The following is a 56805-nucleotide window of genomic DNA, read 5'->3' as shown; positions in this document are numbered from 1 at the left end:
ATAGATTTTTGTACAGGTAGCATTCTGCGAGCACTTGAGCCTAAATAGCGCGAACTGAAGTTTTGCGAAGGGCGCGCGTCAAATGAAGACATATCCGAAAATCTGGTTCATGCGACATGGTGAAACCGAATGGAACGCCGAGGGTCGGGTGCAAGGGCAGACGGAATCCGTTTTGTCCGCCCGGGGCGTTGAACACGCGAAGCAACAGTACCGTCTGATGGCCCCCATTCTTGAGACCAACCCGCCCTGCATCGTTTCGCCGTTGCGTAGAACAAGACAGACTGCCGATATAGCGCTGGGCGGGCGAAAATACGAGGTGGACGACCGCTTGAAAGAAGTTTTCGCGGGAGAGTGGGAAGGGCAGCTCCGCACGGATATCTTCAATAACCTTCCCGAGGGGATTACACCTGCAACACCCCATATGGAATTCTACGCCGCAGCACCCGGGGGCGAAGGGTTTGATGCGTTTCAGGCCCGCGTCAGGGATTTTGTCTCAACGCTCAACGAACCTACGGTGATTGTCGCTCATGGGTTGAGCGGTCAGTTGTTGCGCGGTGAGCTGTGCGGACTTACCCGGTCAGACCTAGGCAAGCTGACCAACCGGCAGGGGTGTGTCTATGTAATAGAAGATGGCGTGGAAACGGTGCTTGAGCTTGATGGATAATATACCCTCGGAAAAACCGATCCCTGTGGCTGTAATTGGTTGCGGCTTGATCGGGGCCAGTTGGACAGCGCTGTTTTTGGAAGCAGGGCATGACGTGCAGGCATGGGACCCGGCAGAAGGCACCCGCGAAAGCTTTGGTGAACGTGTCGCAAAGCCGCGCCAGCAGTTATGCGAAATCAGGGGCGGAGCCCTGAACAGCGGTAGGTTGACGATTTGTGAAACCTTGCAAGCAGCCGTCGTGGGGGTGCATATGATTCAGGAAAACGCACCTGAAAATGTACCGCTCAAGCAAGATTTGTTTGCCCAGATCGAAGCAATCGTAGAAAGTGATGTCATCATCGCGTCCAGCACGTCGGCGCATCCCTGGTCACATCTGTCGGTGCAAATGCGGCATCCCCAGCGGCTGATCACCGCCCATCCCTTCAACCCGCCACACCTGGTCCCATTGGTCGAATTGTTTGGACCCGATGATGCGATCTTGTCGGTTGCGGAGCAGGTTTATCGGGGGTTGGGTTCGGTCCCCGTCCGATTGAAAAAGGAGGCGGTGGGGCATATCGCCAACCGGTTGGCGTCCGCCCTGTGGCGCGAAGCGGTGCATCTTGTGGCGGAAGGTATCGCCGACGTCGAAGCGGTGGATATTGCGCTGGTGAATGGGCCGGGGTTGCGCTGGTCTGTACTGGGTGCACATATGGCGTACCACCTAGGTGGCGGTCCTGGCGGTATGACAAGTTATTTGGAACACCTTGGGCCTAGCCAGGAAAAGCGATGGGCCGATTTGGGAACCCCAAGCCTCACATCCGGTGTCCGCAGCCAGCTCATCTTGGGTGTTGAGACCGAAGCCGCGGGACGCAGCATCCCGGAGCTTGAGGCCGAACGCGATGCGGCCCTTATCGCACTGGCGAAGTTGCGTAAATTACAGAAGTGATTTGCGCGACTGCATGGCCGCGGTGATTGTACCATCGTCGAGGTAATCCAACTCTCCCCCGATCGGAACGCCCTGGGCAAGGGACGTCAGCCGCACGCGGCCATCCAGTTGATCAGCAATATAGTGGGCGGTGGTTTGCCCGTCGATGGTCGCATTCAAAGCGAGGATCACTTCGGTAATTTCTTCGGCATCCACGCGTTCAATCAGACGCGGAATGCGGAGTTCTTGTGGGCCGATGGCATCCAACGCTGAAAGTGTCCCGCCAAGCACATGGTAGCGGCCCTTGAACACCCCCGACCGCTCCATCGCCCAGAGGTCGGCCACGTCTTCGACCACGCAAAGCTCTCCGTTGGCGCGTTTTTCCGACGCGCATATATCGCAAACATCCGTGGTGCCGATGTTCGCGCAATTAACACACTCCCTAGCGGTCGCCGCGACGCGCTGCATCATGTCGGCGAGCGGGATGAGCAAAAACGCACGTTTGCGAATGAGGTGCAGGACTGCCCGGCGGGCCGACCGGGGGCCGAGACCCGGCAGCCGCGCCATCAGGTCGATAAGGGCGTCGATATCGCGCGTGCTGCTCAACCGTGCGCCCCCCCTGCAAGCGGGTCAAAACAGATTTTATGCCTTCGGCGAGGATTTTGACCCATTTGGAAAATCAGAACGGAAGTTTCATGTCGGCGGGCAGTCCCATGCCTTCAGTCAACTTGCTCATCTCGGATTGGGCGCGATCGGTGGCCTTTGATTGAGCGTCCTTGATCGCGGCGAGAATCAGATCTTCGACGACTTCCTTCTCGTCCCCGTTAAAGATCGACGGATCGATGTCGAGCGTCTTGAGTTCGCCTTTGGCCGTGCAGGTTGCCTTTACCAGCCCGGCACCGGATTCACCTTCGACGATGATCTTGTGCATATCTTCTTGCATCTGCGCCATTTTGCCTTGCATTTCCTGCGCGGCTTTCATCATTTTGGCCATGTCTCCCATGGCACCCAGACCTTTGAGCATCTCTGTCTCTCCTGTAGATTTTTGTTAATCGGTATATGCGATCTCGCGGCGGATCCGACAAGAGGCAGTGCGTACGCCGATCAGTCGTCTTCGAACGGGTCCCATTCGTCCTCGACCTCTGGCAATGCTTCTGCAACAGCTTGTGCGGCGATATCCTCTGGTGTGCGGATGGACAGGATTTTCGCATCAGGGAAGGTCGCCATCACCGCTTGCATGAGGGGGTGGCTTTCCGCCTTGGATTTAAGTGCGTTTTCCTTGGCATCGCGGATTTCGGCGATGGTTTGCGTGGCGCTGTCGCCGACGATCGTCACTGCCCATCGGTTGCCCGTCCAGAGTTGTAACCGAGTGCCCAGACGTTGCGCCAGGTCACGCGGCGCGTCGTCAGTGGGGGTGAATTCGATGCGGCCAGGGCGATAGGCGGCCAAGCGCAACGTGTTTTCAACTTCGACCAGCAATTTGACATCGCGGTGGCTGCGGATCAATTCGACGACATGTTCAAAGCTTGGGTAACGCGCCAAGGCTTGATCCACAGCAGGAGCAGCAGCGGCCATCGTGGCACCGGATTGAACGACGGGTTGCGCATGATGCGACGCGGTGGTGGAGGGTCCGCTGCCGGATGGGCCGGGTGTGGGGGGGCTGCGCGGGGTCGCGGGGGGGGGCGGTGTCGTGCCAAGTTTTCGAACGAGTTCTTCCGGGCTGGGCAGGTCGGCCACGTGTGTCAAACGGATGATCGCCATCTCTGCGGCCATCATTGCATTAGGGGCCGCGGCGACCTCATCCAGCGACTTGAGCAGCATCTGCCAGAGGCGGGTCAGCACACGCATCGGCAACGCCTCTGCCATAGTGAGGCCGCGGGCACGTTCTTGAGGAGATACTGTCGGGTCTTCGGCCGCATCGGGCGTGATTTTTACCACCGAGACCCAATGCGTGATTTCAGCCAGGTCACGCAGTACCGCCATCGGATCCGCGCCGTCGGAATATTGGCTGCTCAGTTCATGGAGCGCGCCTGCGGCATCGCCGCGCAGTACAAGATCGAACAAATCAAGCACGCGGCCACGGTCGGCCAGGCCAAGCATCGCGCGCACCTGGTCAGCAGTGGTTTCGCCTGCGCCGTGGCTGATTGCTTGGTCTAGCAGGGAGGTTGCGTCACGGGCGGAACCTTCGGCGGCACGGGTGATCAGAGCCAAGGCGTCGTCGGTGATTTCCGCGCTTTCAGCCGATGCGATTTTCCGCATCAAGCCAATCATGATCTCCGGTTCGATGCGACGCAGGTCAAATCTTTGGCACCGGCTTAATACCGTTACGGGAACCTTGCGAATTTCGGTGGTGGCGAAGATGAATTTGACGTGTTCGGGTGGCTCTTCGAGGGTCTTGAGCAGCGCGTTGAACGCGCCTGTCGAAAGCATGTGAACCTCATCGATGATATACACTTTGTAGCGCGCAGATGCCGCGCGGTAGTGGACGGAATCGATGATTTCGCGGATATTCCCCACCCCGGTATTGGAGGCGGCGTCCATTTCCATTACGTCTACGTGACGCCCTTCCATGATGGCCACGCAGTGTTCGCACTGTCCGCAGGGTTCGGTCGTCGGGCCGCCGTTGCCGTCCGGGCCGATGCAATTCATACCCTTGGCGATAATACGGGCAGTGGTGGTCTTGCCGGTACCGCGGATGCCCGTCATGATAAATGCCTGTGCGATCCGGTCGGCCGCAAAAGCGTTTTTCAATGTACGCACCATCGCATCCTGACCGACAAGATCGGCAAAGGTTTCTGGGCGGTATTTGCGTGCCAACACGCGATAGGCGGAGGGTGCTGTCATAACGGTCCTGCAGGATTCTCTTGAGGCTAGAACCTAGAGCATCCAGAGGATGCCGCCAACCGCAACCGAGGCAAAGCTGAAAATCACCGCGAGGGTCTTCATCCGAGCATTGGGCTGGGCATTCGCATGATGGTCGGTCAGCCGTTCAAGTGTCTGGGAGGCCGCATCGTGGGCGGCCCAGAAGATATAGACTGCGGCCACAACAAAAATGCTCGCCACACCTTTTGCGGCCCAGGTTGGGTGGAAATCGCCAAAAACCGCCTTGAGCCCGATCGCGACTGCAAGCGACGCCATCCCTGTCCGCATCCAGCCTGCGAAGGTGCGTTCATTGGCTAGAATTGTCCGATCCTCGGCCCAATTGGTCCGGTCTTCAGCCAGTTCGGTGCTATTTTTATCGTTCATTGAACTATTGTGCGGCTTATGGGTTTCACTGACAATAACAATTAATTGTGAGGGACGGAATGCGACTGAAAGGGATAAGGCGGAGTAGCAATGTCGAGGTGCGCAGGGGTGGCGGGCGCGGAGCACGCGCGGGCGGTCTCGGGCTGGTCGGTGTATTGGCTGTTCTCGCGATCGGATATTTTACCGGTATAGATGTCTCTCCGCTCTTGGTGGGTGGGGACAGACAGGTGCAGCAAGGGACACCTGTTACCCAGACCGACAGTGAGCAAACTCAATTTGTCGCGCAGGTTCTGACCACTACAGAAAACGTCTGGGCGGAGGTATTCCAACAGCAGCTTGGGCGTGACTATGTGCCCCCGCGTGTAGTGGTGTTTTCGGACGTGACGCAAAGTGCATGCGGCGGAGCGTCAGGGGCGACCGGCCCATTCTACTGTCCATCCGATCAAAAGGCATATCTGGATACCCAGTTTTTCGCTATGATGTCCCAGCGGATGGGGGCAGGGGGCGATTTCGCCGCGGCTTATGTGATTGCCCACGAGGTCGCGCACCATGTCCAAAATCAGCTTGGCATCTTGCCCCAAGTCAATGCCTTGCGCCAAAAGTCGTCTGACGTCGAAGCCAATGCACTGACCGTGCGGTTGGAACTGATGGCCGATTGCTTTTCGGGGATTTGGGCCGCAAACGTGCAAGGTCTGATGGAGCGTGGCGATCTGGATGAAGCATTGAACGCCGCGCGAAAGATCGGCGATGATTACCTGCAAAAACAGGCAGGGCGCGTGCCGCAGCCACATACATTCACCCATGGAACTTCGGCGCAACGGTCCGGATGGTTTCAGCGGGGGTTCGATAGTGGTCAGGTTGATCAGTGCGATACATTCGCTACGGAAAAGCTGTAATCACGCGCTGTGATCGTTTCCGAGCCGGTGAAGGCGTTCCCGTTGGAACGCCGATATTAGTCGGCTCGGCGTGGCGATGTGGTGAGAGGCTGATAACGACCCAAGTGGGGCTCGTTACGGCTGCTTCCTTCCGGATCTGACCGGGTTGGCGAGGCACCTGCCCGCACCAACCTCTCGAGAGTGATATAGTACGGCATTTCGCGAAGTGCAAGGTTCAGAGTTCAATCTCGATCCGGTTCAACCCGACGTCGGTTTTTTCACGTATTTTCGGCGCGAATGTCGCGATTTCATCGAAACAGGAATGCGCTGCCGCACTGGTGTCGAACGTTGCTGTTGTGCCTATCCGTTTCAGTTGCCACGGCGAATGCCCCATCCATTCGAGGCACGTATCGGAATGTAGCGCGGTCTCGAGCGCGTCGGTTATGGTTGTGGTGCATTTTACGAACGGAGCAGGCAAGGTTATCTTGTCGTAACCGCCACCGCCTGCCGCGCGGAAATGATTGGTTGCCAGTATGAAACGTTGTGTGTCCGCAAGCGGGAGGCCGTTGTGCCGCAGGTCGGATACGCGTGTGCCCACCGGCTTGCTTAAATCGAACACATAGGACAACCCAAATATTGCATCGAACACGAACATTGGCACGTCGGGGTTCAACAACGGTTGACGATGTGCGCGGGGGCTTTGCAAGCCATATGCCGAAGCTGATTGTTCTAGCCACTCCGCCAGCTTGTCGGATGTCAAGATCAAGGCGCATACCTTGTTGGTAAACGGCACCATGCCGGCAAGGTGTCGACGCAGGACCGGCCCGGCGGGGATGTCGATGAAATTGCTTGGGCCTTCAGCACCCCGAAGTGAACGCGCAGTAGCGGTCGCCAGAATTGGCAGGTGTTCGAGATCACTGCCCTGTATTGCTTGATGGACTGCGATTGTTTTGGCACGGGCGGTAAGGGCCATGATCTTTGAAGGGCGCAACAGGGCGAAGTAGCTGTGCAAACGCTCGGCGGTGTGACCGATGCTTTCCTCCAGGTATGTACATGCCAACTGATGTGCCGGTGCTGCGAGGCTATGTATTTTCGGTTCGCTATGGTTGGTTTGCAACCGCAGACGCGCCACGTGGTCTTCAACCCGCCACTGTCCATTGCGTTGTTGTTTCAGCTCCAGGTCAAGCACCCCCAGATGCGAAGCGGAACTGCCTGGCATGATGACCGGAACACTTGGGTCGAGACTACGTGCGGCGGGCCAGTCGCTGGGATGGCGGTAATGGGTGTGACCTGCAACGATGACGTCGATACATGGCAGCCGCGCCAGGGCGGTCGCCCCCCAGTCACCTATGCCGGTTTTGCCATCCTGCTCACCCAACCCCATGTGCGCCAGCACAATAACCAGATCGGCCCCCTGTGCCCGCAGATCCTTGGCTTTCTGAGTGATGCAGGTGACAGGGTCATCTATCTGTGCGCCCTCGGGAAGTTCTTCGATATTCCAGATAACAGTCTCGGGTGGCAATACTGACAGAACGCCGATTTTGATATCCTGCATGCCGTCCGAAGAGTTTATCCTTCTTGTCATGGTGTGTGCGGACAACAGGTTGGTCATCCCCGTGCCGCGCAAATTGCTGCAAATCAACGGGGCAGTGATCTGCGCCGCAAAGTTGTTCAGGTAATCCATGCGGTAATCAAGGTCGTGGTTGCCCAGGCCGATTGCATCATATCGCAAGGTGTTGAAAATCAACGCCATTGGGTGCGCGTGTTGATGATTGGTCATGCTTAGCCAATCCGCGAGCGGTGTCCCCTGTAGAAAATCGCCGTTATCAACCAAAAGGCACAAGCGGTCGTCAGCTTCTGCTTCGGCGCGAGCCTTGGCTATTTGCGGTGCGAGCCCCGCAAGGCTGGGTGTGGTTGAAAGGGGGCCGGGGGTATTGGTTGCGTAATTGAACCCGGTGATATTCATGTGCAGGTCGGTCGTCGCGAGGATACGCAATGACGAGGTGCAGTTTGACATCATAACGCCCACGCAGCCAGAAGGATGGTTGGAAACTTATTTATATTATGCGTGCTCAAAGGTATCATCTAATCCACTCTTGCCACAATTTCTGCGCGAATGTGTTAATCATGCCAACAATTTAGTTCGAAGATAAATGCGGGCCGAAAACTCTGTGCCCTTGGCAAGCTCAACAAGGGTGAATACTCAGGGGGGCAGCAAACCACGGGGTGGATGATGAAGCACGCAGAAACGGTTACATTTGGCGGGTCGGGGCTGGATCGCGCAGGCGAGGTGCGTGGCGACCGGGAGGCCGTGGCCGCCTTGAAAACTGACAGCGCTGCGCGGGCCATCTTGTTCTGGCGCGGCAAAATACTGGTCGAGCCGGCACGGCCCGCTTCGTTGGTGCGTTTGCCGCTGGATCACCCTGCGCTGCAAGACGCGTCTGGGGACGCTGTATTGCTGGGGCTCGAAGATGGAGAGGCACGTTTTGCATTCGATCTATCCGCGTGGACACCGGAATACATCGATCCGCAACAACTTGGGTCGTTCCTTGACCCGAGCGAGCAGCGCCACCCCCAACTGCCTCAAGAGTTTGCTTTCCTTGAGATGCGCCGGGTGATGACGTGGCTGTCCCCGCGCGATGCCGAATTGGCCGCCACTGGCAAAGCCTTATTGTCATGGCACGAAAACCACGGGTATTGCGCACGGTGCGGGTTTGAAACCGTGATGAACGAGGCCGGGTGGCAACGCAATTGCCCGGCCTGCCATGCCTCTCACTTTCCGCGCACCGACCCCGTAGTTATCATGTTGATTACAAATGGTAATTCTGTTCTGATGGGGCGGTCGCCGGGCTGGCCTGCGGGGATGTTTTCGCTGCTGGCGGGTTTTGTCGAACCGGGAGAAACGCTCGAGGCCGCGGTGCGGCGTGAAGTTTTTGAAGAAGCCGGGATCGAAGTTGGCGAAGTCAGCTATCTGGCGAGCCAGCCCTGGCCGTTTCCCGCGTCATTGATGCTTGGCTGTGCCGGTATCGCAACAAGCCGCGACATTACCATCGACCCCAAAGAAATCGAAGCAGCCATGTGGGTGAGCAAAGAGGAAATGATGGAGGTATTTGCGGGGCAACACCCGACCATATTGCCCGCACGTAAAGGGGCAATCGCGCATTTTCTCCTTGAAAATTGGCTTGCAGATACGCTGGATTAAAGCGATCCTTCTTGCTTTCACAAAGGCAGTTCACAGAATGAAATTTTCGACCAAAGAAGATATAGACGTCCCTATAGACGCGGCGTTTGAAATGCTGAGTGAATTTGAACAATTCGAACGGGCGGCAATGCATCGCGGTGCGGATGTTCAACGCGTGGACGCATTGCATCGACCCGCGTCGGGGATGACATGGGACGCCGCGTTCGATATGCGCGGAAAACGCCGTGAAGTTTGTGTGGAAATGGTCAAGTTCGTTCGTCCAACCGAAATGAAGCTGATAACTACTTCGCCCGGATTAACCGGTGATATGGAACTGGATCTTCTGGCTCTGTCCCGGAGCAGAACGCGAATCACGGTCGCTCTTGAGATCAAACCGCATAATTTGTCGGCACGCTTGTTGGTCCAGTCGTTAAAACTGGCGAAAACCTCGCTGACAAAAAAGTTCAAAGCGCGTGTGGCGGATTACGCCAAGGGCATGGAAGCACGCTACCAAGCGCCTCGATAATCCGCTTCCCGTGATCAGGACGGGTTATCGGCCGTAGCGGTCTGGATGCGCCGGATAAACCCCCAAAATTTCCAGCATATTGGTAAAGTAATCCAATTCATCAAGTGCCCGCTTGACTGCTGGGTCGTCCGGATGGCCTTCGATATCTGCATAAAACTGGGTTGCGGTAAATGATCCCCCCGCCATATAACTTTCCAGTTTGGTCATATTGACGCCATTGGTGGCAAACCCACCCATCGCCTTGTATAGTGCGGCAGGAATGTTGCGGACTTCAAAAACAAAGGTGGTCAGCATTTTTTCCGCACGGTGGGAGGCGTCCAGGTCCGGAGACATCAGCAAAAAGCGGGTGGTGTTGTGATCAAGATCCTCGATATCGCGCGCCAGCACATCGAGCCCGTGAATGTCAGCGGCCACTTCGCTGGCCAAAACACCGACGGTACGTTCGTCGGACACCGCAAGATCTGCCGCTGCACCAGCGCTGTCTACCGCCGCTTCCGAGGTAATGCCGTGAGCATCCAGCCAGCTGCGCGCCTGAGGGATAAGTACCATATGCGCGCGGACATGTTTGACGTCGCTCAGCTTTACACCGGGCTGCGCCATCAGGCTGATCCGCACCCGCACGAACGCTTCCGCAATGATCCGAAGCCCGCTGTGGGGCAACAGGCGATGAATATCCGCGACACGGCCGTATGTCGAATTTTCGACAGGCAGCATCGCCAGATCGGCGCGGCCATCGCGCACCGCATGTATGACCCCTTCGAAGGTGGTGCAGGGAACCGGAATCATATTTGGTCGGGCCTGAAGACACGCTTCGTGGCTATAGGCACCCAATGCGCCCTGAAAAGCGATGCGAGGGGCGGTCTGCTGGCTCATTTTGGGCGTCCTTTGCTGGGCATTTTCCAAGTACGGCGTTTGGTCGCGCTAACTACACCTTGCCCCGACGAAGGGAAAGCAATAGATACGCCTGCAATACGATGCCCGAATACCAACGATGGACCTTCACGCATGTTCGATACAATGACTGTTACCAAAATCGCCGCCGGCCTGTTTGGCGCATGGCTTATCCTGCTGCTTGGCAAGTTTGCCGCCGAAGAGGTTTATCAGCGCGGTGCGCATGGTGAACCGGGCTATGTTGTCGAGGTCGCCAGCGCGGAAGCCAGTGCCCCGGCAGAAAATGCGGTCGATTTTACCGAGGTAATGGCGTCGGCTGACCCTGCCGCAGGTGAAAAGGTATTCCGTAAATGTTCGGCGTGCCACAAAATCGTTGATGGTGAAAACGCTGTTGGCCCTTATCTGCATGGGGTTGTTGGTCGGAAAGTCGACGCGGCGGTAGGCTATAACTATTCCGGCGCTCTTGAAAAAGTCGTCGATGTCTGGACACCCGAGAACCTTAGCCACTTCCTAGAAAAGCCTGCTGCATTTGCGCCTGGCACCAAGATGGGCTTTGCCGGTTTAAGCAAGATCGAAGATCGTGCCAATGTTATCGCATATCTTGAAAGCCTTGGTAATTAATCTTTACTAAATCTGTGGTATTGGACCGCCCCGTTGTGGGCGGTCTTTTGCTGTTTAACGTCCGGATTTCAGCCAGATAACATATTCGCAACTTGTAACTTGGGCCAGAGGCCCGTTAGCTTGCGCATGACGATGAACCGCCTTGAAACGTTGCTTGTTGTATTGGAGACACCGATGCCCCGGACAAATACTCGCGTTAGAACCTACCCGCTAAACCTGTTTGTGCAAGCGGGATGGGCGACATGTCTGGTGTTTGGCCTTGCAATCGCTGCGGCCGCAGAACAGGCCGAAGGCGACACGATAATCAAGTCTCATGGTTATTCGTTCTATGGTGATCTGAAATACCCGGCTGATTACACACATTTTGACTATGTGAATCCCCAAGCTCCAAAGGGGGGGGAGATCTCTATTTCTGCGTTGGGGTCTTTTGATTCAATGAACCCCTATTCGCGCAAGGGCCGTGGCGGCGCATTAAGTACGATCATGTACGAAAGCCTGCTTGGTGAAGGTACGGGTAATGAACCTGCTCCGGCGGATGTCTATGGTGAATCTTATTGTTTGCTGTGTGAAAGCCTTGAATATCCCGAAAGCAAGGATTGGGTGATATTTCACATGCGCAAGGACGCCAAGTTTTCGACCGGCGACCCGGTGACGGCTCATGACATAGCGTTCAGCCATAATTTGCTGTTGGACCAAGGTTTGAAATCCTATGCTGATGCTGTGCGACAGCGTATTCCCAAGGTAGAGGTGATTGACGATTACACGATAAAATTTTACTTCACCCCCGGCATTTCTCGCCGCAGCCTGATTGATCAGGTCGGCGGTGTCCCCGCTTGGTCCAAGAAGTGGTACGAGGAATCGGGTGCGCGCCTGGATGAATCGCGCTTGAACGTCTCGCCTGGTTCTGGCCCTTATGTCATAGACAGCGTCGACGTGAATCGCCGTATCGTCTATAAACGTAATCCCGACTACTGGGGGGCTGATCTGCCATTTAACGCAGGTCGCAACAACTTTGACACGATCCGCGTCGAATATTTCGGCGACGAAAACTCTGCGTTCGAAGCCTTCAAGGCAGGCGAATATACCTTTCGTACGGAAGGGAGCTCCAAGCAATGGGCATCCGCGTATGACTTTCCGAAAGTAGACGCAGGTTACGTCGTGAAGGAAGACATCCCGGATGGATCGCCACCGACGCCGTCGGGGATTGTTTTCAACCTTGGCCGCGAAGTGTTGCAGGACAAGCGGGTACGGGAAGCGGTAGCGTTGGGCTTCAACTTTGAATGGACCAACGAGTCCCTGCAATATGGACTGTTCAAGCCGAGATCCTCCTTCACCCAGGATACGCCGTTGATGGCCAAGGGCGCACCGCAAGGGGCCGAGCTCGCGTTTCTCGAGTCATTGGGCGATGTCGTGCCGCCAGCAATGCTGACTGAAGATGCTATCGTGCCGCATGTATCCGATGCGTCGCGGTTGCTGGACCGTCGCAACCTGCGCCGTGCAATGAAATTACTGGATGACGCAGGTTGGGCCGTTGGTGATGATGGCAAGCGTTATGATGCCAACGGCAAACCGCTGCGCCTTAACTTTTTGCTGAACTCATCCGGGTCCGCGACTCTTGCCGCTGTGATTGAAAATTTCACCGCCAATCTTCAAAACATGGGCATTGATGCGGTGCTCGAGAAGGTAGACAGCTCGCAATATACCGCCCGCGAACGTGACCGCGATTACGATATGGTCTTTGATAGCTATGCAGCCTTCCTGGGCACCGGGACCGGTCTGGCGCAGCGCTATGGGTCAGAGGCTGCGGCCTATTCGCTGTTCAACCCTGCCGGGCTGGCCAGCCCGCTGGTAGACGCAATCATCGAGGCTTCCTTGAACGCCGAGACAAAAGAACAAGAGGATGCAAGCTTGACCGCGCTGGATCGTGCATTACGGTATGAGTTCTTCATGATTCCGGCGTGGTATAACGACAGTTTCTGGACAGCCTATTATGATCAGTATGAACACCCCGAAACCCAGCCAGCCTATGCTTTGGGGTATCTGGATTTCTGGTGGTACAACGAAGACAAAGCTGCCGCCTTGCGTGCCGCCGGTGCTCTAAGGTAAACGCCGAACATGGGCGCATATATTCTTAGACGGCTGTTGCTGATCATCCCGACGTTGTTGGGGATTATGTTGATCAACTTCGCATTGGTACAGTTCGTGCCCGGCGGGCCGGTCGAGCAGGCTATTGCGCGTATCCAAGGCGGCGGCAACGTCTTTGAGGGATTTTCGGGTAGCGGCAACGATGCTGGCAACACTGGCGCGGCGACGGCCAATGAAAATTATGTGGGCGCGCGTGGGCTACCGCCTGAATTCATCGCTGAGCTGGAGAAAGAGTTCGGATTTGATAAACCGCCGCTCGAGCGTTTCGTGAACATGATGTGGAACTACATGCGCTTCGATTTCGGAGAAAGCTACTTTCGATCCATCAGCGTCATCGAGCTGATCAAGGAAAAGCTGCCGGTGTCGATCACGCTTGGTTTGTGGTCAACGGTGATCGCTTATCTGGTCTCTATCCCCTTGGGCATCCGCAAGGCGGTCAAGGACGGGACCGCGTTTGATACCTGGACATCAGGCGCGATTATCGCCGCCTATGCGATCCCGGGATTTTTGTTTGCGATCCTTCTGCTGGTCCTGTTCGCAGGCGGGTCGTACTGGCAGATTTTTCCTCTTCGCGGGCTGACTTCGGATAACTTTGATCAGCTTAGTCCTATCGGCAAGGTGGGAGATTATTTTTGGCACATCACGTTGCCGGTTCTTGCCTCGACCATCTCGGCCTTTGCGACGTTGACCTTGTTGACCAAAAACAGCTTTCTGGATGAGATCAAGAAACAATATGTCATCACTGCCCGCGCCAAAGGAGTTTCTGAACGCACGGTGCTGTATGGGCACGTTTTCCGCAATGCCATGCTGATCGTGATCGCGGGCTTTCCAGCGGTGTTTATCGGTGTGTTCTTCGGCGGGTCGCTGATCATCGAGACAATCTTCAGCCTTGATGGTTTGGGCCGTCTGGGGTTCGAGGCCGCGGTCGCGCGGGATTATCCTATTGTGTTCGGTACACTGTTCATCTTCGGGCTGATTGGATTGCTCGTCGGTATCCTGTCGGATCTGATGTATGTTGTCGTAGACCCGCGGATCGACTTCGAAAAGCGAGAGGGTTGAACAGTGGCGCTTTCCCCGCTTAACCAGCGTCGCTGGCGTAACTTTGTCCGAAATCGCCGGGCATATTGGAGCCTTTGGATATTCGCTGTTCTATTCGGTATTTCGCTGTTCGCGGAATTTGTGGCCAACGACAAGCCGATATTGGTCAGCTATCGCGGCGAATTTTATATGCCGATCTTCAACTTTTACCCTGAAACCGCCTTCGGAGGCGATTTCCAGACCGAAGCGGTGTACCGTGATCCCGAAGTTCAATGTCTGATCGCCACTGGCGGGGTGGTTGACTGTCTCGATGATCCCGATCGCCTTATGGCAGATGCGCAGGACGGTGAGGTCGCTGGAACGCAGATCGAAAGAGGGTGGTCGATCTGGCCCCCGATCCCTTATTCATTCAATACCGCTGTCGACCGTCCCGGGGCGGCACCGCTTCCGCCCAACCGCCAAAACCTTCTGGGGACCGATGGCACCAAGCGTGACGTTTTGGCACGTGTCATTCACGGGTTCCGCTTGTCGATCATCTTTACGTTGATCGTCACCGGGGCGGCGTCCTTGATAGGGATTATCGCGGGTGCGGTGCAGGGTTTCTTTGGCGGCTGGACAGACCTGATCTTTCAGCGTGTGATCGAAATCTGGTCATCGACCCCTTCGCTCTATGTCATCATCATCATGTTCGCAATTCTGGGGCGCAGTTTTTGGCTGTTGGTCTTCTTGTTGGTATTGTTTAGCTGGACCGCATTGGTGGGCGTCGTGCGCGCAGAATTTCTGCGGGCCCGCAACCTGGAATACGTTCGCGCCGCGCGTGCGCTTGGTGTGGGCAATCTCACGATCATGTTCCGCCACATGCTTCCCAATGCGATGGTGGCGATGCTGACGATGCTGCCCTTTATCATCACCGGAACGATCAGCACGCTCGCGATACTTGACTTTCTCGGCTTTGGTTTGCCGTCCTCGGCTCCTTCGCTGGGCGAACTGACATTGCAGGCCAAGCAGAACTTGCAAGCGCCATGGCTGGCCTTTACAGCGTTCTTCACCTTCGCGCTGATGCTGTCACTGCTTATCTTTATCTTTGAAGGGGTGCGCGATGCGTTTGATCCCAGAAAGACGTTTTCATGATCGGTTCGTCGCGCCGCTCAGTCGGATCCGTAGTGGCAAAACTGCTGTATATCGCCGCGGTCCTTGTTGCGCTCGTTGTCACGCTGGAACTGGTGCTGACGATTTTCATCGAACCGGGTGATACGCTTGGCTTCATGTTCGGCTTGATGGAAACCCGGTTTCTTCCTTCGACACTCACCACTCTTATCGGTATGTGGAGCCTGGCATACCTCAAATGGCCGCCGATCTGGTTACAGTTGCTTTGTGTCCCGATGGCGGTATGGGGCGCTTTCGCTTTGATGCAGTTTACCACGCTATGAACCAGACAACTGACAAGCCAATTCTCGATGTGGCTGATTTGCACGTATCGTTCCGCCAAGAGGGCACGTTAACCCATGCGGTAAGGGGCGTCAGCTTCAGTCTCAAGCGTGGGGAAACGGTGGCGCTGGTCGGTGAATCCGGTTCGGGAAAATCGGTGTCGGCGCTCAGCACGGTTTCGCTGCTGGGTGACAGTGCCGAAGTATCGGGCTCGGTGCTGTACGACGGGCAGCAGATGGTCGGAGCGAATGATAAACTGCTGCGCAAGGTGCGTGGCAATGACATCAGCTTTATTTTCCAAGAACCGATGACATCATTGAACCCGCTGCACACGATCGAAAAGCAGCTCGGGGAATCGCTGGCCTTGCACCAGGGCGTCGTTGGCGCAGAGGCGCGCGCGCGCATTCTTGATCTGCTTGAGAAGGTCGGAATCGTCGATGCGGAAAGCCGACTGGGGGCGTATCCGCACCAGTTGTCTGGTGGCCAACGCCAGCGGGTCATGATCGCCATGGCCCTTGCGAACAAGCCCGACGTATTGATCGCGGACGAACCCACCACAGCGCTTGACGTGACCATTCAGGCCCAGATCCTTGATCTCTTGAAAGAGCTGAAGGACAGCGAAGGCATGGGCCTGTTGTTCATCACTCATGACTTGGGCATCGTGCGCCGTATTGCCGACCGGGTATGCGTCATGCAGCAGGGTGAAATTGTTGAACAGGGACCGGCGCGCGACGTCTTTGAGAACCCTCAACACCCCTATACCGTCAAGCTGTTGGGGGCTGAGCCCTCGGGTCGCCCTGATCCAGTGCCCGCAGATGCAGAGCTGATTGCCAGCACTGATCAGCTTAAGGTGTGGTTCCCTATTCAAAAGGGATTTCTGCGCCGGACGGTTGACCACGTTAAGGCGGTCAATGGGGCTTCGTTATCCGTACGCGCGGGCGAGACCGTCGGCATCGTCGGGGAATCCGGTTCGGGCAAGACCACATTGGCGCTGGCGATCATGCGGCTGATTTCGTCCGAAGGCGGAATCGACTTTATGGGCCAGGACGTGCGAAGCTGGTCCACCCGAGAGCTGCGCCGTCTGAGAAAAGACATGCAGATCGTGTTTCAGGACCCTTTTGGCAGTCTTTCGCCGCGAATGACGTGCATGCAGATCATCTCCGAAGGGCTGGCCATTCACAAGGTTGATCCTGACCGTAACCCTCGTGAACTCGTCCGGGATGTGATGATCGAAGTCGGGCTCGACCCAGTGACAATGGATCGGTATCCGCACGAGTTTTCAGGGGGGCAGCGTCAACGTATCGCGATTGCCCGCGCGATGGTGCTGCGACCGCGGTTGCTGGTGTTGGATGAACCTACGTCGGCGCTGGACATGACGGTGCAGGTGCAAATCGTCGATCTGTTGCGCAATCTACAACGCAAGTATGGGCTGGCGTATTTGTTCATCAGCCACGACCTCAAGGTTGTTCGGGCGATGTCTCACAAAGTGATGGTCATGAAGCGTGGGGATGTGGTGGAATATGGCGATGTTGACGCGCTATATGATAATCCGAAATCCGAATATACCCGGACCTTGCTTCAGGCGACGACCTGAAGCAAGGCTGGTTTTCAGCTTGGCCCAATCATGAAACAATTGACATTGCGCGCAACCAGCCTGCGACAGGCGAGGTCTGCGGTTTCGCGGGTCATACCCAGAAAGTTTGCGTCAAACCCCTGTGGGCGCTGTACAACCTTGCGCAATGTGCCATCCAGCGTCGAAATCTCTGACAGGGCGGTCTTGAGCAATACTTTCTCGGCTGCATACCGGCTTGGATAGCGACCGACGTTGACGCCCCAGTGCCGACCACCCGACGTCGAAACGCGGGTGATAACTTCGGGGGCCGCGGGGACCTTTTTGATCTTGGCGACTTGCGCGACCTTTATCACTTCCGCGGCTGGCTTTGGCTCTGGCTCTGCCGGACGTTGGATAGGGCGCATCGAAACAGCGGCGACCTTTACCGCCTCAGCCTCTGGCGCGGACGGTCGTGGGACAGGTGCAACTGCCTGTACCGGAACTGTTTTTTGCGCTTCCTGCAAGGCGGCGGTAATGTCAGCTTTGAAGATCGGCGAGGTGGCCTGTGGCTTTTCGGCGGTCGCAACAACCACTTCGACAGTTGAACCTGGGCGCAGGTTGGGGCGCTTCGACGAAGTAACCGCGCCCACCACTCGGATGGTTTTGCCAGCAGCGCCGTTAGATGCCATCGGTATGTCTTCGACATCCACGTACGACGGTTTCGCAGGCTTGTGGAGTGGTGCCTTGGATGGAGCACGACGGAAGCCCAGATCCATCAGCTCTGCGACTTTCGCGTTACGCGCCGATGTGGATGTTCCGCCAAACACGGTCACGATCACACGCTCGTTGCCACGCTCAGCCGACGCCACCAGATTAAATCCTGCGGCACGGGTATAGCCGGTCTTGATACCGTCCGCACCTTTGTAGGACGTAAGAAACCGGCGGTTTGTGTGGCTTACCTTGCGCACACCCGCATCCGCTGTGATACGCGAAAACAGGTTATAGTATTCCGGAAAATCGTAAAGCAGGTGGCGACCCAAAATGGTCATGTCATGGGCGGTAGACATATGCCCCGGCTCGGTCAGGCCATGGGCGTTCTTGAACGTGGTATTTTTCATCCCAAGCGCTTTGGCAGTACGGTTCATCCGGCGTGCGAACTTTGCTTCCGACCCTTCGATGGCCTCTCCAATTGCTGTTGCGGCGTCGTTTGCCGACTTCACAGCGGCGGCCCGGATCAAATAGCGCAATGCGATGGTCTGACCGCTTTTCAAACCCAGTTTGCTAGGAGGTTCTGACGCCGCATTGCTGCTGATCTTGACTTTGCTGTCGATCGAAATCTCGCGACGCTTGATAGCCTCGAAAGCGATGTAAAGTGTCATCATCTTTGTCAGCGATGCCGGGTGTAATCGCGTGTCAGCGTTGTTGGAGTGTAAAACCTCGCCCGTGCGGGCGTCTATCACATAAGCAGCATAGGGGGCTGCCATGGCGCTAAGCGGAAGGATCAACAAGACCCATATAGCCGCAAGGATAAATAGCCCATACCGGGCTGGCTGTACACGCCGCGCTCTCATTATAACTGCCTTTGCTCTGCCTCGGACCGCCGATTTTTCGACTGGCCTCTGTTTATTAAGGCTAGCTTACCATAGGTCGAATTTTCGATAAACCCGTTGATATCAATCAACAGTCGAAAAGATAAAAATTGTCAGCGGCACATCTAGGGGGTGCTTACCGCTTAACCACTATAGAAGCGAATGTGGCAGGAATGTGGCGGCAAGTTGCCGCAGTTGTGGCATACCGGTCTGACGAATCCTCTAGATGAGCTTGTCTAAAATCGGCGGCAAATCGTTCAACGCTTCGATTTGTTCATATCTGGTTTCAGGGCCGGGTGCGGGTGCAAATTCAAGTGCCCATGGGGTTCCATTCGAAATGTGCACCCCCCAGCCGCCCGCCGAAATCATCGGAACAATATCTGACTTCATCGAGTCCCCTACCATCATGCCGCGCTCGGGTCCGTCCCCATGCTGATTGAATACGCGCGCGTAGACGTCAGCGGTTTTATCCGAAACAATCTCGACCGCATCAAACATCTGGCGTAACCCCGATTCCGCAAGCTTTCGTTCCTGATCCAGTAGATCCCCTTTGGTGATCATGACCAGTTTGTAGTTTTCCCGCAGCGCGTCGAGCGTCGGCTGAACATATGGCAACAGTTCAACCGGATGGGCCAGCATCTCGCGTCCGGCGCTCAGTATTTCGGCGATGACCCTCGCAGGGACCTGTCCGTCGGTCACCTCGACCGCGGTTTCGACCATCGACAGGGTAAACCCCTTGATGCCATAGCCATAATGCGGAAGGTTCCTTTGTTCTGCGGCGAGCAACCTTTCCATGAGGTTTTCAGGGTCGGAATAATCGCGCAGCAAATCGGCCAACTTGGCCTGAGTTAACGTAAAAAAGCGTTCGTTATGCCAAAGAGTGTCATCGGCATCAAAGCCGATCGTGGTGATCTGCCGTGTCATCTTTGGCACTGCCTCTTTTCTAATTACGCTTTCAGGTTATATAGACCGCTATACGATTCACTTGAAACGACTTCTCACACAGGAGCAGCGATGCGCCTTGATGATCAGATGATGGCTGGCAAAGATCGGGATGACGACGAAACCGATCTGTTGACCAAGACCAAACCAAAAACCAAGCGGCCACCTTTATACAAGGTGCTGCTGCTGAATGACGACTTCACGCCGATGGAGTTCGTGGTACTGGTGCTTGAGCGCTTTTTTGGTCTGAATCACGCGCAGGCCTTTGAAATCATGCTCACTGTTCACAAGAAGGGGCTGGCTGTGGTCGGTGTGTTCAGTCACGAGATCGCCGAGACCAAAGTCGCGCAGGTTATGGATTTCGCCCGGCGACATCAGCACCCGCTTCAATGCACAATGGAAAAAGAAGAATAATACGTGATAGATGCACGATTGCTGCTGGCGCTTGACGGCGACGGTTTGGACCTACCCCCCGAAGGAATAATTGCTGTCTTTCACCCCCCCCTCGATGCGGATTTGCCGGGAATTGATAAAGATCGCATCCAAATCATTCAGGGATTCAAGCCGGATTACGATGCGTGGACGGCACGGGGCTATGACGTCGTGCGTAACGTCAAGGACAGGTACGCGGCCTGCATTGTCTGCCTGCCGCGCGCCAAAAACGAAGCCCGCGCCTTGATCGCCGATGCGTGCGAAGTCTGCGACGGCATTGTGGTTGTTGACGGACAGAAGACCGATGGCGTGGATAGCATCCTGCGCGAGATGCGTACGCGGGTAACGGTGCGCGGCCCGATTTCCAAAGCGCACGGCAAGATGTTCTGGATATCTGAACCCGCAGCGGAATTCTTTGCGGATTGGAAGCAAGGCCCGTCGTTGACGGATGGCGGGTTCTGGACCGCACCGGGTGTCTTTTCAGCCGATGGTGTGGATTTGGCGTCGGCGCTGTTGGTCGATGCATTACCTGAAAACCTGGGCGCAGAGGTCGCGGATCTTGGCGCGGGCTGGGGCTTTTTGTCAGCACATGCGTTGACCCGTGAAACCATCAAGAAGATATACCTTGTCGAAGCAGGACACATGGCATTGGAATGCGCCCGTCGAAACGTGACCGACGAGCGTGCCGAATTTTTGTGGGAGGATGCGACCACCTGGGAGCCTCCGCATCGTATGGACGCGGTAATCATGAACCCGCCGTTTCATATTGGCCGCGCCGCGGAACCGCAGATAGGGCAAGCGTTTGTGGCCGCCGCTGCGCGTATCCTGTCACCGCAAGGCAAGTTGTGGATGGTGGCGAACCGTCATTTGCCCTATGAGGCAGAGTTGAAGACCCGGTTTGTCCATGTCGAGGAAATCGGCGGCGATGCACGGTTCAAACTGTTTCATGCGGCGCGACCCTTGCGAAAACGACGCTAGGTTGTGTGATAAAAGGAACGAGTAATGTCATTTTCCATTTCCGGCAAAAGCGTGATCATCACGGGGGCGGCCAATGGGATCGGCCTGGCTATTGCGCGGCAATTTGCGGATAAAGGTGCGAACGTCATGTGCGCCGACATGGACGAAAAGGCGCTTGCCGATGAGCTGGGTGACGCCAGAGATGAAGGGAATATCCGTTTTTTCGCCGGTGACCTACGGCAGCGTCTGACCATCGCAAACCTTGTATCGGCGACGATTGACGCGTTTGACGAGGTCGATGTTTTGGTGAACGCATCGCGGCAGTTCCTGCCCACGGATGCGTTGGACAGCGACGATACCAGCGTAGAGACACTGTGGCAGGAAAACGTAATGACGGCCATGCAGCTGACGCAGCAGGTGGCCAAGCGGATGATCAAACAGGCTGAAGGCCAATCGGACGGTGCCGTGGGCAGCATTATCAACCTGAGCTCTATTGCGTCGCGTCATACCCGGCCTGAATTGATGGCGTATTCAATGGCAGCCGCCGCTCTTGAGCAGATGACGCGGTCGATGGCGCTTACGCTGGCACCGCATCGCATTCGCGTGAATGCCGTCGCATTCGGGTCGGTGATGAGCGGATCGTTGAAAGCCTCAGTCGCCGACAACCGAGAATGGCGCGATGATATTCGCAACCACACCCCTCTCGGGCGGATTGCGTCCCCCTCTGAGCTGACTGACACGATACAGTACCTGGCTGCGGATAGTTCGAGCTTCATGACAGGAGAGGTCGTGGTGGTTGACGGTGGTCGGTCCCTGCTGGATGCAGCGGGTGCGCCGGCGCATTAAATTGGTAGGACAGGGCGAAAAGATATGAACGACGGTTTCGAGGCAAATAAACGTCGTGCGGCAACATGGTTTCGCAGTCTGCGAGATCAGATTGTCGAGGCATTCGAAGGGTTGGAGCGCGACCACGCGTCGGGCCCGTTGACCAACGAACCACCGGGGGCGTTTGACGTAAGCGAGACCACGCGCAGCAGCAAAGACGGATCAGATGCTGGCGGTGGGTTGATGAGCGTCATGCGCGGCGGACGGGTGTTTGAAAAGGTAGGCGTCAATGTGTCGACGGTTTACGGAACTTTGGGTGAGCAGGCCCAACTGGCCATGGCTGCCCGAAAAGGTATACCCGGAATGCACGAAGACCCGCGATTCTGGGCTTCGGGGATCAGCCTTGTGGCGCATATGCAAAACCCTCATGTGCCAGCCGTACACATGAACACACGCATGTTCTGGACGCCACATGCGTGGTGGTTCGGCGGCGGTTCGGATTTAAACCCATGTATCGAATATGCCGAAGACACGGCGCATTTTCATGACCAGCAGAAACAGCATTTAGACCCGCATGATGGCGCTTTGTATCCCAAGCTGAAAGCTTGGGCGGATGAGTATTTCTATATCCCACATCGACATCGCGCCCGGGGGGTCGGCGGCATATTTATGGATGACCGGTGTTCCGGCGATTGGGAGGTCGATTTCAGTCTGACCCAGGACATCGGGCGGGCATTCCTGCCGGCGTTTGTTCCCTTGGTAAATCGGCGCAAAGGGCAGGATTGGACCCAAGCCGACAAGGATACGCAGCTTATTCACCGGGGTCTGTATGCAGAGTATAACCTGGTCTATGATCGTGGAACCAAGTTCGGGCTGGAAACCGGCCATGATGCGGACGCGGTTTTGATGAGCTTGCCACCGTTGGCGAAATGGGTCTGAACATCGGTCTGCAACGTCGGGTGCGGGAGGGGGCCAGCCCCCGTCCTACGGACTCCCCCGGGATAATGATCCATTTGGAAGATAAACAAGCAGGCCCCTTGCCTGGTTCAGCAAAGGGCCCGGTGGTCAGATAACAGATTTGACCGTTTGATTATTGGCGCGGCAGCATAACACCGTCGATGACGTGGATCAGACCATTGGATTGCTGGACGTTCGCGATCGACACCATCGCACCATTGTCATTTTCGTCTGTGAGAAGAATTTTACCCTCGTCGGTGAAGGACGCGGTAAGGATGCAGCCTCCCAGCGTGGGGATGGCGGTGCTGCCGCCGTTGTCGGTAATCATGTCCTGAAGGGCCTCGGCCATGATTGCTTTGTCGACCACATGACAGGTCAGTACTTTGGTCAGCTGATCTTTGTTTTCAGGTTTCAGCAGCATGTCCACCGCGCCGGGTTCGAGCCGGTCGAACGCTTCGTTTGTAGGTGCGAAAACAGTGAATGGACCGGGGCCAGAAAGAGTGTCTACGAGCCCGGCTGCCTTGACTGCCGCGACAAGTGTTGTGTGGTCCGCGGAATTCACTGCGTTTTCGACGATGTTCTTGTCGGCGAACATTTCTGCCCCACCAACCATATTGTTCATGTGGTTCATGGAATGTGCATCAGCGAATGCGGCACCGGCTGTGAGTGCCAGTGCGGCGGTCGCCGACATCATTTTTTTTGTGAAAGTCATGGTAGGCTCCTGAGTTTCGAATACGTGACCTTAATGATCATGCTGAAGAAACGTGAGCCTGGTCACAAAGTTTCAAACTTTGTGATTTATGCGATGCATTGTTGGGAAAAGCGTGGTTTCAGTCACCCGCGCCAATCAAAAAAGTGCGGACCCGCTTGCGCCAGCAGCTCGCTGGCGAGGTCGATCCCCATTTGCCCTCCCTCGACGATTGGTCCTGTACGATGCCCGCTTATGACTTCAGACCCGTCGGGGCGGAGCACTTCGCCCTGCAGATGCAGCGTGTCACCGCTGAGCGTTGCGAGACCGGCGATCGGGGTCTCGCACGAGCCATCGAGGGTTAGAAGAAAAGCCCGTTCGGCGGTCAGGCGCTGGCCTGTGGGGATGTCGTGGATAGCGGTCAGCATGGCCTCGGTGTCGATATCACCGGCACGTCGCTCGATGCCGATGGCTCCCTGCGCCACGGCGGGCAGCATATCCGTGACCTCGACCGGGGTGGCCGGTACATTCTCCATGCCGAGTCGGTTTAGCCCCGCCATCGCAAGAAAGGTGCATTCGGCCACACCATCGGCGAGTTTTCTGAGGCGGGTTTGGACGTTGCCGCGAAATTCCACCACGGTCAGGTCGGGGCGGCGATGCAGCAGTTGCGCGCGGCGGCGCAGGCTGGAGGTTCCGACGACGGCGTTATGGTCGAGCTGGTCCAGTGAGGAGAGGGTCGAGGCGACAAACGCATCGCGTGGATCTTCGCGCGGCAGAAATGTGTCAAGCAGCAGGCCGCCCGGCTGAATGGTTGGCATATCCTTCATGGAATGCACAGCGATGTCGATCTTGCCGGCCAATAATTCTTCTTCGATTTCGCGGGTAAACAGCCCCTTGCCGCCGATTTCTTTCAGCGAACGGTCTTGGATGAGGTCTCCGGTCACCTTGATGACCACAATTTCGAATGCGGCTTGCGGGATTTCGAATGCGGCGGCAAGCCGTGCGCGCGTTTCGTAAGCTTGGGCCATAGCAAGCGGCGAGCCGCGAGTGCCGATGCGCATTGGGTTTTCGGGGGTGGGCAGATTCAGTTGCATGGCCCTTCTTTAGGACGGAGAATTTGATCTGACAAGCGCCAGCAGTGCCTTGACATCCAGCCGTTACATCTTGACCTAAGAGAAAAGCCACATTGATGAGGATGACCATGTCGCAGAACACCCCTGAAACGAAAACCGTTCTGCGTGCGCTCGCAGGTGAGACCCTGCCTACTCCTCCGATCTGGATGATGCGTCAGGCGGGCCGCTATCTGCCGGAATACAAAGCGACGCGCGCGCAGGCGGGCGATTTTTTGTCACTTTGCTATAATCCGGATCTTGCCACCGAGGTGACGTTGCAGCCTATCCGGCGCTATGGTTTCGACGCGGCAATACTGTTCGCCGACATCTTGCTGGTTCCGCAGGCTCTGGGGGCGGATCTGTGGTTTGTTACCGGCGAAGGCCCGCGTCTGTCGACGGTTACGGTGCAAGCCGATTTCGAAAAGCTCAAGCCGGTGGAGGATATCCACGAAACGCTGAACCCGATCTATCAGACTGTCCGCAACCTTGTCGGGGCCTTGCCACCGCAAACCACGTTGATCGGCTTTGCCGGGGCACCTTGGACTGTGGCGACTTATATGATCGCGGGAAAGGGCACCAAGGACCAAGGTCCAGCGCATCTGCTGCGAAATGAAAACAATGAGCTGTTTGAGAAGCTGCTGGATCTGATCACAAAAGCCACGATCGAATACATGTCTGCCCAGATAGAGGCGGGCGCGGAAGTGATGAAAATTTTCGATAGCTGGGCAGGGTCGCTGCCGGGGGATGCGTTCGATAAATACGCCCTGGCCCCGGCGCGCGAGATTACCCAAGAGCTGAAAAAACGCCATCCGGGAGTTCCGATCATCGGCTTTCCCCGGGAAGCCGGAGAGAAATATATCGGTTTCGCGAAAAAGACCGGCGTGGATTGCGTGGCGCTGGATAACTCTGTTTCGGCGGAATGGGCTGCACAGAATGTGCAGGTCGATGGGTGCGTGCAGGGCAACCTTGCGTCGACGCACATGGTCACCGGGGGGCAGGCATTGGTCGACAATACACGCGCCATCGTCCAGGCATTTTCCAAGGGCCCGCATATTTTCAACCTGGGTCATGGAATCACGCCAGACGCAAATCCCGACAATGTCCAGCTGATGATTGACACTGTGCGCGGCGGGTAATTGAAATTAGATTGGCTTTGGCTCTTGACGGGGGCCAAGGCCTGTCATACTCCACGCGCCGATGGCGTTATAGCTCAGTTGGTTAGAGCGAACGACTCATAATCGTTAGGTCCCTGGTTCAAATCCAGGTAACGCCACCATCACCCCCCTATCATGTTGGCAGATTGCTTTGTCGTGGATGTACCATTTGAAAGTGGTGCCCCCGGTTTTGAGCATTATAATGCTGGGAGATGTTTTTGGGTTTGACGGTTGCAAAATATGCCGGGAATACTTTGTGATATCAGCGATTTCAGCGAGGGGGCACAGTAAGGCATATGGCGAGCCAAACGGCACCTGGCAGGCTTTGGTGCGAAATATAATGACAAAGATTGCCATATCACCTAACCGTTTATCGCAGCGGACAGGAGTGTAACTTGATCTAATTCAAGAGTTTCTGTCCGAGGGTGAGGGAGACCAATGAGATTTCGGAGCAAGGCACCTGTGGGTTTATGAACCGTGCCTTCTTGACGGGTCGCATGAACCGGTCGGGCGAAAAATTGTGGGTGTGATGTGGTGAGCGCGAGGAGAGTTGTGGATTGGATTGCCAGCGTTGATTGATGATACGTCTTTCCGGATGTCAAAATGTACAATGGCTTATAATCGACACCACTGAAAAATACCGTCTATAAAAAATAAAGGGAGAAGATGATGATGAACAAAAGAGCCTTTATGGGTATTGCGGGCGCGGCGCTGGCAATAGGTCTGAGCGCCACGGGTGCTTTTGCCCAGGAAGTAACACTGCGCATGCACCAGTTTCTGCCGCCGCAAGCCAATGTACCCAAATTGATTTTGGACGTTTGGGCTGACAAGGTGGAAGCCGACAGCAAAGGTCGGATCAAGATCGAGCGTTACCCTTCGATGCAACTGGGTGGCAAACCGCCAGAGCTTATGGACCAAGCAATTGACGGGGTTGCCGATATTGTCTGGACTGTGGTTGGATATACGCCAGGGCGCTACCCTTCTACCGAAGTGTTTGAATTGCCGTTTATGGTGAAAGACGCCAGGGCCGCCAGTTCTGCTTATTGGCAGATGTTTGAAAAGCACATGAAAGACACCGAATTCAAAGATGTTCATATTCTGGGCACATGGGTTCACGGGCCTGGCATGCTGCATACCAACAAGGAGGTTCGGTCACCGGACGACATGCAGGGTTTGAAAATCCGTGGCGGGTCGCGTCTGGTGAATGAACTGTTGGAAATTATGGGCGCTACGCCCGTGGGCATGCCTGTCCCTGCGATCCCCGAAGGTTTGTCCAAAGGCGTCATCGACGGTACAACCATACCTTGGGAAGTTACATCGGCGCTTAAGGTCCCGGAGCTGGTCAAGAATCACACCGAATTTACCGGTGCTGCGCTTTATGACCTTACATTCGTGCTGGCCATGAACAAGGACAAGTACGAAAGCCTGCCCGATGATCTGAAAAAAGTGATCGACGATAATTCGGGTCTCGAGTTTTCGATCTTTGCCGGTGGTACGCAGTCCGATGCCGATGGCCCTGCACGTCAGGCCGCTCTCGATATGGGCAATAATATCATTACTCTGAACGAAGAAGAGACACAGGTGTGGCGCGATGCATCCCAGCCGATTTACGATAGCTGGGTCGCGGAAATGAATGACAAGGGAATTGACGGTCAGGCGCTGATCGACGAAGCCCGTTCCTTGATGGACGCCTACGGCAAGTAAGCGGCGGGTCTTGACCCGAGGTCTGCGGCGCAAAGTGCTGTGCCGCAGACAATTTCATCCCAACGATCTTCAAACTAAAGAGAAATTGCATGTATCGGCTGACCCAGTTCCTTGCCGTAGTTACCGCATTGATCGGGGGCTTGGTTTTATTGACCTTGGTCTTGATGACTACCGCCTCCATTATAGGTCGGTTCATCAACGGAATGTTGCACGGCGATTTTTTTCAAGGCGCTCTTAACACGCTGGCGCAGGCAGTGCTGGACCTCGGCATTGGCGAGATCAACGGCAATTATGAGCTTCTGGAGGCCGGGGTGGCCTTTGCGATTTTTTCGTTCCTGCCGATATGCCAATTCTACGGATCGCATGCCAGTGTCGACGTATTCACCGCGTTCTTATCCCGGCGCACCAACCGCTGGATCATCGCCTTCTGGGAGGTCATCTTGACCGCGGTCACATTTTTGATCATCTGGCGGCTTTACGAGGGTATGCAACGCTATATCGGAAACGGTGAAACAACGCTGTTTTTGCAGTTCCCCGTCTGGTGGGCTTACGCCGCCAGTTTTGTGTCCGGGGTCGTTGCGTGCATCGTTGCGATTTATTGCGCTGTAATCCGGATCGTTGAAGCGGTGCGTGGCGTATCCATCCTTCCCAGAGAACAAGGGGCACATTGACGTGACCAATCTCGAACTAGGCTTTTGGTCATTTCCGGTCCTGCTCTTGATGATCTTCTTGCGTGCTCCGATCGGGCTTGCAATGTTGCTATGCGGGTTCGGGGGCTGGTTTCTGGCGATGGGAGGAAACCCCACGCCACTGCTGGCCAAGCTGAAATCAGAAACATACACAACGTTCTCAAGCTATTCGCTGAGCATCATTCCGATGTTTCTGTTGATGGGCCAGTTTGCAACCCTATCTGGTATGTCATCGGCCCTGTTCAAGGCCGCCGAAAGCTTTCTGGGCCACCGTCGCGGTGGCGTGGCGATGGCGGCCGTCGGGGCTTGTGCAGGTTTCGGCGCGATCTGCGGCAGTTCGCTGGCAACGGCGGCGACCATGTCGAAAGTGGCGCTGCCGGAATTGCGCCGCTATGGCTATTCTGGCGGGTTCTCGACGGCGACGCTGGCCGCCGGTGGTACCTTGGGTATTTTGATCCCGCCCTCGGTAATTCTTGTGATTTACGCAATATTGACCGAACAAAACATCGCCAAGCTTTTTCTCGCCGCGTTTCTGCCCGGTGTTCTTGCGGCAATTGGCTATATCATCACCATTTCGATCTATGTGCGCGTAAATCCCAAGTCAGCAGGTACGCGTCCGGCGGTTCCCATGCGCGATCGCTTTCGCGCCCTGGCAGATACTTGGCCGGTGCTGGTGATCTTTTTTATCGTCGTCGGCGGGATCTATCTGGGATGGTTCACACCGACAGAAGGCTCTGCGATAGGCGCGGCAGGCACAGGATTGGCCGCGTTGCTATCGGGAAGCTTGAATTGGGCGTTGCTCCGCGAAAGCCTGCTTGGCACCGCCAAGACCACCGGCATGATCTTCTTTATCGTACTCGGGGCGGGGTTCTATAACGGTTTTCTGGCTTTGTCCGGTGTGCCGCAGTTCATGGCCGATTGGGTCGTGGGGCAGGGGTTTAGCCCCTGGTTCGTTCTGACCATCATCCTGGTGTTCTATTTGATCTTCGGGTGCCTGATGGACAGTTTGTCGATGATCCTGTTGACCGTCCCGATCTTCTTTCCCGTGATTTCGGCAATGGATTTCGGGATGAGCACAGAACATCTGGCGATCTGGTTCGGCATCCTTGTATTGATCGTGGTCGAGGTGGGGTTGATCACCCCGCCGGTTGGAATGAACCTGTTCATCATCAACTCGATGGACCGTGAAACACCAATGACCGAGACCTATAAAGCAGTTATGTACTTCGTAGGATCAGACATCGTGCGCGTGATCATTCTGGTGATGTTCCCTGCAATAACACTGTTCTTGCTGCCTTGACGGTCTTTTGCGTTCGGTAACGACCAATCCGTTGACCGACGCGGGTCCCTGTCTCGGTCGATATCGACCGAGTAAGCTTGGTCGCAACGGTATGCGAGTATGACGACCCGGCATCTATTTCCGTCATTTGATGCAGTAAAATGCCGAATGTCGCTGATCGTCTTGCGACTTTCGCTTTGTGGCGCACAATAAAGCATCCGAGTTTGGGAGGACTACGATGATCACCGCAACCGCAAATGCAGCTACGTACTTTGTAGACCGCCATCCCGAAGAGGGACGTGGGGCCAAGACAGCTTACCGCGAGATCGGGTCGGGTCGCGTGCTGACCTATGACGGGTTGTTTCAAGGGGCGGCGCAGGTTGCAGGAGCATTTGCCAAGGCTGATATCCGCGCCGAGGAACGTGCCGCAATGCTGGTTCTGGATCAGATCGAGTTTCCCCAGATATTTTGGGGTGCGTTGAAATGCGGTGTGATTCCGATCCCGCTGAACACACTGCTTGCGACTTCGGTATATGATGCAATCCTTCGCGATGCACGCGTGGCCATCCTTTTCGTTTCCGCTCCGCTTTGGGATGTCGTGAAAGGCGCAGTCGAAGGCAACCCGTACTTGCGCCATGTCGTGGTGATCGGTGACGCGCCTGATGGGACCACCGATTTCGACAATTTCATTGATGGTGCTGCGGCAAGGGATACGTTGCCGGTATCCCCCGATGAGGTCGCGTTCTGGCTGTATTCGTCCGGTTCTACAGGTCAGCCAAAAGGCGTGGCGCATGTACATTCCGCTTTGCGAGCAACGTCTGACACCTATGGCAAACAGGTGCTTGAAATAGAAGAGAACGACGTTGTGTTTTCAGCGGCCAAATTCTTTTTTGCATATGGTCTGGGCAACGCCATGACCTTTCCCCTTTCGGTAGGGGCGACAACTTTACTGTTTGACGGGCGTCCTACGCCTGATGACATGGTCAATACGTTGACGGCGGAAAAGCCGACCGTTTTCTGTGGTGTCCCCACGCTATATGCCGCAATGGTGGCGCATATGGACAAAAGCGGCCCTGTGGACGCGCCTTTGCGTACCTGCATTTCAGCCGGTGAAGCCCTGCCCGAAGAGGTCGGGGCAAGGTGGGAAAGACATACTGGCTGTTGCATTCTGGATGGTGTCGGTTCTACAGAGATGCTGCATATCTTCTTGAGCAACCGAAAAGATGACCTTGTGTATGGCACGTCGGGGGTTGCGGTTCCGGGCTACGCACTGCGCCTCGTGAACGAATTCGGCGAAGAAGTAGGCCCCGGTGAGGTCGGCGAATTGCTGGTGAACGGTGCCTCGTCGGCCAGTTGCTACTGGAACCAGAGAGAAAAGTCGCGAACCACCTTCGAGGGTATCTGGACCCGTACCGGCGACAAGTACGAGATGCGCGATGACGGACGCCTGATATATTGCGGGCGTACCGATGACATGTTCAAGGTATCGGGCATCTGGTTATCACCGTTCGAGGTAGAGGGCGCGCTGGTCAGTCATCCGCGTGTTCTGGAAGCCGCCGTCGTTGCCGCAGAGGATGAGGAAGGGCTGGAAAAACCCAAAGCCTATATCGTCCTGAAAGAGGGCACCGCCGACGAAGCCTTGCTTGCCGAGTTAAAAGAGCACGTCAAAAACAAGATTGGAAAGTGGAAGTACCCACGTTGGATCGTACCCGTTGATGAGCTGCCCAAAACCGCAACAGGCAAAATTCAGCGGTTCAAATTACGAGAGGAAAAATGATGAGCATCATCTGGTCTGATCAAGCGGGTTTGCGGCTGAAGGCAGGGGGGAAATCGCTGGAATATGCGGCCTGGGGGCCCGAACCGTCTGCCGCTCCGACGATTGTTCTGCTGCACGAAGGGTTGGGGAGCGTGGCGCAATGGCGTGATTTCCCACAACAATTGGTCGATGCCACTGGTTTCGGCGTGCTGGCATATTCGCGCGCTGGTTATGGGGCATCTGATAGTGTCGAGCTGCCACGCCCGCTGGATTATATGACCCGCGAAGCGACCGGCACAGTAAAAGAGGTGCTGGATACGGCGGGAATTCAACAAGCCGTCCTGTTGGGACATTCCGACGGTGCTACAATCGCTGCGATTTACGCGGGGTCGGTGTCCGACATGCGGATCAGGGCGCTTGTATTGATGGCCCCACATTTCTTTACCGAACCTATTGGGATTGCCGCCATCAAGGCGGCGGGTGATGCATATGCCAACGGCGATCTGAAGCAAAAGCTTTCGAAATATCACGCCGATGTCAATGTCGCCTTTCAGGGGTGGTATGGTGCGTGGACGGATCCGGCATTCGAGTCATGGAATGTGGCGGACGCCATTGATCACCTGCGCATCCCCGTGCTGGTAATTCAAGGGCGTGACGATCCCTATGGTACCTTGGCGCAAATCCAAGAGATCGAAACACGGATTTATTCCCCCATCGAAACCGCAATACTCGACGGCTGCCGCCACGCGCCGCAGCAGGATCAACCTCATGCTACCTTGGAGGCTATCCGCGAGTTTTGCGCGCGTCTGGACAGGATGGAACGGGAAGTCGTAAAGATCGCCTGATGTGCAGGACCACCATCTCTTTTCCCCCGTACGCTTATGTACCGGGGCATAATGCCCGCCATCCTGAAGGCTGGTTTGACAGGGTCAAAGCAAGTGTATCAAGTGATGTGGCATTGTCGGAGCTGGACCGAACTCAGGCGTGGCAAGCGGGGCTCGCCTATTTCGACGCTGGTTATTTTTGGGAATGTCACGAGGTTGTCGAGGCCGTTTGGCTACGCACCCCCGAGGGAACGGCAGAAAGAGAGATGGCACTTGCCTTGATCCAGCTCGCCAACGCCCGGTTGAAGCTGCGGATGCAAAAACCCCGCGCTGCTGCCCGGTTGTGTGACATGGTAGAGCAGCACTTGAACAACTGCCCAAATGATCAACCGGTCCTGGGTCTGACGGTGGGCGATATGCGGGCAAGAGTGCTGGTAACGCGGGATAGCCGGACGTAGGCACTATACTGCAATATTGCTGGTTAATTGGATGGAAATCGTGAAATGAATTGGCATTATCGTGCCATTAATGCGATTGATAATTGCAAAGGCCAGTTTGGCCCCGTTTTCAAGGCGCGAGCCTGATCAAGGAGATTGCTCATGACCAAGATCATAAACTTTCAAACGGACCCATCGGCCTATCGCCATTGGAAAGTCGAATACGACGGGGCGGTAGCCAATCTGTATATGGATGTCGATGAAACCGCCGGATTGTTCGAAGGTTATGAACTGAAACTGAATTCCTATGATCTGGGTGTGGATATCGAGCTTGCCGATGTTGTTCAACGTATGCGGTTCGAACACCCCGAGGTAAAAGTTGTGGTGCTGCAATCCGCCAAAGACAAGGTTTTTTGCGCCGGTGCCAATATCCGGATGCTGGGCGGCGCCGCTCATAGCCACAAGGTCAACTTCTGTAAGTTCACCAATGAAACCCGCAACACATATGAAGCGGCTTTGGCCGACAGCGGTCAGAACTATATCTGCGCGGTCAAAGGGGCCTGCGCGGGCGGGGGGTACGAACTGGCGCTGGCGTGCAACTACATCATGTTGACGGATGACAGCACGTCCTCGGTCTCCTTGCCCGAAGTTCCCTTGCTTGCGGTTCTTCCCGGTACCGGTGGGCTGACCCGCGTGACGGACAAGCGCAAGGTGCGCCGCGACCGCGCTGATGTATTCTGCTCGATCGAAGAGGGCGTGAAAGGCAAGCGTGCGAAAGACTGGCGTTTGGTGGACGAAGTTGTCGCCAATTCGAAGTTCGACGAAGCCGTGGCTACGCGTGCCCGCGAGATGGCAGCGAGCTCGGGCAAGGCGGATGTTTCGCAGGGTATCAAACTGACGCCGATTTCCCGCGACTTTGCTGAGGATGCGATCACCTACTCCACCGTAGAGGTGACGCTCAACCGCGCTGAGAAACGTGCAACAATCGTGATCAAGGGTCCGGAGGAGGACGCTCCGGCGGACACGGATGCATTGACCGCCGAAGGGGCAGGCGCATGGATGTTGCGCTGCGCGCGTGAACTGGACGATGCGATTCTTCATCTGCGCAATAACGAAAAGGAACTGGGCCTGCTCGAATTCCAGACCCATGGCGACCCCGAACTGGTGGTTGCGCACGAGGCCCTTTTGTTGGCCAACAAGGATCACTGGCTCGCCAACGAGATTCTCCAATACTGGAAACGAGTGCTGAAGCGGATTGACATGACCTCGCGTAGTCTTGTGGCGATCGTCGAACATGGCTCGTGCTTTGCAGGGCCGTTGGCGGAGCTGCTGTGGGCGGTTGATCGCAGTTACATGATGCTTGAAGAATTCGAAGGCGATAACCGTCCTCTTGCAACTGTCACGCTGACCGAAGGGAACTTTGGTACGTACAAGATGGGTAATGATCTGACGCGGCTTGAAACCCGCTTTCTTGGCACGCCCGAAGATATCGCCGCGCTGGAGGGTCTGAAAGGTCAGCCCTTGGAAGCCGACAAGGCAGACGAGGCGGGTCTTGTGACATATGTTTATGACGACATCGATTGGGAAGACGAAGTGCGCCTGTTCATGGAAGAGCGGGCCAGCTTCAGCCCCGATGCAATGACCGGAATGGAAGCGAACCTGCGCTTTGCCGGCCCCGAAACGATGGAAACCCGCATTTTCGGCCGTTTGACCGCTTGGCAGAACTGGATTTTCCAGCGCCCCAACGCGGTCGGCGAGGATGGCGCACTGCAACGCTACGGTACCGGAGTACGCGGCGATTATAACATGGAACGCGTGTAACGGGCGCGGATTTCGCAAAGAATCCGTCCCAAAATCTATCCAGATTTTGCCCCCTGAGGAGGAAACCAATGCTCGACCTGATCAACGTAAGCTACGATACCCAGATCCCGAATAACGTAAATCTGAGCCAGGACAAAAAGGTTCTGAAGGCGCTGGAAAAATGGCACCCCGGATACATCAACTGGTGGAAAGACCTGATCCCGCAAAACTTTCAGGATTCGATGGTTTACCTGCGCACGGCTGTTTCCGTCGACCCGAAAGGCTGGGCAAAGTTTGATTACGTGAAGATGCCGGAATACCGCTGGGGCGTTTTGTTAGCCCCTGCTGTCGAGGATCGCAAAATTCCGATGGGCGAACATTTCGGCGAACCGGCGTGGCAGGAAGTGCCCGGTGAATATCGCAACATGCTCAAGCGTCTGATCGTGATCCAAGGCGACACCGAGCCGGGATCGGTTGAACAGCAACGCTTCCTGGGGCTTACTGCGCCGTCCCTGTACGATATGCGCAATCTGTTTCAGGTCAACGTGGAGGAGGGCCGCCATCTTTGGGCAATGGTCTATCTGCTGCAAAAATACTTTGGCCGAGATGGCCGCGAAGAAGCGGATGACCTGTTGGTGCGGTCGTCTGGCTCCGAAGACAGCCCGCGGATGCTGGGCGCGTTCAACGAAGAAACCCCGGATTGGCTGTCGTTTTTCATGTTCACCTACTTCACCGACCGTGACGGTAAGATGCAGTTGGAAAGCCTCGCACAGTCTGGTTTTGATCCGCTGTCACGCACCTGCCGTTTTATGCTGACCGAAGAGGCCCATCACATGTTCGTTGGTGAAACCGGCGTTGGCCGCACCATTCAGGCGACGCTCGAGGCGATGAACAAGGCGGGCATCACAGACCCTTACGACATAAACAAAATTCGCGCACTGGGTGTTATCGACCTGCCGACGATCCAGAAAAAGCTGAATTTGCACTATACGTTGTCGCTTGATCTTTTTGGGCAGGAAGTGTCGACCAATGCTGCCAACGCCTTCAACTACGGGATCAAGGGGCGCTATATGGAGCAGCGTATCGACGACGATCACAAGCTGCAAAATGACACCTATGCCGTGGCCTCGATCAAGGACGGCAAAATCGTTACCGAAGATGTGCCGGCGCTGACTGCAATCAACATGCGCTTGCGCGATGACTATGTGCGTGATGCCGCAGGCGGCGTGGGGCGGTGGAACAAGCAAATCCAGAAATCCGGCGTCGAATTCCAGTTCAAGATGCCGCACGAAGGTTTCCATCGCCAGATCGGCGTGTTCAGCGCCGTGGCCGTGGACCCAGACGGAAACATCATATCGGCGGAAGAGTGGCACAAGCGCCGGGACGAATGGCTGCCGACGAAAGCGGATGGCGACTATATCCAGTCGCTGATGAAACCATGCTATGAACCAGGTCAATATGCCAGCTGGATCGCCCCGCCAAAAGTTGGGATTGATAACAAGCCGGGCGACTTTGAATACGTGAAACTGCACATGGCATGAGGCGTAAGGCAGGTTGAATATGACCTGCGCAAAGAACAAGAATGGGTGGGCTTTGGTCCACCCATCCGCACATTAACCCGCAGGAGCCGCCGTCATGAACCAGCCCGTCAAACAGCACCTCATTGATCCGGAAATCTGCATCCGCTGCTATACCTGCGAGATGACCTGCCCGATTGGTGCGATTGAACATGACGACAATAACGTCGTCGTAAATTTCGACGTCTGCAATTTCTGTATGGATTGCATCCCGGTCTGCCCAACTGGTTCTATTGACGAATGGCGGATTGTCGATACACCCTACACCTTGGAACAACAGTTCGAAATGGACGAACTGCCCGAGCAAGCAGACATCGAAGCTGCACCCCCGTCGGGCGATGAAAACGCCTCAGACCCGATAGCGGCCTTGCTGGCCGAAGCGCATAAAGGCGCGGGCGGTAAGGCCAAGGCCCCCGTGACCGCCAGCAAACCTACGGTGAATATGTATAACCTTGGCAAACCCGCCAAGATGAAGGTGCAAGGCAACTATCGCCTGACGGATGACCCTGATCATGACGTGCGTCATATCATTCTTGACCCGGGGGCTTTGCCGTTTCCAGTGCTCGAAGGGCAATCTGTCGGGATAATTCCTCCCGGCACCGACACAGAGGGCAAGGCGCATTTACCGCGTCTCTATTCCATATCAAGCCCCCGCGATGGGGAGCGACCCGGCTATCACAACATATCGCTTACCGTGAAACGCGAGCAGCATGGTATGGCGTCAAATTATCTGTGTGATCTGGAGACCGGAGCCGAAGTTAACGTGACCGGCCCTTTCGGGGCGACATTCCTGATGCCAGGCGCGTCGGATGCGCACCTGCTGCTGATCTGTACGGGCACCGGCTCTGCCCCGATGCGGGCCTTTACGATGCAGCGCCAGCGCAGTGGCGCGACAGGTGGAATGACGATGTTCTTTGGCGCACGCACACCCAAGAGCCTGCCGTATTTCGGGCCGCTCAAGAAAGTGCCGGCAAGCCTGATGACCCAGCATCTGGTGTTCAGCCGTGAAGAGGGCAAGTCCAGAGAATATGTACAGGACCGTATCGTTGCGGAACACGATGCTGTGGCGGAATTGCTGGCTGACAGCCGTACCCACATCTATATCTGCGGCCTGCGCGGGATGGAGGAAGGTGTCGAGAAGGCGCTAACCTCAATTGCGGAAAGCATGGGGCAACAATGGACGTCGTTACGCGATTCCATGCGCGACGAGGGGCGTTACCATGTGGAAACCTATTGAATGACCCAGACGCCGTTTGTCCATGAGATCCGCGTAACCTGGGGTGACTGCGACCCGGCCCAAATCGCCTATACCGCGCGGCTGCCATGGTTCGCCCTCGATGCCATCAACGCGTGGTGGGAAGAGCATTTTGACGGTGAAGGTTGGTTCCAGATGGAAATTGACCGCAATATGGGCACCCCGTTTGTAAACCTGTCGATGGACTTTCGCAGCCCGGTCACACCGCGCCATCGTCTGCTGTGCGAAACCTATCCGACCCGTCTTGGAGACAAGTCGATCACCTTTGGCGTGAAGGCGTATCAGAACGACGTTCTGTGTTTCACGGGCAGTTTTACCTGCGTATTCACCCAAGCTGACGTGTTTAAAAGCATACGTGCCCCTGATCGCATTCGCGATGTGGTTGAGCCGCTTATCCGTTCGGACTAATGCATTTTTCTGCGAAATGTGGTTGTGTGTCGCTTACGGTGCGAATAGTTTTGCATTATCCTACACAAAGCGAGCATGATGCGAGATACCGAACATCCTACCTTAGCGGGCCAAGAGCTGATCCAACGTTTGGCGGTCCGGGTAAGGGAAGCGCGCAAATTGCGTGGTTTACCGCGTCGCGTACTGTCTGAAATGTCCGGCGTGTCGCCGCGATATCTTGCACAGCTTGAAGCAGGCGAAGGCAATATTTCCGTCATATTGCTTCAGCGCGTGGCGCAGGCATTGGATGTCAAAATCGAAATGCTTTTATCGGAACGCCCACCCTGGGATCGCGAGGTCGAACGGGTCGCTACGCTGTTCGCCAAGGCGCCACAGGATATTCAGCGACAGGTTTATGCGACGCTGACCCGGCAAAGCCCGACAGCACAGCGCGCAGGAAGGATCTGCCTTATCGGTCTGCGCGGTGCGGGCAAATCCACGTTGGGCAAGCTTGCAGGTGCCGCTTTGGGGCTACCCTTTGTCGAATTGAACAAAGAGATCGAGGCGGCGAGCGAGATGCCCATCGCCGAAGTCATGGCGCTTTATGGGCAAGAAGGCTATCGCGAGATGGAGGCCGAAGCGCTTGCGCGCGTGACCGAACGGCTTGACCGGATGATCCTGGCCGTGGCCGGAGGGGTGGTGGCAGACCCTGCGACCTATGCGCGGCTCCTGCAACAGTTCCACACGATCTGGGTCTACACGAGCCCATCTGAATACATGCAGAGGGTCCGGGCGCAGGGTGACGTACGCCCGATGGAGGGAAACCCGGCGGCGATGACCCAGCTCAAGAACCTGTTGGATACACGCACCCCGCTTTACGAACGTGCGGATGCACAGATCAATACCTCAAATCGCCCTGTAAAGGCTTCGCTGGAAGATCTGTTGAAGATCATTCACAAGCGGCATTTCCTGGACGTGCCAACGGCGTGACGACACTGTCTTTGCCGCACGTCTTGTATGATTTGGGCACCACCTCACTGAAGCTGATAGAGGCATTGGTCGCAGCAGGGCGAACGGTGGTCGTAGTCGAACCCAACCCGCATGATGCAGCGCGCATGGGCGATATAGTGCAGCGGCGCTTGCGGGACGCTCATGTGACTGTGGGCACGGTGATCCCCGACAGATGCGCAGGGTTCGTCTGTCGCGGCTGTGATGTTACCCACGCGCCCCGGAAGACGCTGATTGTGGTGGTGGACGGGCCCGAGATACTTGGTGATGGATCCCGTCCGCTCGAGACTGTAGCGATGGATGTTTCGCACATGAGCATGGTCGAGGTTGCCTTTGGCGCTGCGTCCCAAGCCACGCGCAGCGCTGCAATAGACCTGATCGGGTTGCTCGGGTGCGCCTGTTCGGTCAGTCAACGCACGGACGTCTTTGAAGGGACAATCCTGCAAGACGCAGCGCTGGCGATGATTGATCGGTTGACGCTTGTCGGATGTCTCCCATGGGAATTGGATGAGGCGCTGGAACAGACAGGGTTCGCGCCGGGAATCTTGAAAGCACAAGATGATGTTGGGCTTGAGGTTGCCTTTGGACGTCGCCAGGCAGGAGGTCAGCACCTGTTGGTCGCCGACCGTATGGTGCGCGAAGGGCGGTTGGGGCGATCGGTCGGGGTGGGGTGGTATCGTTATCCGGGCGGCGGCGGCGCAGTGGTTGATCCCTTGATCGAAGATCTGATCGTCGAGGAGGCTCGTTTTGCCGGCATTCGGGCAGTCCCGATGACACCGGCACAAGCAGCAGAGGCTGTATTGTTAGGCATGATCAACGCGGCGGCCAAGCTTGTGTCAGAAAACATGACCAGAGAGAACCTTGACCGGCTTGCGTTGCACAAGATTGGTCTGGCGAACATGCATCAACGTGCCGCCGAGGTCAGTCTGAGCGTGCTCCGTACCAAGCTTGGAACGCTAGCAAGAATTGATGCAGACCTGTGGGGACCGGCGGATAATTTGACAAGGCTTTTGAAGACCTCGCCATAAAAAAGGGCCGCAAGATGTGCGGCCCTTTCCCAATGGATGGAAGTAACTCTACATTGTCCACGCGATACGCGCGGGGTGAAATTCAAAGCCAATGTGGTGCTCGGCACCGACCAGCCCTTTTTTGGTGTGGTTGAACAAGGACCGCCAATAGGGTTGAATCGTGACACCTTCATTCTGAATCATCGCCTCACCTTTGGCCATGATCGCGCGGCGTGCTTCCACGTCGGCAACTGACAGCGCTTTGGTCAGCAAAGCATCGAATTCGGGGTTGGCCCAACCGAATTCGTTCCACGCTTCACCGGAACGATACGCCAATGCCCAAATCTGGACACCCAAGGGTCGCGGGTTCCAGTTGGTGGAGGAAAACGGGTATTTCGTCCAGTCGTTCCAGAAGGTGGAGCCAGGCAGGATCGTCCGCTTTACCTTGATACCCGCGTCACGCAATTGCGCGGCGACCGCATCAGTGGTGTCTTTGCGCCACGCGTCATCAATCGAAAATAGCTCGTGTTCGAAGTCACCCATGCCTGCTTCGTCCATCAACGCCTTTGCGGCAGCGGGGTCGACCTGGCGCGGGGGAAGCTCTGCGTATTCGGGGTGCATCGGACCAACATGATGGTTTTCTGCCACCAGACCTCGGCCTGCGTATCCCAACTCCAGCAGAACCCCGTTGTCGACGGCCATGCTAAGCGCTTTGCGTACCCGTACATCGGCATAGGGTTTCTTGCCGTCAACTTCTGCAAGCTGGTTCGGACGGATTACGATGGTAGCCGCTGTGGCTATCTCGTTTTGATTCCAGCCATCCAATGTGCCGAATACGTCGATGAACTCGCCTTCGATGGAATAGGTCGCATCAATTTCCTCTGCTTCCGCAGCCGCGACAAATGCAGACGGATCAGTGCCATAGTCGATGTATTCCAGCCGGTCTATGTATGGACCGCCGTAAACTTCGGTTCCCCACCACTTGTGATCGGTATTTTTCACAAGAACGCTTTTTACACCGACCTCAAGCGACTCTGGCAGATATGCGCCAGTGCCAACGGGATTTTCCAACATGGTTTCGGCATCGAACCCTTCGGGCACGATGGCCGCAGGATAATCGGCCATACCGGGGATCAACGTGATGTCAGGGCGCGGCAGAGCAAGCTTGACTGTGTGGTCATCCACAGCGGTGATGGCACCGTCGATCGCCTGGCCGGTTTCTTCGTCAATAAGCGTTGCAAAACGGCCAGCCATCGAATTGCCTTCTACCGATTTGTCGCACCAGCCGACAATATTGCGGACAACATCGGCAGCGGTGAAGGGGGTCCCGTCATTCCAAGTGACACCCTTTCGTACATTCAGCGTGTACTCTGTTGCGTCATCATTGATTTCCCAGCTTTCCAGCAAAGCAGGGGTAAACGTGCCGTCATTTTCCCAAATCGCAAGGTACTCGAGCCAGCCTCTGGAGAAATTGGCGATCTGCGACCAGTCATAGGTGCGGGGGTCCTTAAGGGCGCGGACCTCCATCTGCATGCGTACGGTGCCGCCTTCCTTGTGCGCTGCTGCGAAAGCAGGGGCCGGCATGCCGATCATCGCATAGGCCGTTGCCGTCGTGGCACCAAACGCGCTTGCAAGCGCCAGAAACTCGCGGCGGTTTACGGGATCTCTCTTGGCTGCTTCCGCGGAGTCCAAGATAGATTTAGGTAAAGGCTTTCCGGTACGGGTCAAAAAACTCATGTTCTTCCTCTCTGTTGGAATGACGTGCCTTCTTGAAGCAAAGACCGCCTTCGACAATGCGCATGAACAAGCCACGCAATCGGTGATACAGCTTTGCTGCTATTGTTGGCTCGCGTTAAACATAGCGTGCAAATCCGAGTGTCAAACATCGGAACCCCATGCGTCAACCCTTTGTCGTGGTGGAAACATTACGGATGTTTGCGCGAGGCAAGGTTTGCGGTCGCCGCATGAGCCTAATCCGGCAAATCCTGAAGCGCGGTTTCGAAGATATCTGTCAGCATGCCGAGATCACCGATCTGGTTCGCCATCATCAGGACCAGCCGGGCATTCAGAGTATGACTTTGGGCTTCCGTCAGCCCCTCATGTGCCGAGATTAACGCTTTGTAAAAGGTGTCGGCGTCCTCGCCGAGCTTGTCCTGAAGGATCATTGCGTGGCTCCCATGGCGCGGTTGTGGGCTGTGACGATGGCATCGACATCAGGCGTATCAAACACCGCGCAGACGTGCCCATCGGGCCGAAACAGATAGATATGTGCGGTACCGTATCGAGCCTTGAAGCAGCCTTCGCTGTCCGCGAAGCAGGGGTAACAACTTTCCGCCTGGTCGATGCCAATGCGTTCGATACCCGTGATGTCGGGCAGCGGTTGATCGTTGGCGGTGACCAGAGTGAAACGCCCTTGGGCTTCGGTTATCAGCCATGCGGGTCCGGCCCTGCCGGTCAGGGGCGCATCAACCAGCGCATGCCCGGGCGACAAAGGTGCAGGCCCACTGGTTTGCAGCGATGATCCAGAGAGAACGCAAGGCTGCGACAAACGTCCCGAGTTGATTAGTTTGCGTGCAAAGGGATGCCGGGCCGCAAGCGCCAGTACCTGATCGCGAAAGAGCCTTTCGATAGAAGAGCGCGGGGTCATGAAGTTCGTGGCGCAGGCCGAATTAAACATGTTTTCGTCCGCGGCCTCTACGCGCTCTTCGTTATAGCTCTCAAGAAGCGCCGGGGAAGCCTTGCCTTGCAATACGAGGGCTAACTTCCATCCAAGGTTGTCGACATCCTGAATGCCGCCATTGCCGCCACGCGCCCCGAACGGGCTTACCACATGGGCGCTGTCCCCGGCGAAAATCACGCGATTGTGCACGAAGCGGTTCAGTCTTGCACAGCGAAACCTGTATACGCTCATCCAGTCGATGCGGAACGGTGCATTTCCCACAATCGCCGTAATCCGGGGCCGCACCTTGGCTTCGGTGGCCTCTTCCTTGGGGTCGGTATCCGGACCAAGTTGCAGATCTATTCTATATATGTTGTCTGGTTGTTTGTGCAGCAAGGCGGATTGGCCGCTGTGAAACGGCGGCGCGAACCAGAACCAGCGCTCCGGTGTCGCGTGATCGCCAAACGGAGAGGTTTCCATCTCAACGTCGACAATGAGAAAATTTTCATCGAATGTCTGACCGTCGAGAGCAAGCTGCATGCGTTCGCGTGTTGGGCTGCCTGCGCCATCGCAGGCGATATAGTATTCGGCTTCCAGAGGGTAGTCGCCGTCGGGAGTAGAAACCTCGAGTTTTACGTGGTCGCCGCAATCTGTGTGTGCGATGACCTTGTTCAGGAACCGAAGGTCAATGAGGTCAGAGAATTCGCGGGCGCGATCAATGAGATATTGTTCGACGTAATATTGCTGAAGATTAATGAAGGCGGGGTATTTGAATCCCATGTCGGGCTGAAGGTCGAACGCGTACACTTGGTCGCCCTTGTGGAAATTACGGCCTACCTTCCACGTGACCCCTTTGGCCAACATGCGTTCTCCGATGCCAAGCCTGTCGCATATTTCCAGGCTTCGCTTGGCCCAGCAGATGGCTCTGGATCCGACCGAAACAACGTTATTGTCGTCCAGCACCACGGTCGCTATGCCTTGCAGGGCCAGATCCACCGCCATGGCGAGACCGATGGGCCCGGCCCCGACGATGACCACGCGATGCCGTGGTTCGGCGTGGGTCAGGCCAGGGGGTGGAGTATACGGGAAAGGCGTATAGTCGTAAGCCATAGGAAAAGCCCGCCGCTAAGTTAACTTTGCAATTTTTCCCACATCTCGAGGTCGCGCTTATCGGTCCAGATACGAGGATGCGCGATCCCGCGGGCTTCGTCATAGGCGCGGGCGACATTGAACGGCAGGCAATGTTCATAGATCGCATAATCCGCGAACTTCGGATCGCATTCTGCCCTTACCGCATCCCATGCGTCTTTGAGAGACCCGTTCCGCGCGGCCACACGCGCGGCGGGGCGATAGGTGCTTTCGATGAAGTCACGGGTGTTTTCGATCGCGGTGTTGACCATGTCCCGCCCCACAAGAGCGTCACCCCGACCCGGCGCGATCGCGTCCACGTCAAACGATTTAATGGCATCCAGGGTGTTGCCCCAGTCGCCAAAGTGACCGTCACCACAATAGCATGCTGAATTGTATTCGACGATATCGCCCGTGAACATGACGTTTTCGTCAGGCACATGAACCACGATGTCGCCTGCGGTATGGGCGCGGCCCAGATGCATCAGATCGACGCGGCGGTTGCCCAAATAGACTGTCATCCGGTCATTGAACGTCGTGGTGGGATAGGTCAGCCCGGGAATGGATTCGTGGCCTTCGAACAGCCGGGGAAAACGCTGGAATTCGCTATCCCAGTCTTCCTGGCCGCGCTCGGTCACCATGCCGCGCGCCATCTCGGACATGATGATCTGGTTGGCACCAAAAGCCGACGCACCCAGGACACGAACAGCATGATAGTGGGTCAGAACGACATGGGTGATGGGTTTGTCGGTGACCTGTCTTACCTTTTCGATAACCTTGTTTGCCAGCCGCGGGGTCGCCTGGGCCTCGATGATCATAACGGATGTGTCACCGATGATCACACCGGAATTCGGGTCACCTTCAGCGGTGAAAGCCCACAGATCCCTGCCCACCTCTGTGAAAGAGATCTGCTTTTCAGCGGTATCCCCTTGGGATGCGAATTTTTTGGACATCTGGATTCCTTTACTTTCGGACATTGCGGGGGGGCCGAGTGCGGGAGCCTCCGGCGGGAGTTTATCGGGCAAAATGAAACCTGGGTCATGGAAAGGAAACGGCTGGCAGGATCGTGCCTGCGCAGGCACCGAACCCGACCCGGTAGCCACTGCCCTGGGCCCGACCGGTGAGGATCATGGTATCACCGTCTTCGACGAAGGTTCGCGTTGAACCGTCGGCGAGGCTCAGCGGGGCGGACCCGCCCCAGCTGAGTTCGAGCATGCTGCCATAGGTACCTTTGTCGGGGCCCGAAATCGTCCCGGAGCCGAGCAGGTCGCCGGCGTTCATCGCGCAGCCCGAGGAGCTGTGATGCGCAAGTTGCTGCGCCGCAGAATAATACATGGTCTTGTAGTTGGTGCGCGCAATCACTTCGTGGGTTCCGCCCGGCGGCTGGATCAGAACAGAGAGATCGATATCGAACAGCATCGGGCGGGGTTCTTTCAGGTAGTCGAGCAGTTCTGTTTCCCGTTCGGGTGTAGAGGTCCGGAACGGATCAAGCGCGGCGGGCGTGACGATCCAGGGTGAGACCGAGGTCGCGAATGCCTTGGCCTGAAAGGGACCAAGCGGTTGGTATTCCCAGGCCTGGATATCACGCGCGGACCAATCATTGAGAAGGACGTAGCCAAAGATCATTTCATCGGCCTGTGCCACGCTGACCGGAGTGCCCATATCGGTAGATGTGCCCACGACCGCACCCAGTTCGAGTTCGATATCGAGCCGTTGGCTGGGTCCGAATGTCGGCATGTCGTTGTCAGATGATTTGATCTGCCCGTTGGGGCGGTGGATATCCGTACCTGACACCACCACAGTCGATGCGCGTCCGTTATAACCGATGGGCATGTGAAGCCAGTTGGGCGGCAGGGCATTTGCCGCTCCGCGAAAGATAGTGCCGACGTTAACAGCGTGATGGCGGCTGGAATAGAAATCGGTGTATTCCGATACCACCATTGGAAGGTGTAGACGGGTCTCGGACATTGGAATGAGCAGCGCAGCGACAGCAGATTGTTCTGCTGAATCCGCCGTCAGCATGGCCATGAGCCGCAGACGCAGCATCTTCCATGCGTCAGGGCCGAGGTCCATGACATCGTTCCAATAGGGCACATTGAACACCGGCGCATCGTCAAGGACAACCAGCCCAGCATTTTCAGCGGCAGCCATATCCAGCACCATGTCCCCGATCGCCACACCGCAACGGGGGTCCAGGCTGTTGGTTGAGAACACGCCATAGGGAAGATTGTTGAGAGGGAAATCGGTGTCGGCGCTGTTGGCGCTTTCGACCCAGGAGGTGAGCAGTGTCATCTGTTGTCCTTGAGTTGCGGCATCGCTGGCAAAGAGAGGTTGGGCGCCCGCGGGTCTTTGGCAGGTATCTGCGCTATTTCAATCCGGCGGTACCGTCGAACTTCTTTTCCAGGCTGTCCCAGCAATCGATGTAATCATCCTGTAGCAATGCCTCTTTGGCAGCGAATTCGGTCAGGTGCTGAGGAAAACGGGTTTCGAACATGAATGACATCGTGTGATCCAGCTTTTCCGGCTTCAGATCAGCGTTCGATGCCTTTTCGAAGGCTGATTTATCCGGGCCATGCGGCAACATCATATTATGCAGGGACATGCCGCCGGGTGCGAACCCTTGGGGCTTGGCATCATATTGGCCATAGATATTCCCCATCAGTTCGGACATGACGTTTTTGTGATACCATGGCGGGCGGAAGGTATTTTCCGCAACCGCCCACCGTTCGCGAAACAGCACAAAATCAATATTCGCAGTGCCTTCGACACCTGACGGCGCTGTGAGGACGGTAAAGATCGACGGGTCCGGATGGTCGAACAGTACCGCCCCGATCGGGCAATAGCTGCGCAGATCGTATTTGACCGGGGCATAGTTGCCATGCCAAGCGACCACGTCCAAGGGCGAATGGTAGATACGGGTTTCATGAAACTGGCCGCACCATTTAATCGTGACGGTAGACGCAGCCTCGCGATCCTCGAAGGCGGCGACGGGTGTCTTGAAATCCCGCCGGTTTGCCATGCAGTTTGCACCGATTGGTCCGCGGTTCGGCAATTCGAACTTCTGACCATAGTTTTCGCAGACGAAGCCGCGTGCCGGACCGTCCAACACCTCGACACGGTAGACCAGACCGCGCGGGATGATCGCAATTTCCTTGGGTTCCAGATCAAGCACCCCAAGCTCTGTGCAAAACCGCAGCCGACCTTCTTGGGGGACGATCAACATCTCGCTGTCGGCCGAGTAGAAATAGGCATCAACCATACTGTCGGTGACAAGGTAGATATGGCTGGCCATCCCTACTTGAATGTTGACGTCCCCGGCGCTGGTCATCGTACGCATGCCGGTAAGCCACGTCAGTTTTTCCGACGCATGTGGCAGCGGGTCCCACCGGTATTGGCCCAGACTGGTCACGTCACGCGGGATGTGCGGCGCGGTTTTCCAGTAAGGCAGGTCTATCTTGGTATAGCGATGCGAATGTTTGACCGAAGGGCGGATCCGATAGCACCACGTCCGTTCATTCTGATGCGAAGGAGCGGTAAACGCGGTCCCTGAAAGCTGTTCTCCGTACAAGCCGTAATTACACTTTTGAGGGCTGTTCATGCCCTGGGGCAGGGCACCGGGCAGGGCTTCGGTTTCAAAATCATTGCCAAAGCCTGACATGTAATCCGCAGCCCGGCCCGTCATGCCGGTTGCTTTGGTCAGGCCAGGGGTGTCGGTCTGATCGGTCATAAAAGCCTCGCTTGCAATCTCAGTTACGTTTGTAATAGTTGTTTTTGTAACTAACAAGCGATCCCATGATGTCTGATGATGATTTCGACTTAACGCTTTTTCTTCCGTATCTGCTGAACCAGGCGGCTGAGGCGAGCAGCATGCAATTTCAACAGTTCTATAAAGATCGATATGGCATGTTGCGAACCGAGTGGCGGGTGTTGTTTCATCTAGGGCTGTACGGGCAAATGACGGCGCGAGACATCGGATTCCGAGCCAAGATGCACAAGACCAAGATAAGCCGTGCGGTCCAGAAGCTGTCGGAGCGGCGGTTTGTGAGCCGGGCTCGTGATGATGAGGACCGACGCGTTGAACGTTTGTCGCTGACTGCGCAAGGGCGGGCCGCTTACAGGGATCTTTACGCGGTCGCCCAGCGATACGACGCCGAGCTTACAGCCGGGATGACCCAAGGCGAACGCCACGCGCTGCGACAGCTACTTGTGAAATTGCAGGACAGAGGATCGACAAGCGGCGACCGAAATTCTGGCAAGACGGCAGGTAGAACATGACGGATCAAGCATGGGGTTTAATGCTTACGGTTTTGGGCGTTCTGTTCGTGGTGCCGGATTCGCTTTTTGTCCGGCTTATCGACGCGCCCGCGCTGACGATCGCGTTTTGGCGGTTGACGCTGGCGGGTGGGATGATCGGCATAGGCATTTTGGTGACGCAAGGCGTAGACCCGTTTCGCGCGGTTCTGCGTACGGGGCGCTACGGCGCGATTTACATGGTGGGGACAGGGGCAAGCGGGGTGCTGTTTGTGCTGGCAATAAGCTTGACCTCGGTGGCCAATGTGGTCTTCATTCTTGCGTCGCTACCGGTGTTCGCAACGATCTTCAGCCGTATATTTCTGGGCGAGCCTATCAGCAGACGGATGGTCATTACCATTACAGCGGTAATGTTCGGTATCGCAATCATCGCCTATGGATCAGGGCAAACCGCCCACGCCAGTATCACGGGGGATCTGGTGGCCGTTGCGGTATCGGCGCTGTTCGCCGCAGGCCTGACCGCAGCGCGGCGCGCCAAGGCGGTATCGATGGTGCCTGGCGTCGCTATGGCCTATCTTGTGGTTGCCGCTGTGATCGCGCCATTTGCAAACCCGCTGAACGTCGCCCCGGAACAGGCACCATTGATATTGCTCCATGGTACCGTAATCGTTTGCAGCTCGGTATTTCTGGCACTTGGCCCGCGTTATATCACTTCGGCAGAGGTTGGGTTGTTGGTATTGCTGGAATCCGTTTTGGCCCCTTTGCTGGTCTGGGGCGTGATCGGAGAAAACCCGGGTCAACATGCTTTGGTGGGCGGCGCAATCGTGATAATCGCACTGTTTGTATCAAACGTCATATTCCTGCTGCGCCGCAGACGGATCAGAAGTTGATTTCGACGCCGGGCAGGTCGAGCGCCTTCATCAGATCGCGCAGCTCTTGTCGGGCGGCCACATTGGATATGTTCAGCTGCTTCACGCCGATATCCTTGAGGTCCAGCAGGGTCAGCCCGCGCGGAAACAGCTCTCTGAAGATGACGCGTTCATTGAAACCGGGTGCAATACGAAAGCCGATGCGCTTGCTCAGGTTCTGAATGGCGCGTTCCATCTTGTCTTTGTTAACCATGCGCTGCGCGCCCAAGCGATTGCGAACGACAACCCAGTCAATCGGGGCCAAGCCGGCCTGCGCGCGCAGTTGGCGGGCATTCCAGACCATTTCGGAATAGACCGAAGGACCGGTGATCTTGTCGCCGCTTGCATCGGTATGGGCAAGCAGATCAAAGTCGATAAAGCTATCGTTCAAAGGCGTTATCAACGTGTCCGCAAGCGAATGCGCGACCTGGCTGAGACGTGTATGGGACCCTGGGCAGTCGATCAGGATGAATTCGCTGGTAGGCTCCAGCTCGGCCACGGCGGCGCTTAACCGATGGTCATAAATATTCTCGCCCGGATTCAGGGTTTCCGGGTCGATTTCGGGAAGCTCGTGCATCTGTGGCGATGGGAGGTCAAGCTCGGCCGACTTGAGAAACGCTTTTCGGTTGTCAACATAACGCCCGAAAGTGCGTTGACGTAAATCCAGATCTAATACGCTTGTCTTGTGACCCATTCGTGCAAGAGCGGTTGCCACGTGCATCGAAACGGTCGATTTGCCCGCGCCGCCTTTTTCATTCCCGACGACGATTATATGCGCCATTGTCAACTGTCCCTTTTATTCCCCGACTTAAGTCGAGGCCACATTGCGGGCTATCTTATGGCAGGTACACGTGTTTTAAAAGCGCCCCTCTGTGCTTTGGAGGTGTTTATGTTACCAAAGCGTGGCCCGGATGACGCAGGGGCTTGAACAAAAAATGGTGCGCCCCACGTCGGGGCGCACCATTACGAATGCAGAATGATGGTAAAGCTTTAGAAGCCCAGACCAGCATATTTGTTTTTGAACTTCGACACACGGCCGCCGGTGTCCATCAAGCGGGATGTGCCGCCGTTCCATGCCGGGTGCACAGAGGGGTCGATATCCAGCGCCAGTTGGTCGCCTTCCTTGCCGTAGGTTGATTTCATTTCCACGATAGTGCCGTCGGTCATCTTGACGTTGATCGTGTGGTATTCGGGGTGTGTATCGGCTTTCATGAAAACTCTCCTTACGCGTTCGCGCCAGATTTTGGCTTGTAATGGGCGTTCTCGACGATACGTGCCGACTTGCCGCGGCGGGTGCGCAGATAGTACAGCTTCGCACGACGGACACGGCCGCGACGTACAACAGTAATGCTTTCGATGTTGGTCGAGTGCAGCGGGAACACGCGCTCTACGCCTTCACCAAAGGAAATCTTGCGCACAGTGAACGAACCGGCAATACCCTTGCCGTTGTTACGTGCGATGCAGACACCTTCGTAGTTCTGGACCCGGGTGCGCGTACCTTCGGTCACTTTAAAGCCAACGCGTACGGTGTCGCCGGCACGGAAGTCAGGGATTTCTTTCCCCAGTTCGGCGATCTGTTCCGCCTCGATTTCTGCGATCAGGTTCATCTGATGCTTCTCCTATAAATGCTCGCGGTTAATCCACGAAGTTTTGCGCGATCCAAGAGCTTCGGTCTGAGTGTCGGGCCTGCCGCGGCGGCCCATCGAAGGTAGCATCAACTTTGCTTGTCGTCTGCGAATGCAGAAAAGGCTGGAGCCGCGTAAAGCGATTCCAGACCTAGCCGTCGTATAGGGGGAAGCACCGGGCGTTTCAAGAGAGTTCTGCCACGTATTCCCCTGCGCGTCAGGTCGCGAAATAGGGAGCCAGATTGCCGCGTACTCGGGCCAGTACCGTCGCCCCTTCCATATCGGGTTTGAAAGCCTGTCCGGTTATCGCCTCGTATGCGTCTATGTATACCTGCGAGGTTGCCGCGATCAAATCTTGCGGGATTTCCGGGATATCGTCCTTGTAGGGGTCACAACGGGCATCGACCCAAGACCGGATCACATCTTTGTCAAAAGACGGGGGGCGCGTGTTGTTTTCCAGTGCCGCTTCGTATCCGTCGGCCAACCAGAACCGCGAGCTATCCGGCGTGTGAATTTCGTCTGCCAAAAAGATATTGCCTTCGGCGTCGGTGCCGAATTCATATTTTGTATCGACAAGGATCAAGCCGTTCTTTGCAGCCATTTCCTGCCCTCGGGCGAAAAGCCGCAGGGAAATATCACTGATCTGGTCCCATTGCGCCTGGGTCAGCAGCTCTTTGTCGACGATCTCTTTGGCGGTCAGCGGGGCGTCATGGCCCCCATCGAATTCCTTGGAGGTGGGAGTGATGATCGGTGCAGGCAGTGCCTGGTTGTCGCGCAAACCATTGGGGAACGTGTGGCCGTACATTTCCCGTTCCCCCTTCTTGTATAGGGTCAGCACCGAAGTACCGGTCGAGCCGGCCAGATACCCGCGCACGACAATCTCGACGGGAAGGATGGTTAACCGCTTGCCGATCACCACATTCGCGTCCGGGTATTCCAGTACATGATTAGGGCAGATATCGCTGGTATGGTCGAACCAGAATCGCGCGGTTTGCGTCAACACCTGACCTTTGAACGGGATCGCGGTGAGAATACGATCAAACGCCGAAATACGGTCGGACGAGATCAGAATCCGCCGGTTGTCAGGCAGGTCGTAGCAATCTCGGACCTTGCCAAAATAAGGGTTGGGCAGCTCGTCAATACGGGCGTGGTCAAGGGTACGTGTCAAGTCTTGCATGGTCTGGCTTCCTTGGCGGTCACTTCTTGGGGGAATATTTGGCCCACATATCAGGGCGCCGGCATTTTGTCAGTTGCTCTGCTTGATCGAGACGCCATTTGGCGATTTCGCCATGGTTGCCTGACATCAGCACGGGTGGAATCTGGTGCCCCAGCCATTCGGCGGGGCGGGTGTATTGGGGGTGTTCCAGCAGGCCGGAAGAGTGGCTTTCTTCTACGGTGCTGTCAGCGTTCCCCAAAACGCCGGGCAACAAACGAACCGTGGCATCGACCATCGCTTGCGCGGCCAGCTCGCCTCCGGTCATCACGAAATCGCCAAGCGATACTTCAGTGACACCATAATGTTGCATCACGCGTTCATCCACGCCCTCGAAACGGCCACACAGGATAGTGACGCCGGAACAGGTTGCGAGATCCTGCGCCATCGCCTGATCAAAGCGCTGCCCACGGGGCGACATGTAAAGGATCGGCCAGCGTCCCGCGGCTCCGGCCATCGCAGTCTCGATTGCCGGACCGACCACATCGGCACGCATCACCATACCGGCACCACCGCCGGCCGGGGTATCATCAACGTTACGGTGCTTGCCAACGCCATAGCTGCGCAAATCATGGGTGCGTAGTTGCCACGATCCTTCCTGAAGGGCGCGTCCAGTCAAACTGGCACCAAGCACCCCGGGGAACAGATCCGGAAAAAGCGTTATTATTTCCGCGCGCCATACCCCTGCGTAATCAGGTGTGTCCTGCATCAATTCACGTGGTTTCAGCGACGGGCGTACCGATTGGCGGCGATGCGACCGGGGGGGATTGTTCATTTCATACCGGCCTTTGCCATGATGGCGTTCTTAGTTGCCACGCGTTCCGCCTGGTCTTTGACAGTTCTGTTGACATCGAGCAAGGCCATCAATGTTTGCGGGTCAGGCCGAATGTTCTGCGCAGCCCCCGGTATCAACGTGTGGCGCAGAGCGTCAGGGATGTCGCATAGATCCAGAAGCGGGTCGGCTGGTCCGAGAGGGCGGAGCCTGCTTTCTTCTAACGACGTGCAATGTACCGGACAGGGCACCCGACGGGCAATTTGATCGACAATGTATCCGTGATTGCCAGATTCATGATATCGCTCCAGATAAACATCGAGATCCAGCGTCATCGAGGATGATTTGACGTGCTGCCAGTATGCGGATTCGAGCCAGTCTCTCTGCCCGCGTGTGGATAGGTAAACCTGGATATCCACTCCGGAAAATTTTTCTCGTGCGATGGACCAGAATTGATACAAGATCTCTGGCATCGCGCCATAGTCTTTTAGATCGCCTCGACCGGGTAAGTGCCCCCCCAATTCTTCGGAAGTGATAATCAAAGTGCGCCGGGGCATGGAGGGCAATCCGTCCAAAAGCGCGCGAAACCGTATTTCGGCCTTTATCAGTGTAAGGGGATCGCGCCATGTGGAGTAACCACGTGTTGCGCTGATCAGTTCGCGCATTTGCGGTGGCAGACGCATCGCGACATATGGTTTTAGCGCGGGACGGTTGGCGCGCAGTGTTGCCGTCAGGCTTGTCGTACCGGTTTTGTGAAACCCCGTGTGCAGTATGATCCGACGCGGCATCAGGTGGTTCCCTTGATCAACCGCTGCCGTGCCGCGAGCACGTCCTTTTGGCTTTGCGCTGACCGGTTGACTTCGAGCAATGCAGCAAGCTGGGCGGGTGACGGTCCAATGTTCGCATCCGCCACAGGTGCAAGCGCGGACCGCTTTGTCGCAGGATACTGAACGATATCCAGCAGACTATCGAGCAAACCCAGGCGGTGCCGCCGGCTGGCCAGGGCGTCGTATACCAGAGTGGGGGTCGGGGACACGGCGTCTGCGATCAGCCGGGCCATCTCATCAAGATTGGCGCAGTCGGCAAATTCATCCAGATACTCATCAGCCGTGGACCGCATCCGTGAGGCACGCAGGTGCTGTGTATAACAGCTTAGCAGCCAGTCGGAGGCAGGGCGGACTGTCAACGCCACGGTCAACTCCGCTTGCGGCAAAGTTTGGTTGATCGCGCCGGTGATGCAGCGCAGAATCTCCGGGGCGGCAGCGTAATCGCGTATGTTATCGCGGCCCGGGATATGGCCACAGAGGCTCTCTGCACTGATGATAACCGCATGGTGGTCGCGCAGAGTCTGGGCAACCTGCGCGGTTTCAAAACTGATAAGTGCGAGATCGAGCGGGGCTAGAGAGCTTGAATATCCTTTGGTGGCACCGATTAAACCCGTTAGATCATTCTTGAGCAGAATGTGAATTTCAGGTGCCAAGGTCGACCGGTTGGTCTTCAAGGCATTCTGAACTGTCGTGGTGCCTGTCTTGTGGAAACCAGCGTGAAGAACAATTTTCATTGGTCCGCCCGGTTCCGGGGAAAAGAAATCAGATGTCGCAGGTTAGCTTTCATCGGCATCGGGCAATATCCCGTCAGGCGGGTCCGCTATGATCCGACCCGCTGCCAAATCCACGGTCGGCACGGCAATTTTCGTGAACGGGAGGAATACGGTGGCCGAGGAACCGGACAATTGCGTTTCAAGCAGATCATCCGCCCCGTGGTTCTGCACAGTCTTGACCTTGCCGATCAAGACCCCGCCCGTATCATAGACATCCAGCCCGATGAGATCGGCATGATAAAATTCGTCATCGGGAAGCGAGGGTAGCTGATCACGTTGGGCGAAAAGCACTGTACCGCGCATGGCGTCGGCCTCTTCTTTCGTGGCAACTTCGGCAATGCGGGCGGCGAAACCGTTCTTGACCGGACGTACCAGTGCCAAGGCGAAACTTTTCTTTCCATCTTCGGATGAAAGCGGGCTGTATTTTTCAATGTCTTGCGGCACGGCGCAAAAGCTTTTTATTCTGAGCTCGCCACGGACCCCGTAAGCGCCGTTGATCAGTCCTACCGGGATTTTTTCGCTCATTGCAGTAGCTCCGAATTGAGGCAAATCGTACCGGTCCATTGACCTTCGCCTGCTTTACATTCTGCCCTCATCAGGGATCGTTCGAACCAGATGCCGATGGCGATACCAATGCCGAGTAGTAATGCAAGGCGAAGCAAGCGAAACATGAGAGGCCTTCGAGTGAATGCGCTCTAGGGCGCGATCAGTGCAGTGTTGAATCACAGGTATAGCGCAGAGGCAGTACGGGTAAAGGGGCTGACTGAGCACTGGATGCGGGCGAACTCTGGCGCAGGTGTTCCGACGCCAGAGTCCTGAGCAATTATTCGGCGGCTGCTTCGTCTTCTGCCGGTGCGGCAGCCGCTTCCGCTGCTGCGGCGGCCTTGGAAGCCTTCTGTTCAATACGCTCCTGCGCTTTCTTGCCGGGCGCACCTTTCTTGGGGTTGTTGCGTTCGGTCTTGGCCGTGACGCCAGCGGCTTCCAGCATGCGTGCGACCCGATCCGTTGGTTGGGCACCTTGGCTGATCCAGTGCTGGATGCGTTCCACATCCATTTTTACGCGCTCTTCGTTATCTTTGGCCAGCAACGGGTTATATGTGCCCAGCTTTTCAATGAAACGGCCGTCACGTGGCATGCGGCTGTCAGCGGCGACGATGCGGTAGAAAGGGCGCTTTTTGGAACCGCCACGGGCGAGACGAATTTTCATGGACATGAGTGTATTTCCTTTGGTTTGGCAAAGAAGCAGGGGGTAAGCCCCTGCCTATGATTGGTGTTGTTTGTGGTGCTGAATGACTTCAGCGATGATGAAGTTCAGGAACTTCTTGGCAAATTCGGGATCGAGGTCAGCCTCTTTCGCCAAATCTTCGAGCCGCTTGATCTGGTTCGCTTCGCGGTCCGGATCAGAGGGGGGAAGGTCGTGTTCGGCTTTGAGTTTCCCCACAGCCTGCGTGTGTTTGAACCGCTCACCCAGGGTATAGACCAAGATGGCATCGAGGCGGTCGATGGAGGCGCGGTGTTCTTTCAGAACCTCGGCGGCGCGGGTGACGGGATTGGTCATGCGGCGGCTCCTTTAGTGGCGTAGAATGGCGTGCGCATCGGCGTGGGGAGCCTCCGGCGGGAGTTTATTTGGCAAAATGAAATAAGGGTCATTTCTTTTTCCCGAACCCGGAGAGGCCACCGGGCAACCCTGCGCCGCCTAGACCGCCCATGTTGCCAGGCAGCTTGCCGCCCATCTGTCTGGCCGCGGCTTCCAGTGCCTTGGGGTCCATCTGGGAGGGGTCCATGCCGCCGGGCATGCCGCCTTTGCCCATCATGCCCTTCATGGCTTGTTTGAGCATGCCACCCTTGCCCATCTTGCCCATCTTTTTCATCATGTCGCCCATCTGGCGGTGCATCTTCATGAGCTTGTTGAGTTCGGAGACTTCCATGCCCGCGCCTTTGGCGATGCGCTTTTTACGGCTGGCTTGCAGGAGGGCAGGGTTGGCGCGCTCTTTCTTGGTCATGGACTGGATCAGGGCGATCTGGCGTTTGAGGATCTTGTCATCAAAGCCCGCGTCCTCGACCTGTTTGGCCATTTTGCCCATGCCGGGCATCATGCCCATCATGCCTTGCATCCCGCCCATCTTGAGCATCTGTTCAAGCTGCATTTTCAGGTCGTTCATGTTGAACTGACCTTTGGCCATGCGCTTCATCATCTTTTCGGCTTGTTCAGCCTCGATGGTTTCCTGCGCTTTCTCGACCAGGGCGACGATGTCGCCCATGCCAAGGATGCGGCCCGCGATGCGTTCGGGTTCGAAGGTTTCCAGCGCGTCCATCTTTTCGCCCAAGCCGACGAATTTGATGGGTTTGCCGGTGACGGCGCGCATCGACAGCGCGGCACCGCCGCGGCCGTCGCCGTCCATGCGGGTCAGCACGACGCCGGAGATGCCAATGCGGTCGTTGAAGTTTTCGGCGGTTTGCACGGCGTCCTGGCCGGTGAGACCATCGACGACCAGCAGGGTTTCACGGGGGTTGGCGACATCGCGCACCGCTTCGACTTGGCTCATCAGCTCTTCGTCGATCGAGAGGCGGCCCGCGGTGTCGAGCATATAGACGTCGTAGCCGCCCATCGATGCCTGCGTCTTTGCGCGTTTGGCAATCTGGACGGGGTTTTCGCCTTTGACGATGGGCAGCGTGTCGACACCGATCTGTACGCCGAGGATCGCCAGCTGTTCCATCGCGGCGGGGCGGTTCACGTCAAGCGAGGCCATCAGCACGCGCTTGCCGTCGCGGTCTTTCAGACGTTTGGCGAGCTTGGCCGTGGTGGTGGTTTTACCGGAGCCTTGCAGACCGACCATCAGGATGGGGGCAGGCGGGTTGTCGATTTTCAGGGCACCGGGTTCGCCTTCGCCTTTCAGCGTGTCAATCAACGCGTCGTGGACGATCTTGACGACTTGCTGGCCCGGGGTGATCGATTTGGTGACGGCCTGACCTGTGGCCTTGTCCTGTACGGCCTTGACGAAATCGCGCGCGACGGGAAGGGAAACGTCGGCTTCAAGCAGGGCGACGCGGACTTCGCGCAGGGCGGTTTTGACGTCCTCCTCGGACAAGGCACCCTGCTTGGTGAGGCGGTCAAAGACGCCTGAGAGGCGTTCGGATAGATTCTCAAACATGGGCCATGGCCCCCTTCGGTCGGTTGCGGTTCGTCCTTAAATAGGAC

Annotated in this window: 58 protein-coding genes, 1 tRNA gene and 1 other RNA gene (1 of these 60 only partly in view); 32 read left to right on the top strand and 28 right to left on the bottom strand. The window is 56.3% G+C overall.

The annotated features are described in order from the left end of the window. The 3 genes in view from AC13DE_RS04895 to AC13DE_RS04885 are tightly spaced (at most 34 nt apart) and all read left to right on the top strand, a layout consistent with a single transcriptional unit that may run on beyond the window. Positions 1-48 carry the 3' end of a TetR/AcrR family transcriptional regulator gene (locus AC13DE_RS04895; protein ID WP_483047214.1) on the top strand. The gene continues 630 nt to the left of window position 1, outside the view, so 48 of the gene's 678 nt are visible here — the last part of the coding sequence; its start codon lies beyond the left edge, outside the window; it ends in the stop codon at positions 46-48. Between the two features lie 34 nt (positions 49-82). Further along, entirely contained in the window at positions 83-664 is a 582-nt protein-coding gene (locus AC13DE_RS04890) for a histidine phosphatase family protein (RefSeq protein ID WP_446296552.1), read from the top strand. Continuing rightward, positions 657-1589 (top strand): 3-hydroxyacyl-CoA dehydrogenase NAD-binding domain-containing protein, encoded by a 933-nt coding sequence (locus AC13DE_RS04885; RefSeq protein ID WP_483047213.1) that lies wholly within the window; start codon positions 657-659, stop codon positions 1587-1589. The genes AC13DE_RS04890 and AC13DE_RS04885 overlap by 8 nt, the downstream gene beginning before the upstream one ends. Here AC13DE_RS04885 and recR read toward each other — a convergent pair. The 4 genes from recR to AC13DE_RS04865 all read right to left on the bottom strand — a co-directional run bounded on the left by recR (position 1578) and on the right by AC13DE_RS04865 (position 4814). Beyond that, positions 1578-2174: a recombination mediator RecR gene (gene recR / locus AC13DE_RS04880; protein ID WP_483047212.1), complete on the bottom strand. Its 597-nt coding sequence runs from the start codon at positions 2172-2174 to the stop codon at positions 1578-1580. The two genes, AC13DE_RS04885 and recR, sit on opposite strands and share 12 nt — an antisense overlap. Positions 2175-2247: 73 nt before the next feature. Further along, positions 2248-2592, bottom strand: a complete 345-nt coding sequence (locus tag AC13DE_RS04875; protein WP_446306239.1) for a YbaB/EbfC family nucleoid-associated protein — start codon at positions 2590-2592, stop codon at positions 2248-2250. Positions 2593-2672: 80 nt separating this feature from the next. Further along, complete coding sequence (locus AC13DE_RS04870; protein WP_483047211.1) at positions 2673-4412, bottom strand: DNA polymerase III subunit gamma/tau; 1740 nt, start codon at positions 4410-4412, stop codon at positions 2673-2675. 33 nt (positions 4413-4445) lie between these two features. After that, on the bottom strand, positions 4446-4814 hold the full coding sequence (locus AC13DE_RS04865) for a DUF202 domain-containing protein (protein ID WP_446296557.1): 369 nt from the start codon (positions 4812-4814) through the stop codon (positions 4446-4448). A 59-nt stretch (positions 4815-4873) separates the two neighbouring features. On the opposite strand from AC13DE_RS04865, the gene ypfJ reads away from it, so the two are divergent. Continuing rightward, positions 4874-5710, top strand: a complete 837-nt coding sequence (gene ypfJ / locus AC13DE_RS04860) for a KPN_02809 family neutral zinc metallopeptidase (RefSeq protein ID WP_446314189.1) — start codon at positions 4874-4876, stop codon at positions 5708-5710. Positions 5711-5789: 79 nt separating this feature from the next. Here the strand turns inward: ypfJ and ffs are convergent. Together ffs and AC13DE_RS04850 are read right to left on the bottom strand one after the other, a co-directional pair. Continuing rightward, an RNA gene (gene ffs / locus AC13DE_RS04855) (signal recognition particle sRNA small type) lies at positions 5790-5887 on the bottom strand. Between the two features lie 37 nt (positions 5888-5924). Then, on the bottom strand, positions 5925-7706 hold the full coding sequence (locus AC13DE_RS04850; RefSeq protein ID WP_483047210.1) for a bifunctional metallophosphatase/5'-nucleotidase: 1782 nt from the start codon (positions 7704-7706) through the stop codon (positions 5925-5927). Between the two features lie 216 nt (positions 7707-7922). On the opposite strand from AC13DE_RS04850, the gene nudC reads away from it, so the two are divergent. Continuing rightward, positions 7923-8891: an NAD(+) diphosphatase gene (gene nudC, locus AC13DE_RS04845; protein WP_483047229.1), complete on the top strand. Its 969-nt coding sequence runs from the start codon at positions 7923-7925 to the stop codon at positions 8889-8891. 37 nt (positions 8892-8928) lie between these two features. Next, entirely contained in the window at positions 8929-9396 is a 468-nt protein-coding gene (locus tag AC13DE_RS04840) for an SRPBCC family protein (RefSeq protein ID WP_483047209.1), read from the top strand. A 24-nt stretch (positions 9397-9420) separates the two neighbouring features. Here AC13DE_RS04840 and AC13DE_RS04835 read toward each other — a convergent pair whose 3' ends face one another. Beyond that, a complete protein-coding gene (locus AC13DE_RS04835) occupies positions 9421-10269 on the bottom strand; it encodes a prephenate dehydratase (protein ID WP_483047208.1) in 849 nt (282 codons plus the stop codon). A 132-nt stretch (positions 10270-10401) separates the two neighbouring features. Between AC13DE_RS04835 and AC13DE_RS04830 the strand changes: the two genes are divergently transcribed. The 6 genes from AC13DE_RS04830 (at position 10402) to AC13DE_RS04805 (ending at position 17113) form a co-directional block, all read left to right on the top strand. Further along, positions 10402-10908 (top strand): c-type cytochrome, encoded by a 507-nt coding sequence (locus tag AC13DE_RS04830; protein WP_483047207.1) that lies wholly within the window; start codon positions 10402-10404, stop codon positions 10906-10908. Positions 10909-11082: 174 nt separating this feature from the next. Beyond that, positions 11083-13014 (top strand): extracellular solute-binding protein, encoded by a 1932-nt coding sequence (locus AC13DE_RS04825; protein WP_483047206.1) that lies wholly within the window; start codon positions 11083-11085, stop codon positions 13012-13014. A 9-nt stretch (positions 13015-13023) separates the two neighbouring features. Then, entirely contained in the window at positions 13024-14112 is a 1089-nt protein-coding gene (locus AC13DE_RS04820; RefSeq protein WP_446296565.1) for a microcin C ABC transporter permease YejB, read from the top strand. A 3-nt stretch (positions 14113-14115) separates the two neighbouring features. Next, positions 14116-15222, top strand: a complete 1107-nt coding sequence (locus AC13DE_RS04815; protein WP_446296566.1) for an ABC transporter permease — start codon at positions 14116-14118, stop codon at positions 15220-15222. Continuing rightward, complete coding sequence (locus AC13DE_RS04810; RefSeq protein ID WP_483047205.1) at positions 15219-15521, top strand: hypothetical protein; 303 nt, start codon at positions 15219-15221, stop codon at positions 15519-15521. Before AC13DE_RS04815 ends, AC13DE_RS04810 begins: the two co-directional genes overlap by 4 nt. After that, on the top strand, positions 15518-17113 hold the full coding sequence (locus AC13DE_RS04805) for an ABC transporter ATP-binding protein (protein WP_483047204.1): 1596 nt from the start codon (positions 15518-15520) through the stop codon (positions 17111-17113). The genes AC13DE_RS04810 and AC13DE_RS04805 overlap by 4 nt, the downstream gene beginning before the upstream one ends. Positions 17114-17127: 14 nt before the next feature. Here the strand turns inward: AC13DE_RS04805 and AC13DE_RS04800 are convergent, their stop codons facing one another. Both AC13DE_RS04800 and AC13DE_RS04795 read right to left on the bottom strand, forming a co-directional pair. Then, positions 17128-18642: a D-alanyl-D-alanine carboxypeptidase family protein gene (locus tag AC13DE_RS04800; RefSeq protein WP_483047203.1), complete on the bottom strand. Its 1515-nt coding sequence runs from the start codon at positions 18640-18642 to the stop codon at positions 17128-17130. Positions 18643-18882: 240 nt separating this feature from the next. Beyond that, positions 18883-19584 (bottom strand): HAD family hydrolase, encoded by a 702-nt coding sequence (locus tag AC13DE_RS04795; RefSeq protein WP_483047202.1) that lies wholly within the window; start codon positions 19582-19584, stop codon positions 18883-18885. A gap of 90 nt (positions 19585-19674) precedes the next feature. Between AC13DE_RS04795 and clpS the strand changes: the two genes are divergently transcribed. From clpS to hemF, 4 genes are read left to right on the top strand one after another with little or no spacing between them, the layout of a single operon-like run. After that, positions 19675-20016 (top strand): ATP-dependent Clp protease adapter ClpS, encoded by a 342-nt coding sequence (gene clpS, locus AC13DE_RS04790; protein ID WP_446296571.1) that lies wholly within the window; start codon positions 19675-19677, stop codon positions 20014-20016. 3 nt (positions 20017-20019) lie between these two features. Further along, positions 20020-21012 carry a class I SAM-dependent methyltransferase gene (locus tag AC13DE_RS04785; RefSeq protein WP_483047201.1) on the top strand — a complete coding sequence of 331 codons (993 nt, stop codon included), beginning with the start codon at positions 20020-20022 and terminating at the stop codon, positions 21010-21012. A 24-nt stretch (positions 21013-21036) separates the two neighbouring features. Next, positions 21037-21837, top strand: coding sequence for an SDR family NAD(P)-dependent oxidoreductase (locus AC13DE_RS04780; protein WP_446296573.1), 801 nt, complete (start codon positions 21037-21039; stop codon positions 21835-21837). A gap of 24 nt (positions 21838-21861) precedes the next feature. Next, entirely contained in the window at positions 21862-22755 is an 894-nt protein-coding gene (gene hemF, locus AC13DE_RS04775; RefSeq protein WP_446296574.1) for an oxygen-dependent coproporphyrinogen oxidase, read from the top strand. A 151-nt stretch (positions 22756-22906) separates the two neighbouring features. Here hemF and AC13DE_RS04770 read toward each other — a convergent pair whose 3' ends face one another. Next, positions 22907-23485: a fasciclin domain-containing protein gene (locus AC13DE_RS04770; protein ID WP_446296575.1), complete on the bottom strand. Its 579-nt coding sequence runs from the start codon at positions 23483-23485 to the stop codon at positions 22907-22909. A gap of 122 nt (positions 23486-23607) precedes the next feature. Continuing rightward, a complete protein-coding gene (gene hemC, locus AC13DE_RS04765) occupies positions 23608-24555 on the bottom strand; it encodes a hydroxymethylbilane synthase (protein WP_483047200.1) in 948 nt (315 codons plus the stop codon). A 107-nt stretch (positions 24556-24662) separates the two neighbouring features. On the opposite strand from hemC, the gene hemE reads away from it, so the two are divergent. The 14 genes from hemE (at position 24663) to AC13DE_RS04695 (ending at position 39471) form a co-directional block, all read left to right on the top strand. Next, complete coding sequence (gene hemE, locus AC13DE_RS04760) at positions 24663-25709, top strand: uroporphyrinogen decarboxylase (protein WP_446313790.1); 1047 nt, start codon at positions 24663-24665, stop codon at positions 25707-25709. A 63-nt stretch (positions 25710-25772) separates the two neighbouring features. Continuing rightward, positions 25773-25849: transfer RNA gene (locus tag AC13DE_RS04755), tRNA-Met, on the top strand. Between the two features lie 547 nt (positions 25850-26396). Next, positions 26397-27431: a TRAP transporter substrate-binding protein gene (locus AC13DE_RS04750; protein WP_483047199.1), complete on the top strand. Its 1035-nt coding sequence runs from the start codon at positions 26397-26399 to the stop codon at positions 27429-27431. Between the two features lie 89 nt (positions 27432-27520). Continuing rightward, positions 27521-28102, top strand: coding sequence for a TRAP transporter small permease (locus AC13DE_RS04745; RefSeq protein WP_446296579.1), 582 nt, complete (start codon positions 27521-27523; stop codon positions 28100-28102). A gap of 1 nt (position 28103) precedes the next feature. Beyond that, a complete protein-coding gene (locus AC13DE_RS04740) occupies positions 28104-29420 on the top strand; it encodes a TRAP transporter large permease (RefSeq protein WP_446296580.1) in 1317 nt (438 codons plus the stop codon). Positions 29421-29637: 217 nt separating this feature from the next. Further along, positions 29638-31176: a benzoate-CoA ligase family protein gene (locus AC13DE_RS04735; protein ID WP_483047198.1), complete on the top strand. Its 1539-nt coding sequence runs from the start codon at positions 29638-29640 to the stop codon at positions 31174-31176. Further along, positions 31173-32000: an alpha/beta fold hydrolase gene (locus tag AC13DE_RS04730; protein WP_483047197.1), complete on the top strand. Its 828-nt coding sequence runs from the start codon at positions 31173-31175 to the stop codon at positions 31998-32000. Before AC13DE_RS04735 ends, AC13DE_RS04730 begins: the two co-directional genes overlap by 4 nt. Continuing rightward, positions 32000-32437 carry a DUF309 domain-containing protein gene (locus tag AC13DE_RS04725; protein WP_483047196.1) on the top strand — a complete coding sequence of 146 codons (438 nt, stop codon included), beginning with the start codon at positions 32000-32002 and terminating at the stop codon, positions 32435-32437. The genes AC13DE_RS04730 and AC13DE_RS04725 overlap by 1 nt, the downstream gene beginning before the upstream one ends. A 141-nt stretch (positions 32438-32578) precedes the next feature. Continuing rightward, on the top strand, positions 32579-34237 hold the full coding sequence (gene boxC, locus AC13DE_RS04720; RefSeq protein ID WP_483047195.1) for a 2,3-epoxybenzoyl-CoA dihydrolase: 1659 nt from the start codon (positions 32579-32581) through the stop codon (positions 34235-34237). Between the two features lie 68 nt (positions 34238-34305). Then, complete coding sequence (boxB, locus tag AC13DE_RS04715; protein ID WP_483047194.1) at positions 34306-35757, top strand: benzoyl-CoA 2,3-epoxidase subunit BoxB; 1452 nt, start codon at positions 34306-34308, stop codon at positions 35755-35757. A 94-nt stretch (positions 35758-35851) separates the two neighbouring features. Continuing rightward, a complete protein-coding gene (gene boxA, locus AC13DE_RS04710; protein ID WP_483047193.1) occupies positions 35852-37030 on the top strand; it encodes a benzoyl-CoA 2,3-epoxidase subunit BoxA in 1179 nt (392 codons plus the stop codon). Next, the gene (locus AC13DE_RS04705; protein WP_483047192.1) at positions 37031-37456 is read left to right on the top strand and encodes an acyl-CoA thioesterase; all 426 of its coding nucleotides are present in this window, start codon (positions 37031-37033) and stop codon (positions 37454-37456) included. Between the two features lie 75 nt (positions 37457-37531). Next, the gene (locus AC13DE_RS04700; RefSeq protein ID WP_446313784.1) at positions 37532-38425 is read left to right on the top strand and encodes a helix-turn-helix transcriptional regulator; all 894 of its coding nucleotides are present in this window, start codon (positions 37532-37534) and stop codon (positions 38423-38425) included. Beyond that, positions 38422-39471 carry a 3-hydroxyacyl-CoA dehydrogenase family protein gene (locus tag AC13DE_RS04695; RefSeq protein ID WP_483047191.1) on the top strand — a complete coding sequence of 350 codons (1050 nt, stop codon included), beginning with the start codon at positions 38422-38424 and terminating at the stop codon, positions 39469-39471. Before AC13DE_RS04700 ends, AC13DE_RS04695 begins: the two co-directional genes overlap by 4 nt. Before the next feature lie 48 nt (positions 39472-39519). On the opposite strand, the gene AC13DE_RS04690 is transcribed toward AC13DE_RS04695, so the two are convergent. The 6 genes from AC13DE_RS04690 to hmgA all read right to left on the bottom strand — a co-directional run bounded on the left by AC13DE_RS04690 (position 39520) and on the right by hmgA (position 46919). After that, a complete protein-coding gene (locus tag AC13DE_RS04690) occupies positions 39520-41187 on the bottom strand; it encodes an ABC transporter substrate-binding protein (RefSeq protein WP_483047190.1) in 1668 nt (555 codons plus the stop codon). Between the two features lie 233 nt (positions 41188-41420). Continuing rightward, a complete protein-coding gene (locus AC13DE_RS04685) occupies positions 41421-41615 on the bottom strand; it encodes a DUF2783 domain-containing protein (RefSeq protein ID WP_483047189.1) in 195 nt (64 codons plus the stop codon). After that, positions 41612-43219, bottom strand: coding sequence for an FAD-dependent monooxygenase (locus tag AC13DE_RS04680; protein WP_483047188.1), 1608 nt, complete (start codon positions 43217-43219; stop codon positions 41612-41614). The genes AC13DE_RS04685 and AC13DE_RS04680 overlap by 4 nt, the downstream gene beginning before the upstream one ends. Positions 43220-43239: 20 nt before the next feature. After that, positions 43240-44190 carry an MBL fold metallo-hydrolase gene (locus AC13DE_RS04675; RefSeq protein ID WP_483047187.1) on the bottom strand — a complete coding sequence of 317 codons (951 nt, stop codon included), beginning with the start codon at positions 44188-44190 and terminating at the stop codon, positions 43240-43242. A gap of 85 nt (positions 44191-44275) precedes the next feature. After that, positions 44276-45529 (bottom strand): fumarylacetoacetase, encoded by a 1254-nt coding sequence (gene fahA / locus AC13DE_RS04670; protein ID WP_483047186.1) that lies wholly within the window; start codon positions 45527-45529, stop codon positions 44276-44278. Positions 45530-45602: 73 nt separating this feature from the next. Next, positions 45603-46919: a homogentisate 1,2-dioxygenase gene (gene hmgA / locus AC13DE_RS04665; protein WP_483047228.1), complete on the bottom strand. Its 1317-nt coding sequence runs from the start codon at positions 46917-46919 to the stop codon at positions 45603-45605. 113 nt (positions 46920-47032) lie between these two features. Here hmgA and AC13DE_RS04660 point away from each other — a divergent pair, with 113 nt between their 5' ends. Continuing rightward, complete coding sequence (locus AC13DE_RS04660; RefSeq protein ID WP_483047227.1) at positions 47033-47512, top strand: MarR family winged helix-turn-helix transcriptional regulator; 480 nt, start codon at positions 47033-47035, stop codon at positions 47510-47512. Next, positions 47509-48378: a DMT family transporter gene (locus AC13DE_RS04655; RefSeq protein WP_446314258.1), complete on the top strand. Its 870-nt coding sequence runs from the start codon at positions 47509-47511 to the stop codon at positions 48376-48378. The genes AC13DE_RS04660 and AC13DE_RS04655 overlap by 4 nt, the downstream gene beginning before the upstream one ends. Here the strand turns inward: AC13DE_RS04655 and AC13DE_RS04650 are convergent. The 11 genes from AC13DE_RS04650 to ffh all read right to left on the bottom strand — a co-directional run bounded on the left by AC13DE_RS04650 (position 48368) and on the right by ffh (position 56758). Then, positions 48368-49177 (bottom strand): division plane positioning ATPase MipZ, encoded by an 810-nt coding sequence (locus tag AC13DE_RS04650; protein ID WP_446314259.1) that lies wholly within the window; start codon positions 49175-49177, stop codon positions 48368-48370. The genes AC13DE_RS04655 and AC13DE_RS04650 overlap by 11 nt on opposite strands. A gap of 209 nt (positions 49178-49386) precedes the next feature. Continuing rightward, on the bottom strand, positions 49387-49608 hold the full coding sequence (gene rpmE, locus AC13DE_RS04645) for a 50S ribosomal protein L31 (RefSeq protein ID WP_446296597.1): 222 nt from the start codon (positions 49606-49608) through the stop codon (positions 49387-49389). A gap of 11 nt (positions 49609-49619) precedes the next feature. Continuing rightward, positions 49620-50003 (bottom strand): 50S ribosomal protein L19, encoded by a 384-nt coding sequence (gene rplS / locus AC13DE_RS04640; RefSeq protein WP_446296598.1) that lies wholly within the window; start codon positions 50001-50003, stop codon positions 49620-49622. Positions 50004-50238: 235 nt separating this feature from the next. Next, complete coding sequence (locus AC13DE_RS04635; protein ID WP_483047185.1) at positions 50239-51198, bottom strand: phosphoribosylaminoimidazolesuccinocarboxamide synthase; 960 nt, start codon at positions 51196-51198, stop codon at positions 50239-50241. A 19-nt stretch (positions 51199-51217) separates the two neighbouring features. Beyond that, positions 51218-52009, bottom strand: a complete 792-nt coding sequence (gene trmD, locus AC13DE_RS04630) for a tRNA (guanosine(37)-N1)-methyltransferase TrmD (protein WP_446296600.1) — start codon at positions 52007-52009, stop codon at positions 51218-51220. After that, entirely contained in the window at positions 52006-52794 is a 789-nt protein-coding gene (locus AC13DE_RS04625) for a hypothetical protein (protein ID WP_483047184.1), read from the bottom strand. Before AC13DE_RS04625 ends, trmD begins: the two co-directional genes overlap by 4 nt. Next, positions 52794-53567, bottom strand: coding sequence for a hypothetical protein (locus AC13DE_RS04620; protein ID WP_483047183.1), 774 nt, complete (start codon positions 53565-53567; stop codon positions 52794-52796). Before AC13DE_RS04620 ends, AC13DE_RS04625 begins: the two co-directional genes overlap by 1 nt. A gap of 42 nt (positions 53568-53609) precedes the next feature. After that, positions 53610-54131, bottom strand: a complete 522-nt coding sequence (gene rimM / locus AC13DE_RS04615; protein WP_446296603.1) for a ribosome maturation factor RimM — start codon at positions 54129-54131, stop codon at positions 53610-53612. Between the two features lie 298 nt (positions 54132-54429). Then, positions 54430-54819, bottom strand: coding sequence for a 30S ribosomal protein S16 (rpsP, locus tag AC13DE_RS04610; RefSeq protein WP_446296604.1), 390 nt, complete (start codon positions 54817-54819; stop codon positions 54430-54432). 48 nt (positions 54820-54867) lie between these two features. Continuing rightward, positions 54868-55164: a chorismate mutase gene (locus AC13DE_RS04605; protein WP_446296605.1), complete on the bottom strand. Its 297-nt coding sequence runs from the start codon at positions 55162-55164 to the stop codon at positions 54868-54870. An 88-nt stretch (positions 55165-55252) separates the two neighbouring features. Then, the gene (gene ffh / locus AC13DE_RS04600; protein WP_483047182.1) at positions 55253-56758 is read right to left on the bottom strand and encodes a signal recognition particle protein; all 1506 of its coding nucleotides are present in this window, start codon (positions 56756-56758) and stop codon (positions 55253-55255) included. Positions 56759-56805 lie beyond the last annotated feature (47 nt).

Source organism: Sulfitobacter sp. L-8 (genome assembly GCF_056859255.1).
Note: the sequence above shows the minus strand (reverse complement) of the source record. Positions and strands in the feature narration are given on the sequence as shown.

Bases quoted from the DNA above. Each gene is read 5' to 3' on its own strand.
- AC13DE_RS04735 (WP_483047198.1), top strand. From the start codon at position 29,638: ATGATCACCGCAACCGCAAATGCAGCTACGTACTTTGTAGACCGCCAT.
- AC13DE_RS04725 (WP_483047196.1), top strand. From the start codon at position 32,000: ATGTGCAGGACCACCATCTCTTTTCCCCCGTACGCTTATGTACCGGGG.
- AC13DE_RS04690 (WP_483047190.1), bottom strand. From the start codon at position 41,187: ATGAGTTTTTTGACCCGTACCGGAAAGCCTTTACCTAAATCTATCTTG.
- AC13DE_RS04605 (WP_446296605.1), bottom strand. From the start codon at position 55,164: ATGACCAATCCCGTCACCCGCGCCGCCGAGGTTCTGAAAGAACACCGC.
- AC13DE_RS04825 (WP_483047206.1), top strand. From the start codon at position 11,083: ATGCCCCGGACAAATACTCGCGTTAGAACCTACCCGCTAAACCTGTTT.
- AC13DE_RS04800 (WP_483047203.1), bottom strand. From the start codon at position 18,642: ATGAGAGCGCGGCGTGTACAGCCAGCCCGGTATGGGCTATTTATCCTT.
- AC13DE_RS04780 (WP_446296573.1), top strand. From the start codon at position 21,037: ATGTCATTTTCCATTTCCGGCAAAAGCGTGATCATCACGGGGGCGGCC.
- hemF (WP_446296574.1), top strand. From the start codon at position 21,862: ATGAACGACGGTTTCGAGGCAAATAAACGTCGTGCGGCAACATGGTTT.
- AC13DE_RS04805 (WP_483047204.1), top strand. From the start codon at position 15,518: ATGAACCAGACAACTGACAAGCCAATTCTCGATGTGGCTGATTTGCAC.
- rimM (WP_446296603.1), bottom strand. From the start codon at position 54,131: ATGAGCGAAAAAATCCCGGTAGGACTGATCAACGGCGCTTACGGGGTC.
- AC13DE_RS04675 (WP_483047187.1), bottom strand. From the start codon at position 44,190: ATGTCCAAAAAATTCGCATCCCAAGGGGATACCGCTGAAAAGCAGATC.
- AC13DE_RS04875 (WP_446306239.1), bottom strand. From the start codon at position 2,592: ATGCTCAAAGGTCTGGGTGCCATGGGAGACATGGCCAAAATGATGAAA.
- rpsP (WP_446296604.1), bottom strand. From the start codon at position 54,819: ATGTCCATGAAAATTCGTCTCGCCCGTGGCGGTTCCAAAAAGCGCCCT.
- boxA (WP_483047193.1), top strand. From the start codon at position 35,852: ATGAACCAGCCCGTCAAACAGCACCTCATTGATCCGGAAATCTGCATC.
- AC13DE_RS04830 (WP_483047207.1), top strand. From the start codon at position 10,402: ATGTTCGATACAATGACTGTTACCAAAATCGCCGCCGGCCTGTTTGGC.
- nudC (WP_483047229.1), top strand. From the start codon at position 7,923: ATGAAGCACGCAGAAACGGTTACATTTGGCGGGTCGGGGCTGGATCGC.
- AC13DE_RS04625 (WP_483047184.1), bottom strand. From the start codon at position 52,794: ATGCCGCGTCGGATCATACTGCACACGGGGTTTCACAAAACCGGTACG.
- AC13DE_RS04705 (WP_483047192.1), top strand. From the start codon at position 37,031: ATGACCCAGACGCCGTTTGTCCATGAGATCCGCGTAACCTGGGGTGAC.
- AC13DE_RS04835 (WP_483047208.1), bottom strand. From the start codon at position 10,269: ATGAGCCAGCAGACCGCCCCTCGCATCGCTTTTCAGGGCGCATTGGGT.
- hmgA (WP_483047228.1), bottom strand. From the start codon at position 46,919: ATGACGGGCCGGGCTGCGGATTACATGTCAGGCTTTGGCAATGATTTT.
- rpmE (WP_446296597.1), bottom strand. From the start codon at position 49,608: ATGAAAGCCGATACACACCCCGAATACCACACGATCAACGTCAAGATG.
- AC13DE_RS04730 (WP_483047197.1), top strand. From the start codon at position 31,173: ATGATGAGCATCATCTGGTCTGATCAAGCGGGTTTGCGGCTGAAGGCA.
- AC13DE_RS04745 (WP_446296579.1), top strand. From the start codon at position 27,521: ATGTATCGGCTGACCCAGTTCCTTGCCGTAGTTACCGCATTGATCGGG.
- AC13DE_RS04870 (WP_483047211.1), bottom strand. From the start codon at position 4,412: ATGACAGCACCCTCCGCCTATCGCGTGTTGGCACGCAAATACCGCCCA.
- hemC (WP_483047200.1), bottom strand. From the start codon at position 24,555: ATGCAACTGAATCTGCCCACCCCCGAAAACCCAATGCGCATCGGCACT.
- AC13DE_RS04865 (WP_446296557.1), bottom strand. From the start codon at position 4,814: ATGAACGATAAAAATAGCACCGAACTGGCTGAAGACCGGACCAATTGG.
- boxB (WP_483047194.1), top strand. From the start codon at position 34,306: ATGCTCGACCTGATCAACGTAAGCTACGATACCCAGATCCCGAATAAC.
- ypfJ (WP_446314189.1), top strand. From the start codon at position 4,874: ATGCGACTGAAAGGGATAAGGCGGAGTAGCAATGTCGAGGTGCGCAGG.
- AC13DE_RS04795 (WP_483047202.1), bottom strand. From the start codon at position 19,584: ATGACACGGCAGATCACCACGATCGGCTTTGATGCCGATGACACTCTT.
- AC13DE_RS04635 (WP_483047185.1), bottom strand. From the start codon at position 51,198: ATGCAAGACTTGACACGTACCCTTGACCACGCCCGTATTGACGAGCTG.
- AC13DE_RS04820 (WP_446296565.1), top strand. From the start codon at position 13,024: ATGGGCGCATATATTCTTAGACGGCTGTTGCTGATCATCCCGACGTTG.
- AC13DE_RS04850 (WP_483047210.1), bottom strand. From the start codon at position 7,706: ATGTCAAACTGCACCTCGTCATTGCGTATCCTCGCGACGACCGACCTG.
- boxC (WP_483047195.1), top strand. From the start codon at position 32,579: ATGACCAAGATCATAAACTTTCAAACGGACCCATCGGCCTATCGCCAT.
- hemE (WP_446313790.1), top strand. From the start codon at position 24,663: ATGTCGCAGAACACCCCTGAAACGAAAACCGTTCTGCGTGCGCTCGCA.
- AC13DE_RS04885 (WP_483047213.1), top strand. From the start codon at position 657: ATGGATAATATACCCTCGGAAAAACCGATCCCTGTGGCTGTAATTGGT.
- trmD (WP_446296600.1), bottom strand. From the start codon at position 52,009: ATGAACAATCCCCCCCGGTCGCATCGCCGCCAATCGGTACGCCCGTCG.
- AC13DE_RS04750 (WP_483047199.1), top strand. From the start codon at position 26,397: ATGATGAACAAAAGAGCCTTTATGGGTATTGCGGGCGCGGCGCTGGCA.
- AC13DE_RS04685 (WP_483047189.1), bottom strand. From the start codon at position 41,615: ATGATCCTTCAGGACAAGCTCGGCGAGGACGCCGACACCTTTTACAAA.
- AC13DE_RS04770 (WP_446296575.1), bottom strand. From the start codon at position 23,485: ATGACTTTCACAAAAAAAATGATGTCGGCGACCGCCGCACTGGCACTC.
- AC13DE_RS04890 (WP_446296552.1), top strand. From the start codon at position 83: ATGAAGACATATCCGAAAATCTGGTTCATGCGACATGGTGAAACCGAA.
- AC13DE_RS04680 (WP_483047188.1), bottom strand. From the start codon at position 43,219: ATGGCTTACGACTATACGCCTTTCCCGTATACTCCACCCCCTGGCCTG.
- clpS (WP_446296571.1), top strand. From the start codon at position 19,675: ATGCGCCTTGATGATCAGATGATGGCTGGCAAAGATCGGGATGACGAC.
- AC13DE_RS04840 (WP_483047209.1), top strand. From the start codon at position 8,929: ATGAAATTTTCGACCAAAGAAGATATAGACGTCCCTATAGACGCGGCG.
- AC13DE_RS04650 (WP_446314259.1), bottom strand. From the start codon at position 49,177: ATGGCGCATATAATCGTCGTCGGGAATGAAAAAGGCGGCGCGGGCAAA.
- AC13DE_RS04810 (WP_483047205.1), top strand. From the start codon at position 15,219: ATGATCGGTTCGTCGCGCCGCTCAGTCGGATCCGTAGTGGCAAAACTG.
- AC13DE_RS04620 (WP_483047183.1), bottom strand. From the start codon at position 53,567: ATGAAAATTGTTCTTCACGCTGGTTTCCACAAGACAGGCACCACGACA.
- rplS (WP_446296598.1), bottom strand. From the start codon at position 50,003: ATGAACCTGATCGCAGAAATCGAGGCGGAACAGATCGCCGAACTGGGG.
- ffh (WP_483047182.1), bottom strand. From the start codon at position 56,758: ATGTTTGAGAATCTATCCGAACGCCTCTCAGGCGTCTTTGACCGCCTC.
- AC13DE_RS04700 (WP_446313784.1), top strand. From the start codon at position 37,532: ATGATGCGAGATACCGAACATCCTACCTTAGCGGGCCAAGAGCTGATC.
- AC13DE_RS04660 (WP_483047227.1), top strand. From the start codon at position 47,033: ATGTCTGATGATGATTTCGACTTAACGCTTTTTCTTCCGTATCTGCTG.
- AC13DE_RS04655 (WP_446314258.1), top strand. From the start codon at position 47,509: ATGACGGATCAAGCATGGGGTTTAATGCTTACGGTTTTGGGCGTTCTG.
- fahA (WP_483047186.1), bottom strand. From the start codon at position 45,529: ATGACACTGCTCACCTCCTGGGTCGAAAGCGCCAACAGCGCCGACACC.